The following is a 57,671-nucleotide window of genomic DNA, read 5'->3' on the forward strand; positions in this document are numbered from 1 at the left end:
TTTTTAAAACCTGATATTTTGGTTAAAGGAGCTGATTATAAAGATAAGCTTGTTGTGGGTGCGGATATCGTTTCAAGAGTTGAATTAATCGACTTTGAAGAAGGATTTAGCACAAGTAAGATTATAGAAAAGATTAAGGATAAAAAATGATAAATTTAGTGGAAAAAGAATGGCAAGAACATCAAAAAATCGCTCAAGAAAGTGAAATTTTAAAAGGACAAATCGCTAAAATAGGTGAGCTTTTGTGTGAGTGTCTTAAAAAAGGTGGCAAGATTTTGATTTGCGGAAATGGTGGAAGTGCAGCTGATGCACAGCATTTTGCAGCTGAACTTAGTGGGCGTTATAAAAAAGAACGCAAGGCTTTAGCAGGTATAGCACTTACAACCGATACTTCAGCACTTAGTGCTATAGGAAATGACTATGGTTTTGAGTTTGTTTTTTCAAGACAAGTGGAAGCTTTAGGAAATGAAAATGATGTTTTAATCGGCATTTCAACCAGTGGAAAAAGCCCTAATGTTTTAGAAGCTTTAAAAAAAGCAAAAGAGCTTAATATGCTTTGTCTAGGCCTTAGCGGAAAGGGTGGTGGAATGATGAATAAGCTTTGTGATCATAATCTTGTTGTGCCAAGTGATGATACGGCTAGAATTCAAGAAATGCACATTTTAATCATACACACACTTTGTCAGATCATCGATGAGGGTTTTTAATGAAAGTTTTTATCATAAATTTAGAGCGTTCTTTAGATAGGAAAGAGCATATGAAAAAACAAATTCAAAAGCTTTTTGAAAAAAATCCTAGTTTAAAAAATAAATTAGAATTTATTTTCTTTAAAGCTATTGATGCTAAAAATAAAGAACATTTGGAATTTAAAGATCATTTTCCTTGGTGGGGTTCTTGGGTTTTGGGTAGAGAGCTTTCTGATGGAGAAAAAGCTTGTTTTGCTAGTCATTATAAACTTTGGCAAGAATGTGTGAAGCTTGATGAACCTATAATCATCCTAGAGGATGATGTGGAATTTAGTGATGAATTTTTAAATAATGGAGTAGAATATATAGATGAGCTATTAAAGAGCAAATATGAATATATAAGACTTTGTTATTTATTTGATAAAAGATTGTATTTTTTGAGCGAGAGTGGATATTATTTAAGTTTTGAAAAACTTGCTGGAACTCAAGGCTATGTACTGCAAGTAAGTGCTGCAGTGAAATTTCTTAAATATGCTAAAAATTGGATCTATGCTGTAGATGATTATATGGATATGTTTTATAAACATAATGTGTTAAATATAGTTAAAAAGCCTTTATTTCTTAAGCAAGCAAATTTTTCAAGTGTTGTTGTAGAATATGGAAGAAAATTTTCAATAAAATTAATATTATATAAAAAAATTGCTAGAGAAATTTTTAGATTTTATTCAAGTATTTTAAGGTTACTATTTATTATATATATAAAAAATCAATTAAAGCTTAAGTAAATTTCTAGCTTCTTCTATAACCCTTTGAGGCTTTAAATCTTTCATGCATTTGTGGTGTTTTAAAGGGCAGGTTTTTTGCATACAAGGCATACAAGCTAGATCTAAATGCACCCATCTTGCATTTTGATTTTGCCAAGGTGAAGTTTGAGTAAATTTCGTAGGGCCAAAAATAACTACGGTTTTTACCTTATAAACTGCACTTAGGTGCATAGGACCACTGTCGTTTGTGATGAAAAGATCACAAAAAGCAATATTTTGACAAAGGGTTTTGATGGTGGTTTTATTGCAAAGATTTTTTACTTTTATGTTTTGTTCTTTTAAAATTTGATAAATTTCATTACAAAGTTCTTGTTCGGCTTTTCCTGCGCCAAAGATTAAAATCTCATGACTTTGGTTGAAATTTAAAGCCACTTTAGCAAAATAACTCGCATCCCATCTTTTTGCACTTCCAAAGCTTGCGCCAGGGTTGAGTCCTAGAATTTTTTTGCCATTTTTTAAGACAAGAGGGCTTTGAAATTTTAGCTTAAAGGGAAGCTTTAAGTCTTTAAAATGAGCTTTTATACTAAGTGAGTTTTCTATAAAATAAAGGTATTTTAAAACTTGATGTTCTTCTTTGTGCTTGTTTTTGTCAAAAAAATATCTTTGTTTCGTTTTAAGAATATGCAAGATAATCTTAGAAGAAAACGCAGATCTAAAAGCAAAGCTAAGATCGATTTTACCAAGTTCTTTGCGTAAAGATAGAGCTTGTTTATAACGGGATAGTTTATTTTCTATGATGATTTTAGAATTAGGAAATTCTTTAAAAAGTGCTGTGGAAACCAAAGATCCATAAAGGATAAATTGGGCATTTTTAAAATGTTCTTTTATGGCGTATAAAGCAGGTGAAGCCATCACTGCATCGCCTAGCCAAGTGGGAAGATGTATAAAAATTTTCATAAATTTCCTAAACTTTGATAGAATTGTTTTTATTATTTTAACAAAATTTAGGAAAAATATGCCACAACTTTCGATCATAATCCCGCTTTTTAATTCTTGTGATTTTATTTCAAGGGCTTTGCAAAGTTGTATAAATCAGACTTTAAAAGATATTGAAATTTTGATTATTGATGATAAAAGTAAAGATAATAGTTTAAATATAGTTTTAGAATTTGCTAAAAAAGATCCAAGGATAAAAATCTTTCAAAATGAGGAAAATTTAGGCACTTTTGCAAGTAGAAATTTGGGAGTTTTACATTCTAGTTCTGATTTTATAATGTTTTTAGATAGTGATGATTTTTTGACGCTTGATGCTTGTGAAATAGCGTTTAAAGAGATGAAAAAAGGTTTTGATTTGCTTTGTTTTGATGCCTTTGTGCATAGAGTAAAAACCAAACAATTTTATCGTTTTAAACAAGATGAAGTTTTTAATCAAAAGGAATTTTTAGAATTCTTAAGCAAACAAAGGCATTTTTGCTGGTCGGTTTGGGCGAAGTGTTTTAGAAAAGATATCATCTTAAAAAGTTTTGAAAAAAATAAAATAGATGAGCGTTTGAGTTACGGCGAAGATGTACTTTTTTGTTATGTTTATTTTATGTTTTGTGAGAAAATAGCCGTTTTTAAAATTTGCATTTATCATTATGAATTTAATCCAAATGGAAGATATGAAAACAAAAATAAAGAAATTTTAAATCAAAATTATTATGATAAAAAGAAAAGTAATGAGCTGATAAAAAAGCTTTCTTTAGACTTTAAAAATGATACCTTTCATCAAAAGTTGCTTAAGGTTTTAAAGAAAGAAGAGATGGATTTAAAAAATAGAATTTAAGATTAGATTTTATATAATTAAATTTTCGTATTTTTTAACACTAGAAGGCTAATAATGACTGAAATTTCAAGTTTTTGGTATACTCCTAAAGGCTATAAGGGTATAGGTTTGATGGAAATTCTTACGATTAAATCTTGGCTTGATCATGGATATAAATTCCATTTGTATACTTATAATTTAGAAGATAAAATCTTTTTAAAATTCCAAGAATTGTTTGATAATTTTACACTTAAAAATGCAAATGATATTGTGCCTTTTGAAGAATATTTTAGTGATGATAGGGGAGCTGGAGTGGCTGCTTTTTCAGATTTTTTTAGATTTAATCTACTCTATCTCAGGGGGGGGGTATGGGTAGATTTAGATATGGTGTGTTTAAATCCTTACGACTATAATGAAAAAGAATATATTTTTTCTAAGGAAATTGATGATGATCCTAACAAAGCTAGAATTACAACTTCATTACTTAAATTTCCAAAACAAAGTGATTTTGGAAAATTACTTATAGAAGAAGCAAAGAAGATTGTAGATAATAGAAAAACCATCCCTTGGGGAGTCATAGGACCTTGGTTTTTGGCTAAATGGGTTAAAGAATGTGATTTGGAAAAATATGCCTTAGATTATAAGGATACTTGTCAAATTCCATGGAAAAATGTTAGAGATTTTATAGATAAGAAAAAAACTTTTGATGAAAATAGACCTTGTTTGCATTTGTTTTCTGAAATGTGGAGGAGTTATAAAATGAATAAAAATACTTTTTATAACAATGGAATTTATAGCAAACTTTTAAACAAGCATAAAATATTTGATTTATGTAAGAAATTGGATTATAAGCCTCATTTTTCTTTATTTTCATTATTAAAAAAAATTTAAATGGAAAAATATTTAATTTAAGTTTTCAGCCTTTTTTAAATCCTCTAAACAATCAATATCTAAACTTGAGTTTTCATCCATTAAAAAATGCTTGGTTTTGCTTTGCAAAAAGCTAGGATTGTTTAAAAATTCTTTTATCTTTAAAATATAAATTGCACCATTGCTCATATAAGTTTTAGGTAATTTTTGCCTTGGCATAAAAGGATATTCATCATTACAAATCCCTGCTAAATCGCCACAATCATTACAAACAAAGGCTTTTAGAATTTTATTATCACATTCGCTTACGCTAATTAGGGCATTTGCATTGCTATTTTTATAAAGATTAAAAGCTTTATCAATATGAATATTTGTTCTTAGCGGCGAAGTGGGTTGTAAAAAAACTACATCTTCATAATCTTTATAAAATTTTAAAGCATGTAACAGCACTTTATCGCTTGTGGTATCATCTTGTGCAAGGCTAATTGGGCGTTTTAAAATATCAACATTTTGACTTTTTGCATAATTTAAAATTTCATCACTATCACTGCTTACAACGACTTTACTAATGCTTTTAGCATTTAGTGCAGCTTTAATGGTGTAATAAATTAAAGGTTTATTGTTTAATAAAACCAAATTTTTATTTTTAATACCCCTTGAGCCACCACGAGCAGGGATTATTGCTAAGCTCATTTTATATCCTTAAAAACTTTTTGTGTGCTGAGTCTAAAAAAATCTCCGCTTTGTAAATATTCAAAAAATAATTTTGAGCTATCTAAAATCTCTAACTTAGCGCTAAATAAATCTTGTTTTTTATGAATAGTGTTAATAGCTTTTAGTATTTCATCACTATTTGCATTAACTTTTAGTGTATTTTCATTGCCAAGTCTTCCATTTTGTCTTGAGCCAACTAAAATCCCTGCTGTTTTTAAGTATAAGGCCTCTTTTAAAATACAACTTGAATTACCTATTATAAAATCAGCATTTTTTAACAAAGTTATAAAATACTCAAATCTAAGCGATGGAAAAAGCTTAAATCTAGGGTTATTTTTAAGCTCTTCATAGCTTTGCAAGATTAATTCAAAGCCTAAATCATTGTTTGGATAAATAACAATATAATTTTTATTACTTTGTATCAGTGCTTTTACTAAATTATCTGCTTGATTTTTAATGCTAGTAATTTCAGTTGTAATAGGATGAAACATAAGTAAAGCATAATTTTCATAATTTATATCATAATATTTTTTTGCTTCATTAAGTGAAATTTTATTATCGTTTAAAAGTTCTAAATCAGGCGAACCTATGATAAAAATAGATTTTTCATCTTCTCCAAGCTGCATTAAACGTTTTTTTGCAAACTCATCATTTACTAAATGAATATGAGCTAGTTTTGATATAGCGTGGCGTAAGCTGTCATCAATAGTTCCTGAAATCTCTCCACCTTCAATGTGCGCTACTAAGATATTATTTAATGCTCCAACAATAGCTGCTGCTAAAGGCTCGATTCTATCTCCATGCACTACGATTAAATCAGGTTTTAGCTCATTTACATACCTTGAAAATCCATCAATTGTAGTGGCTAAAGCCTTATCGGTTTGATAATATTTATCATAATTTATAAATTCATAAATATTTTTAAAGCCATTTTTATAAAGTTCTTTAACTGTATAGCCAAAATTTTTGCTTAAGTGCATTCCTGTTGCAAAGATGCAAAGCTCAAATTCGCTTGAGTTTTGCACCCTGTACATTAAAGATTTAATCTTAGAATAATCAGCCCTAGTACCTGTTATAAAAAGGATTTTTTTCACGCAAAATCCTCATAGCTTAACTGAGTGTCATTTTCTATATCCCTTAATGCTTTTTTGCCTAAAATATTTTCAAATTCAGCCGCACTAATTCCACCAAGTCCAGGTCTTTTAACCCAAATATTGTCCATAGATAAAACTTCGCCTTTTTTAATATCTTTAATGCTAACTACGCTTGCAAAAGCAAAATCAATTGTAACTTGTTCTTGCTTAGCTGCTTTTTTGCTTTCATTATTTCCTCTCATTATAGCCATTTGCTCACTTTGCATAATTAGCTCTTTTAAAGCCTTTGTATCCATAGAACAAACTATATCAGGACCACTTCTATCCATGCTATCAGTAAAATGTCTTTCAAGCACACAAGCTCCAAGTGCAACTGCACCTAAACAAGCAAGATTATCTGTTGTGTGGTCGCTTAAGCCTACCATACAAGAAAATTCTTTTTTTAATTCAAGCATAGCGTTTAATCTTACAAGATTATGCGGAGTTGGGTAAAGATTAGTCGTGTGCATTAAAACAAAGGGAATTTCATTGTCTAATAAAATTTTTACAGTTGGTTTTATACTTTCAATGCTGTTCATTCCTGTGCTAACTATCATAGGCTTTTTAAAAGCTGCTATGTGTTTAATAAGCGGATAATTATTACACTCGCCTGAACCAATCTTAAAAGCACTAACTCCCATATCTTCTAAGCGGTTTGCACCTGCACGAGAAAAGGGTGTGCTAAGATAAACAAGACCTAATTTTTCTGTGTATTCTTTAAGTGCTAGCTCATCTTTATAATCTAAAGCACATTTTTGCATAATCTCATAAATGCTTATTTTTGCATTACCAGGAATTACTTTTTTAGCGGCCTTACTCATCTCATCTTCAACGATGTGGGTTTGATGCTTTATAATCTTAGCACCTGCGCTAAAGGCTGCATCTACCATAATTTTAGCTAGTTCTAAACTGCCATTATGATTAATGCCTATTTCAGGCACGACTAAGGGTGCTTTTTCTTCACTTATGATTATATTTTGTATTTTTATTTCTTTCATTTATTTTCCTTTGAAATAATGCTTTATATCACTAGGTAATCTTAATAGATCTTTTATCAACTTGTAATAAATATTTTCTTTAATTTTTATTTTTTTAAAATTAATAATTTTTGAAAATTTTCCATAAGCCTCACTAGAAGGTATGAGTATATCTTTAGTATAGTTGTTTTTTTCTTGTATGGCAAAATTTGAATTTAAATTTGGCGCTAGCTCTATAAAATTTGCTAAAAGACTGTTAGGACATAAGCAATATAGTTTTATTTTGTAGGTTTTTTCTAGAAATTCTAAAGCTTTTATATCTGTATTTTTACTATGTCCGATATAGTGTGAGCGATCATTTTTAAAATCAGGGGCTAGTTTTAAAAGATTTTCTTGTTTGGTATCAAAAGCATAAGATGACCCATTTTGATAAAAATCAATTCCTGAAAGATAAATTTCTTTGTATCCTAGGGCTATAGCTACTGCACACATATAGACTCCTGAGGTAATTCTTTGATTGAGATAAATTTCGTGAAATTTAAAATAAGCATTAAATTCTTTAAGTTGTTTAAAAAAATCATATCCCAAATGAGCATCAGGAAAATAATCATAAAATTTTTTTAAAAAATTTTCATTTTCTAGATGAGCTTGGTTAAAATTAGAACACATAATTAGTTCGGTCTCATATTCTTGATTTTGGATTAAATGTTTTAAAGTGTAGTATTGCTCAAAGAAGAAACTAGGGGTGTAAAACACTGCTTTGCATTTTTTACCAAGATAGTATTTATCTTCAAAATAAAATTGATTACATCTAAATACATCAAAATCATTTGGTAGCCTTGAATAATCAATTTCTTTTAAACTTGGTCCATTTCCAGCAATAATAACTTTTTTCATGATTATTTTTCATCAAGATTTATTTTTAACGATTATATCAAAATAGATTTTATGTTATAATTAAATTATAATAAAATCAAGGAATAAATATGTTTAAAATTTCAATCATCTTACCAACTTATAATGTAGAAAAGTATATAGCAAGAGCAATAGAAAGTTGCATAAATCAAACCTTTAAAGACATAGAAATAATTGTAGTTGATGATTGTGGAAATGATAATAGTATAAATATAGCCAAAGAATACTCTAAAAAAGACAAAAGAATAAAAATAATCCACAATGAAAAAAACTTAGGTCTTTTAAGAGCTAGGTATGAAGGGGTTAAGGTAGCTGGGGGGGGGTATATTATGTTTTTAGACCCTGATGATTATTTAGAACTTGAGGCTTGTGAGGAAGTATCTAAGCATTTAGGTGAAAACGATGATTTGATATGTTTTAATTATAATGCTTTAAATACAACTTTGAAGAAAAATATTTTTTTTGTTAATAATAATTATAGTCTTGAAGAATATTTAATTTTCTTAGCAAAACAAATTGTGAATTTTAAAATAAAGCAATGGTATATATGGGGTAAGGTTTTTTTAAGACAAAAATATTTAAAAACATTTGAAAAAATCAATGAAAACCCAAAACTTACTATGGCAGAAGATGCATTACTTCTTACTTTGTATTATCTTGAATGCAAGAGTATTGTGACTTTAGAGCAATGTCTGATTAATTATAATATGCAAAATATTAGCTCATCAACCAATGAAAGAAAAAATTTTGATAAAATGCGATTTTTTATAGAAAATTTAAATTTTGTTATTTATAAGCTTAATTTATATTCTAATGCTTTAAATCCTATATATTTTTTATTGTGTCAATACTTTATTTGTGAGCTTTCTATACATAAATTAGATTTAAAATATCGTATTGTTTATAATAATTTTTTTAAAAAAATTCTCATAAAATTAAAAAGAAAAAAGATAAAATTAAAAAGAAAAAAATATATAAAACAATTAGCAATGGAATTAAAATGAAATTTCTTATCATCAATCTTAAAAAAGCAGAACAAAGAAAAGAATACATTGGTAAATTGTGTCAAAAATATCAACTTGATTATGAAATCATCCAAGCCGTAGAAGGAAAAGCTATAAGCAAGCAAGAGTATTTAAATATAGTTGATTATGAAAAAATGCTAAATTTTCATAAAAGAGAATTAGGGCTTGGAGAGCTTGGTTGTTCTTTATCTCATAAAAAATGTTATGAAAAAATATTGCAAGAAAACTTAAAACACGCTGTGATTTTAGAAGATGATGTGTATTTTGATGAAAACTTACTTGAATTTTTACAACATTTTAATGAATTTCCTAAAGATTTGGAGCTTTTGTTGTTAGGGCATCAAAGACAGGTTTATAGTGATGATGGTTTTAGGATAGAAAGTCCTTACTCAAGAAGATTTGTAAAAAAAATCTTAAATTGTAAAATTCGTCGTTTGATCGCTAGAGGCAACGGTACTTATGGTTATTTTATAACCAAAAATGGAGCCTTAAAATTGCTTTCTCATTTAGAAAAAATTTATTTGCCTATAGATGCTCTTACTTGTAATGAAAAAGTTTTAAACACTTACGCTTTATTTCCTGTGCTTGTTTATACACATGAAAATTTTATGCTTGAAAGTTCTACTCAAGATGATAAAAAATTTCTTAAAAAGAAAAATAAAATAAGTAAGTATATTAAAAAAATTCATATTTTTATAAAATATTTTTTACCTAGTTTAAAAAAGGTTAGACCTTATGAAAATATTGATTGTTAGTGACTATTTTAACAAAGGTGGGGTAAGTTATGTTATTTATCAACTTGTTAAAGAATGGAGTAAAAATCACGAGCTTTCTTTGTTATTTTTTGAAAAGACGCCTCTAGCTTATGATGATATTTGTAGCAATGCTTATGTTGAGTTTATCAACACTAAAGCTTTAACTCCCATCCGTTTTTTAAATAAACTTATAAATAAAATCATATATAAGCGTGCAATTAAAAAAAAATTAAAACAGTATAAGCCTGATATTATGATTTCTTTTAAAACCAAGCCCAATTTATTTACTCTACTTGTAAATAAAAATATAGGTATCAAGCATATTATTTGCGAGCATGGTTTTCATCTTGGAGAAAAGTCTAAAAAAACCAATCGTTTAAGAAGAAAACTATATCCTTTGGCTACCTATTTAAGTGTTTTAACTAGGGAAGATTTTAAATATTATTCTTTTGTACAAAACAAAATCATCATGCCTAATCCCTTGGGTGTAAAAAAACAAATTCATACAAATGATAAAGAAAACATTATTTTATATGTAGGAAGATTAGAAGAAGAAAAGGCTGTGGATGTTTTTATTAAAGCTTTATCTTGTATCCAAAAAGATGTTTTAAATAAATGGAAGATTATCATAGCAGGAGAGGGTTCTTTAAAAAAGAATTTGATGGAGCTTGCTAAAAATTTAAATTTGCACATCGATTTTGTAGGTTATATAGAAGACTTAAGTTTTTACTATGAAAAAGCTAAAATTTTATGCTTATGTTCCAAACAAGAAGGCTTACCTATAGTTTTAATCGAAGCTGCTTTTTATGAATGCGCTAGAATCAGTAGTGATTATATGGGTGTAAATGAGTTAATCGATGATAAAAATAATGGACTTTTATTTAAGATGGGTGATTTTAATGATATGGCTTTAAAAATATCGCTTTTAATGCAAGATGAAAACTTAAGGCAAAAAATTGTTAAACAGGCCAAAGAAAAAGTTGAATCTCATAAGGTAGAAAGCGTGATGAAAAAATGGGATGAATTGTTTGATATGATTAAAACTACTTAATATATTTCCAAAAAGTATATTGTGCATAAAGCTTTGCTATGATAAAACCTCTTTTGCCTTCTAAAAAACCTAATTTTACAAAATAAAGTTTAAAAAAAGTCCAATAAGGATTTATTAAAGCTTTAAGAAGGTTATTTTTTTTAGGATTTAGACTTGAGTATTTGTTTTGCTTATCTATAAATTGCTCGATATTTTCATAAGCATAATGTAAAAAATGATGTTTTAATTTCCCTATTTTTTCTTGACAGATTATGCTTTCGTGAACTTCTCTTTCATTAAATTTGGCATATTTTTTATGAAATAATCTTATGTTATAATCAGGATATAGCCCCATTTTTGTTATTGCTTCTCCAAAGAAAAAATTTAATCTTGCTACTTTGTATGCTTTAAATGATGGATTTTTAATTATTTGTAATACTTCCTCTTTTAATTCTTCAGTAAAAACTTCATCACTATCTAAAACAAATATCCAATCATTAGTTGCTTTTTCAACTCCAAATTGTTTTTGCTTTCCAAAACCAAGCCAATCTTGATGAAAAATTTTGACGTTTTTAAAAGCTTTTGCTATTATTAGACTACCATCTGTGCTTCCGCTATCTATTAAAATAATTTCATTGGCAAAATTAACACTTTGTAATACTTCTTGAAGATATTTTTGACTATTAAAAGTTAGTATTACTATTGAAATATTCATGAGTATATTCCTTGATTATAACTTGCAAAGCGTCTATGAAAAAAAAAGTATTCCCAAGGTCTTTTTTTAATCATTTCTTCGCAACTTTGTGCTTGATAAAGTGTCAGTTCTTCTAAACTTGTATTTTGGGAATCTTTTGCTTTAAAAAACTCTATACAAAATTTACCCTCTTCTTTGTAGACATAAACAGGGATGATCAAAGCATTACTTTTTTGAGCGATAAAACTTGCTCCCATTTGATAGTTTACTTCTTTACCAAAAAATTTTAGCTTTATACCTTCTTTATCAGTGCAGTCTTGATCGGTTAAAATTCCTAAAGTTCGCTCCTTTTTTAGAGCACTTAGCATTTGTCTTAACCCCCCCTTTTTGTCAATAAGCTCTATGTTAAATTGGGTGCGATTTTTACTTAAAATTTCATACATAGTTTCACTTTTTAACTTTTTCCCCACTATAGAAATCGCACCATATTTAGCCGCATAAGCAAGGCTTAAAATTTCCCAGTTTCCATAGTGTGCAGTTGTGAAGATAATAGGACGCTTTAAAGCTAGAGCGTCTATAAGTAAATTTTCATTAATGAAATTTACTTTATTGAGAATTTTTTCTTTGGTGGTGTTTTGATTTTGCAAACAATCAATTCCAAATTGAGCAAAATTTTCATAAATTTTCAAAGATAGTTTATCGCGTTCTTTTTGAGTGTATTGAGGAAAACAGATTTGCAAATTTGTATCGATGATTTTGCGGTGTTTTTTGTTAAGATGAAAAGTGATTCTTGCTACAATCAAAGCTAAAAAATGCAAGATACACTCAGGCATAAAAGTAACAAAAAATTTCAAAATATAATAAAGACTAAGATATATTCTATCACTATTTTTCATTAAGTAAGCCTTTGGCAAGTTTGAAGATATCTTCTTCTTCTATACGCGTGATACAAAAATCACTTTTATCGATATGCTTGGCATTTTGGATTTTTTTACCTGCATCAATGATTTTATTGATATGAGTTTGAAAAGCATTGCGGTAGCTTGGTGTTGCACCAAAAATCGTAATAGATGCCTTATTTAAAGCAAAGGCTAAATGTGTTGGGCCGCTATCATTTCCTATGATTAAATTCATCATTTTTGTAAAAGCCATTAGCTCTTCAAGGCTGAATTTTGGTGCTAATTCTATATGTGTTTCATCAATACCACTAAGATTTAAAACCTCTTTGGCAAATTCGTATTCTTTTACATTTCCCCAAGCGAGCCAAATTTTTGCTTGTTGAAATTCATTGATTAAAAGTTTGCAAAGTATAGCAAGTTTGGTTTTAGGATAGATTTTATTTTCTACACTTGAGCCCACATGTATGAGTATGTTTTTTTCGTTTTTGTCGAGTTTGAGTTTATTATTTAAGAGTTGTTTTAAATTTTCATCTATGCTAAAAATATCTTGTTTAAAGGCTAAATTTTTGACATTAAAATCAGTATTTAACATAAAGGAGGTAAGACTTAAGTATCTTACAAATACATTTTCATTGTAATCTAACTCAAGTTTTTGGTTGTAGAAATTATGAGCAAAACTTTCTTTAAGACTATTTTTATCAAAACCAAAATTATTTCTACTTAAAATTCGACTTACAATAGCAGATTTTATGAGCCCTTGTAGATCTATTACTGCATTATAGTTGTTTTTTCTTGCTTTAAGAAGAATTTTTAGGCTTTTTAAAATTTTTTTGTCTTTTAAGGGCAGGGCATAGAGTTTGTCTATTAAAGGATGATTTTTGAGTATACCTTCAAATTTTTCATCTACAAACCAATGAATTTCTATATCTTTTTTAAAATTTTTGATAAATTGCAAAACCACGGCACTTTGTATAATATCACCAAGTGCTGACAAACGAACAATTGCTATTTTCATTAAAAGCCTAATATTTTAAAATTTTTGCTATGATTTTAGCGAAATTATTTAAAAAAAGGTTAAAAATGGCAAAAAATGAAGGTTATATTTGTGTTTTTGATTGCGAGAGTGTGCCAGATGTTGAGCTTATCCGCAAAACTTTGGGTTTTGAAGGAAGTGATTTAGAGGTAAGTTTAAAAGCACTTCAGTGGCAAAAAGAACAAAGTGGGAGTGAGTTTTTGCCTTTGCCTTATCATAAAATTATCAGTATTTGTGCGGTTTTAAGTGATAATTTTGGAAAATTTATCAAAGTAAATAAAATTGATGGACAAAATGAAAAAGAAATGATTGCTAATTTTTTTAATTTTATAGAAAATTATGAGCCAAAATTAGTCAGTTTTAATGGTAAAAATTTCGATATGCCTGTTCTCGTTTTAAGGGCTTTAAAATACAATTTAAAAGCAGCAACTTATTTGGATACTCAAAGCGATAAATGGAATAATTATAAAACAAGATTTTCAGAATTAAAACATTGTGATTTATTAGAATCCTTAGGATCTAATGGGCGCGGAATAAAGCTTGATACACTTTGTTCTATGGTGGGTTTGCCAGGAAAATATGATGTGCATGGCGGTGAGGTAATGAAACTTTTTTATGAAAATAAACTTGAAAAAATCCACGAATATTGCGAAAGCGATGTTTTAAACACTTATATGCTTTTTTTAAAATATGAACTTATTAAAGCTAATGTTGATGAAGAAGATTATGTTGATTTTCTTTCTTATATGAGAGATTTCTTGCGTGCAAAAAAATCAGATCGTTCTTATACAGAAGTTTTTGCAAAAGCTTGTGAGAGTGAAATTTCAAAAGTTCGATCTTAAGTATTTAAGAAAATATATTAAAATTTATTTTTGACATTTTTAGAAAAAGGAATGATGATGAAAATTCTTATTAGCGGTGGTGCAGGTTATATAGGTTCTCATACTTTAAGACAATTTTTAAAAACAGATCATGAAATTTGTGTTTTAGATAATCTTTCTAAGGGTTCTAAAATCGCAATAGAAGATTTGCAAAAAATAAGAGCTTTTAAATTTTTCGAACAAGATTTAAGTGATTTTCAAGGCGTAAAAGCATTGTTTGAGAGAGAAAAATTTGACGCTATTGTGCATTTTGCAGCGAGTATTGAAGTTTTTGAAAGTATGCAAAATCCTTTAAAATATTATATAAACAACACTGTTAATACGACAAATCTCATCGAAACTTGTTTGCAAACTGGAGTAAATAAATTTATATTTTCTTCAACGGCAGCCACTTATGGCGAACCACAAACTCCTGTTGTGAGCGAAACAAGTCCTTTAGCACCTATTAATCCTTATGGGCGTAGTAAGCTTATGAGCGAAGAAGTTTTGCGTGATGCAAGTATGGCAAATCCTGAATTTAAGCATTGTATTTTAAGATATTTTAATGTTGCAGGTGCTTGCATGGATTATACTTTAGGACAACGCTATCCAAAAGCGACTTTGCTTATAAAAGTTGCAGCTGAATGTGCCGCAGGAAAACGTGATAAACTTTTCATATTTGGCGATGATTATGATACAAAAGATGGTACTTGCATAAGAGATTTTATCCATGTAGATGATATTTCAAGTGCACATTTAGCGGCTTTAGATTATTTAAAAGAGAATGAAAGCAATGTTTTTAATGTAGGTTATGGACATGGTTTTAGCGTAAAAGAAGTGATTGAAGCGATGAAAAAAGTTAGCGGAGTGGATTTTAAAGTAGAACTTGCCCCACGCCGTGCAGGTGATCCTAGTGTGTTGATTTCTGATGCAAGTAAAATCAGAAATCTTACTTCTTGGCAGCCTAAATATGATGATTTAGAGCTTATTTGTAAATCTGCTTTTGATTGGGAAAAACAGTGCTAAAAAAACTTTTTTTTATTTTAAGCAAGGAAGATAAAAATTTTTTATTTTTCTTGCTTGTTTTTTCAGTATTTGTTTCTTTTATAGAAACTTTTGCAATTTCTTTAGTAATGCCTTTTATCACTTTGGCTAGCGATTTTTCTTATTTTGATCGTAATAAATATTTAATCAGTTTAAAAGAATATCTTAATATCCCTGTTTTTGAAATCATTGTTTATTTTGGAGTGGGGCTTATTGTTTTTTATGTGTTTAGAGCTTTGTTAAATGCGTATTATTTTCATCTTTTGGCAAGATTTTCTAAAGGGCGTTATCATGCGATCGCTTATAAGGTTTTTTCTAAATTTTTAAATATTAATTATGAAAAATTTACTCAAAAAAATCAATCTGAAATTTTAAAGTCCATTACAGGAGAAGTTTATAATCTAAGCACTATGATTTCATCATTTTTACTTTTGATGAGTGAAATTTTTGTAGTGCTTTTGCTTTATGCTTTAATGCTTTTGATTAATTATAAAATCACTTTATTTTTAAGTGTTTTTATGGTGTTAAATGCCTTTATTTTAGTGAAAATTTTAAGTCCTATCATTAAAAAAGCAGGACTAAGACGCGAAGAAGCGATGAAAAATTTCTTTGAAATTTTAAATACAAATTTAAATAATTTCAAGTTTATCAAGCTTAAAACCAAAGAAGATGGAGTATTAAGTCTTTTTAAAGCACAAAGTGAAGCTTTTTCTAAAGCAAATATTACCAATGAAAGCGTAGCTGCGGTGCCTAGAATTTATCTTGAAGGAATAGGCTTTTGCGTACTTGTTTTTATCGTGGTATTTTTGGTTTTGAAAAATGAAAGTGATATTTCAGGTATTTTATCCACGATTTCTATTTTTGTTTTAGCGCTTTATCGCTTAATGCCAAGTGCAAATCGTATTATTACAAGTTATCATGATTTGCTTTATTATCATTCTTCTTTGGATATTATTTATCAAAATTTAAGACAAGAAGAAGAAAATTTGGGCGAGGAAAAATTAAGCTTTAATCAAGAGCTTAAAATTTGCAATCTTAGCTTTGGTTATGAGGGAAAAAAACATTTATTTAAAAATCTTAACTTAAACATTAAAAAAGGTGAAAAAATCGCTTTTATAGGGGAGAGTGGTTGTGGAAAAAGCACCTTAGTAGATCTTATCATAGGACTTTTAAAACCAAAAGAAGGGCAAATTTTAATTGATAAGCAAGAATTAAATGCAAATAATGCAAAAAATTATCGTCAAAAAATAGGCTATATCCCACAAAATATCTATCTTTTTAATGACAGTATAGCTAAAAATATCACTTTTGGAGATGCGGTTGATGAAGAAAAACTTAATAGGGTTATCAAACAAGCAAATTTAGAGCATTTTATAAAAAATTTATCTCAAGGAGTGCAAACAAAAGTGGGCGATGGAGGGAGTAATTTAAGCGGGGGGCAAAAACAACGCATAGCCATAGCAAGAGCTTTATATCTAGAGCCTGAAATTTTAGTGCTTGATGAAGCAACTTCTGCGCTTGATACTCAAAGTGAAGCAAAAATTATGGATGAAATTTATAAAATTTCTAAAGATAAAACCATGATTATTATCGCACATCGCCTTTCTACGATAACACAATGTGATAAGGTTTATCGTTTAGAACACGGTAAGCTTAAAGAGGAGAAATGATGAAAATAAGCTTTATTATCTCAACTTTAAATTCAGGAGGCGCTGAGCGTGTTTTAGTAACCTTAGCTAATGCGCTTTGTAAAGAGCATGAAGTAAGTATTATTAAATTTCATGCAGGAGAATCTTTTTATAAGCTTGAAAATGAAGTTAAAGTTACAAGTTTAGAACAATTTAGATTTGACACGCTTTATCATAAAATAGCAAGTCGTTTTAAGAAATTTTTTGCTTTAAGAAAGGCTTTGAAAGAAAGTAAGGCTGATGTTTTTGTTTCTTTTTTGGATACGACTAATATTGCTTGTATTGCTGCGAAAATAGGGCTTAAAACTCCACTCATTATAAGTGAGCATAGCAATGAGGCGTATTTAAAACCTAAAATTTGGCGTTTTTTAAGAAGGGTAAGCTATCCTTTTTGTGATGCTTTAAGTGTGCTTGGAAGCAGTGATAAGGTGTATTATGAAAGATTTGTAAAAAGGGTTAAGCTTTTATTAAATCCTTGTCATTTTAGCGATGAAATTCCTTTTGATTCTAGTTTTGAAAAGGAAAATTTGGTTCTTTTTATAGGGCGTTTAGATCACAACAAAAACCCTGTAATGTTTTTAAAAGCTATAGCGCATTTGGATAAAAATTTGCAAGAAAATTATAAATTTGTTATAGCAGGAGATGGAGAGTTAAGGCAAGAACTTGAATACAAGGTAAAATCTTTAGGAATAAAAGTTGATTTTTTAGGACGAGTTGAAAATGTCAAGACTCTTTATGAAAAAGCAAAAGTACTTTGCCTTTGTTCTTTTGTAGAAGGTCTGCCAACGGTTTTAATTGAAAGTTTGTATTTTGAGGTTTGTAGAATTTCAAGTTCTTATTATAATGGTGCTAAGGATTTAATCAAAGATAATCATGATGGACTTTTGGTAGGTTGCGATGATGAAATAGCACTTGCTAAAAAACTTGAACTTGTTTTAAATGATGAAAATTTTAGAAAAGAACTTGTAAATAATGCCAAACAAAGGTGTAAAGACTTTGAAATTTCTCATATCAAAGAAGAATGGCTTAAGCTTATAGCCGAGGTTAAAAATGCCTAAACTTTCTGTTATAGTACCAACTTTTAATCGTCAAGTTTTGTTAGAAAAGGCTATTAAAAGCATACAAAATCAAGATTTTAAAGATTTAGAAATTATTGTAAGTGATGATAATTCTAGTGATGATACTAAAAGTGTGGTGCAAAATTTACAAAAAGATGATGATCGCATTAAGTATTTTTTAAATCAAAATTACAAACAAGGCCCAAATGGCAATAAAAACAATGGCTTAGATCAAGCAAGTGGCGAGTTTGTAACTTTTTTAGATGATGATGATGAGCTTTTATCTGGGGCTTTAACTACCTTAATGCAAAAAGCAAATGAGGGTTATGCTCATGTTTTTGGAAATTGTTTGATAGAAAAAGAAGGAAATTTAAGCAAGGAATTTAGCGGCAAGGGCTTGGAAAAAGATAGTGAAATTTCTAAAAAAGATTTTTTAATGGCTAAATTTAGCGGAGAGTTTTTTTCTGTTTTTAAAAAATCTCTACTTGAAAACAAGCGTTTTAATGAAGAATTTTATGGCAATGAAGCCACGCTTTGGGCAAATTTATACAAGGAAAAAAGTTTTTATATCCATAAGGCTTTTAGGATTTATAGGATTTTTAGGCAAGATAGCGTGACTTTAGGGGCGAGTAAAAATGCTCATAGGGTGTATTTGGGATATTTAGAGCTTGCTAAAATTTTAGAAAATGAACTTAAAATGAGTAAAGATAAAGATTATAAAAAAACTTGTGCGAGTTATTATAAAATGGCAGCTTATTATGCAAAACTTGCAAAAAATTATAAAGCTCTTTATAAGTGTTTGTTTAAAAGCCTGAGTATAAAAATCAACGCTCCTGCTTTGATATTACTCATTTTAAGTATAATTCCAAATAATATGATTGAAAAATTATCAAAAATTCGGGTGGCTTTATGCAAAAATTAGGCATTTTTATTTATTCTTTAGGAAGTGGTGGTGCTGAAAGAGTTGTGGCGACTTTATTGCCTATTTTAAGTTTGAAATTTGAAGTGCATTTGATCTTGATGAATGATAAAATTTCTTATGAAATTCCAGAGTGTCAAATTCATTTTTTGGAATGTTCAAAACCTAGTGAAAATCCTATTTTGAAATTTTTAAAACTACCTTTTTTGGCTTTAAAATATAAAAAACTTTGCAGAAATTTGGGTATTGATACAGAATTTGTTTTTTTAAATCGACCTAATTATATAGCTTTAATGGCAAGAATGTTTGGAAACAAAACTCGCCTTGTGATCAATGAATGCACTACGCCAAGTGTGATGTATGCGAAAAATAATTTTAATTCTTTGGCAAATAAATTTTTAATTTCTTTGCTTTATCCAAGAGCTGATTTAATCCTGCCTAATTCTAAAGGAAATTTAGAAGATTTAGTGCAAAATTTTAGTATAAATCCAAAAAAATGTGAAATTTTATACAATGCCATCGATTTAGAAAACATAGAGCAAAAAGCTCTTGAAGATATAGCTTTAAAAGATAAATTTATTTTAAGTGTAGGCAGGCTTGATAAAGGTAAAAATCATGCTTTATTAATTCGTGCTTATGCGAGATTGAAAACAGATTTAAAGCTTGTGATTTTAGGTGAAGGTGTGCTTAAAGATGAGCTTTTAGCTTTGATTAAAGAGTTAAATTTAGAAGAAAAGGTTTTGCTTTTAGGATTTGATAATAATCCTTATAAATACATGGCTAAATGCGAATTTTTTGCTTTTGCTTCTGTATTTGAAGGCTTTTCAAATGTTTTAATTGAAAGCTTAGCTTGTTCTTGTGCGGTGGTTTGCACTGATCATAAAAGTGGCGCAAGAGAGCTTTTTGGCGATGATGAATTTGGACTTTTAGTAGAAGTAGATAATGAAAACTCTATGTTTCAGGGTTTAAAGACTATGCTTGAAGATGATAAATTAAGAAAAGCGTATAAAAATAAGGCTAAAACTAGGGCTAAGGCCTTTGATAAAGTAAAAATTGCACGTGATGCTTTGAAATATTTATTAGGATAAAAGATGTTGAAAAAAGAGTATTTAAAAAACCCTTATTTAGTTTTGTTTGCGATGATTGTATTAGCCTATGTTTTTAGTGTATTGTGTAGATTTTACTGGATTTGGTGGGCAAGTGAGTTTAATGAGTATTTTTTCAATAATCAATTAATGATCATTTCAAACGATGGTTATGCTTTTGCTGAGGGTGCAAGAGATATGATAGCAGGTTTTCATCAGCCTAATGATTTGAGTTATTATGGATCTTCTTTATCTACGCTTACTTATTGGCTTTATAAAATCACACCTTTTTCTTTCGAAAGTATTATTTTATATATGAGTACTTTTTTATCTTCTTTGGTGGTGATTCCTATTATTTTACTAGCTAATGAATACAAACGTCCTTTAATGGGCTTTGTAGCTGCTCTTTTAGCAAGTATAGCAAACAGTTATTATAATCGCACTATGAGTGGGTATTATGATACGGATATGCTGGTAATTGTTTTACCTATGTTTATTTTATTTTTTATGGTAAGAATGATTTTAAAAAAAGACTTTTTTTCATTGATTGCCTTGCCGTTATTTATAGGAATTTATCTTTGGTGGTATCCTTCAAGCTATACTTTAAATGTAGCTTTAATTGGACTTTTTTTAATTTATACACTTATTTTTCATAGAAAAGAAAAGATTTTTTATATAGCTGTGATTTTGTCTTCTCTTACTCTTTCAAATATAGCATGGTTTTATCAAAGTACTATTATAGTAATACTTTTTGCTTTATTTGCTTTAGAGCAAAAACGCTTAAATTTTGTAATTATAGGAATTTTAGCTAGTGTAACTTTGATATTTTTGATTTTAAGTGGAGGGGTTGATCCTATACTTTATCAGCTTAAATTTTATATTTTTAGAAGTGATGAAAGTGCGAATTTAACGCAGGGTTTTATGTATTTTAATGTCAATCAAACCATACAAGAAGTTGAAAATGTAGATCTTAGCGAATTTATGCGAAGAATTGGTGGTAGTGAAATTGTTTTTTTGTTTTCTTTGTTTGGTTTTGTATGGCTTTTGAGAAAACATAAAAGTATGATTATGGCTTTACCTATATTGGTGCTTGGGTTTTTAGCCTTAAAAGGGGGGCTTAGATTTACCATTTATTCTGTACCTGTAATGGCCTTAGGATTTGGTTTTTTATTGAGCGAGTTTAAGGCTATATTGGTTAAAAAATATAGCCAATTAACTTCAAATGTTTGTATTGTTTTTGCAACTATTTTGACTTTAGCTCCAGTATTTATCCATATTTACAACTATAAAGCACCAACAGTTTTTTCTCAAAATGAAGCATCATTATTAAATCAATTAAAAAATATAGCCAATAGAGAAGATTATGTGGTAACTTGGTGGGATTATGGTTATCCTGTGCGTTATTATAGTGATGTGAAAACTTTAGTAGATGGTGGAAAGCATTTAGGTAAGGATAATTTTTTCCCTTCTTTTGCTTTAAGCAAAGATGAACAAGCTGCAGCTAATATGGCAAGACTTAGTGTAGAATATACAGAAAAAAGCTTTTATGCTCCGCAAAATGATATTTTAAAAACAGACATTTTACAAGCCATGATGAAAGATTATAATCAAAGCAATGTGGATTTGTTTCTAGCTTCATTATCAAAACCTGATTTTAAAATCGATACACCAAAAACTCGTGATATTTATCTTTATATGCCCGCTAGAATGTCTTTGATTTTTTCTACGGTGGCTAGTTTTTGTTTTATTAATTTAGATACAGGAGTTTTGGATAAACCTTTTACCTTTAGCACAGCTTATCCACTTGATGTTAAAAATGGAGAAATTTATCTTAGCAACGGAGTGGTTTTAAGCGATGATTTTAGAAGTTTTAAAATAGGTGATAATGTGGTTTCTGTAAATAGTATCGTAGAGATTAATTCTATTAAACAAGGTGAATACAAAATCACTCCAATTGATGATAAGGCTCAGTTTTATATTTTTTATTTAAAGGATAGTGCTATTCCTTACGCACAATTTATTTTAATGGATAAAACCATGTTTAATAGTGCTTATGTGCAAATGTTTTTTTTAGGAAATTATGATAAGAATTTATTTGACTTGGTGATTAATTCTAGAGATGCTAAGGTTTTTAAACTTAAAATTTAAGGGTTGAAAATGAGAATAGGATTTTTATCACATGCAGGAGCAAGTATTTATCATTTTAGAATGCCTATTATAAAAGCATTAAAAGATAGAAAAGATGAAGTTTTTGTTATAGTGCCACAAGATGAATACACGCAAAAACTTAGAGATCTTGGCTTAAAAGTAATTGTTTATGAGCTTTCAAGAGCTAGCTTAAATCCTTTTGTGGTTTTAAAGAATTTTTTTTATCTTACTAAGGTTTTAAAAAATTTAAATCTTGATCTTATTCAAAGTGCGGCACATAAAAGCAATACCTTTGGAATTTTAGCGGCAAAATGGGCAAAAATTCCTTATCGTTCTGCCTTAGTAGAAGGCTTGGGTTCTTTTTATATAGATCAAGGTTTTAAGGCAAATTTAGTGCGTTTTGTTATTAATAATCTTTATAAATTAAGTTTTAAATTTGCACACCAATTTATTTTTGTCAATGAAAGTAATGCTGAGTTTATGCGGAATTTAGGACTTAAAGAAAATAAAATTTGCGTGATAAAATCTGTAGGGATCAATTTAAAAAAATTTTTTCCTATTTATGTAGAATCGGAAAAAAAAGAGCTTTTTTGGAAAAATTTAAACATAGATAAAAAACCAATTGTGCTTATGATAGCAAGAGCTTTATGGCATAAAGGTGTAAAAGAATTTTATGAAAGTGCTGCTATGCTAAAAGACAAGGCAAATTTTGTTTTAGTTGGTGGAAGAGATGAAAATCCTTCTTGTGCAAGTTCGGAGTTTTTAAACTCTGGCGTGGTGCATTATTTGGGCGCTAGAAGTGATATAGTTGAGCTTTTGCAAAATTGTGATATTTTTGTTTTACCAAGCTATAAAGAAGGCTTTCCTGTAAGTGTTTTGGAGGCAAAAGCTTGTGGTAAGGCTATAGTGGTGAGTGATTGTGAAGGTTGTGTGGAGGCTATTTCTAATGCTTATGATGGACTTTGGGCAAAAACAAAAGATGCCAAGGATTTAAGCGAAAAAATTTCACTTTTATTAGAAGATGAAAAATTAAGATTAAATTTAGCTAAAAATGCCGCCCAAGATGTTTTGCAATACGATGAAAATAATATCGCACAGCGTTATTTAAAACTTTATGATAGGGTAATTAAGAATGTATGAAAAAGTTTTTAAAAGAATTTTTGATTTTATTTTAGCTTTAGTGCTTTTAGTACTTTTTTCTCCGGTGATTTTAATCACTGCTTTACTTTTAAAAATCACTCAAGGAAGTGTGATTTTCACTCAAAATCGCCCTGGGTTAGATGAAAAAATTTTTAAAATTTATAAATTTAAAACCATGAGTGATGAAAGAGATGAAAAGGGTGAGTTATTAAGCGATGAATTGCGTTTGAAAGCTTTTGGAAAAATTGTTAGAAGCTTAAGTTTGGATGAGCTTTTGCAACTTTTTAATGTTTTAAAAGGGGATATGAGTTTTGTGGGGCCTAGACCTCTTTTGGTTGAGTATTTATCCCTTTATAATGAAGAGCAAAAATTGCGTCATAAAGTGCGTCCAGGTATAACAGGATGGGCGCAGGTAAATGGAAGAAATGCTATTTCTTGGCAGAAAAAATTCGAACTTGATGTGTATTATGTGAAAAATATTTCTTTTTTGCTTGATTTAAAAATCATATTTTTAACAGCCTTAAAGGTTTTAAAACGAAGCGGGGTAAGCAAAGAAGGCCATGTTACAACAGAGAAATTTAATGGCAAGAACTGAAAAAATTTATATTTATGGTGCTAGTGGTCATGGGCTTGTTTGTGAAGATGTGGCTAAAAATATGGGTTATAAAGAATGTATTTTTTTAGATGATTTTAAAGGAATGAAATTTGAAAGCACCTTACCTAAATATGATTTTTTTATAGCCATAGGAAACAATGAAATTCGAAAAAAGATTTATCAAAAAATTTTAGAAAATGGCTTTAAAATCGTTAATCTTATTCATAAAAGCGCGCTTATAAGTTCTAGTGCAAGTATGGAAGAAAATGCAGGAATTTTAATCATGCCTTATGTAGTAGTTAATGCTAAAGCCAAAATAGAAAAAGGCGTGATTTTAAATACTTCAAGTGTGATTGAACATGAATGCGTGATAGGGGAATTTTCTCATGTGAGTGTAGGGGCTAAGTGTGCGGGCAATGTAAAAATCGGTAAAAATTGTTTTTTAGGGATTAATTCTTGTGTTTTGCCTAATTTAAGCTTAGCAGATGATAGTATTTTAGGTGGTGGAGCAACTTTGGTTAAAAGTCAAGATGAAAAAGGTGTTTTTGTGGGAGTGCCTGCAAAAAGAAAAATATGAAATGATTATAAAAAGATTTTTGTTTGATTCTTTGTAAATTTTTTTAGGTAAAATAGAGTTAATTTATAAAAATTTTGTTTTATACAAAGGATAAATCATGAGATTTTTTCTTTCTCCTCCGCATATGGGTGGTAATGAATTAAAATACATAGAAGAAGTTTTCAAAAGCAATTATATAGCACCTTTGGGTGAATTTGTAAATTGCTTTGAGCAAAGTGTAAAAGATTATAGCAAAAGTGAAAATGCCTTAGCTTTAAATTCAGCCACAGCGGCTTTACATTTAGCTTTAAGGGTGGCAGGGGTAAAACAAGATGATATCGTTTTAGCTTCTTCTTTTACTTTTATTGCTTCAGTAGCACCTATTTGTTATCTTAAAGCAAAGCCTGTATTTATAGATTGTGATGAAACTTATAATATTGATGTAGATTTGTTAAAACTCGCCATTAAAGAATGCGAAAAAAAACCAAAAGCATTGATTTTAACTCATCTTTATGGCAATGCGGCTAAAATGGATGAGATTGTTAAAATTTGCAAAGAAAATGAAATTGTTTTAATCGAAGATGCTGCCGAAGCTTTAGGAAGTTTTTATAAGAATAAAGCCTTAGGAACTTTTGGAGAATTTGGAGTTTATTCTTATAATGGTAATAAAATTATCACCACTTCAGGTGGAGGTATGCTTATAGGAAAAAATAAAGAAAAGATTGAAAAAGCAAGATTTTATAGCACTCAAGCAAGGGAAAATTGTTTGCATTATGAACATTTAGATTATGGTTATAATTACCGTTTAAGCAATGTTTTAGGAGCTATTGGTGTAGCGCAAATGGAGGTTTTAGAACAAAGAGTGCTTAAAAAAAGAGAAATTTATGAGTGGTATAAAGAATTTTTAGGAGAGCATTTTAGCTTTTTAGATGAATTAGAAAATTCAAGAAGCAATCGCTGGTTAAGTACGGCTTTGATTGATTTTGATAAAAATGAACTTAATGCTTGTCAAAAAGATATAAATATCAGTCAAAAAAATATCGCTTTGCATCCAAAAATTTCAAAACTCATAGAAGATTTGAAAAATGAACAAATAGAAACAAGACCATTATGGAAAGCTATGCACACTCAAGAAGTATTTAAAGGAGCTAAGGCTTATCTTAATGGCAATAGTGAGCTATTTTTCCAAAAAGGAATTTGTTTGCCAAGTGGCACGGCGATGAGTAAAGATGATGTTTATCAAATTTCAAAACTGATCTTAAAGAGCATAAAGGCTTAAAATGATTTTTTATAAAAGCAAAAGATTAGCATTTTTTTTAACTTCAGATATTGTTTTAATTTTACTTAGCGTTTATCTGGCTTTTTCTTTGAGATTTAGTGGAGATATTCCGAGTATTTTTTATCATAGTATGATGATTTCTGCTATTATTTTGCTTGTTTTAAAACTTTTATTTTTGTTTGTTTTTAGAATTTATAAAGTAGCTTGGAGATTTTTTTCTCTCAATGAAGCAAGAAAAATTTTTATTGCTTTGCTTTTAGCTGAGTTTTGTTTTTTTCTTATTTTTTATTTTTTTAGTGATTTTTTTAATCCTTTTCCAAGAAGTGCTATTGTGATAGATTTTGTTCTTTCATATATGTTTATAGGTACTTTAAGAATTAGCAAAAGAATGCTTGTGGATTTTAAACCTTCTAAAATGAAAGAAGAAGAAACTCCTTGTATTGTAGTAGGGGCAACTTCTAAGGCTTTGCATTTGTTAAAAGGCGCAAAAGAAGGTTCTTTAGGGCTTTTTCCTGTGGGTGTAGTTGATGCGAGGAAAGAGCTTATAGGGACTTATTGTGATAAATTTATTGTAGAAGAAAAAGAAAAAATAAAATCTTATGTAGAACAAGGGGTAAAAACTGCCATTATTGCTTTAAGACTTGAACAAGAAGAGCTTAAAAAACTTTTTGAAGAACTTGTAGCTTATGGTATTTGCGATGTAAAAATATTTTCTTTTACAAGAAATGAAGCAAGAGATATCAGTATAGAAGACTTGCTTGCTAGAAAACCAAAAGATTTAGACGATAGTGCTGTGGCGGCTTTTTTAAAAGACAAGGTAGTTTTGGTAAGTGGAGCAGGTGGAACTATAGGCAGTGAACTTTGTAAGCAATGTATTAAATTTGGCGCTAAGCATCTTATCATGGTTGATCATAGTGAGTATAATCTTTATAAAATCAATGATGATTTAAATTTATATAAAGAAAAAATTACTCCTATTTTGTTAAGTATTTTAGATAAGCAAAGTTTAGATGAGGTATTAAAAACTTATAAACCTGAGCTTATTTTACATGCAGCCGCTTATAAACATGTGCCTCTTTGCGAACAAAATCCACATTCAGCAGTAATTAATAATATTTTAGGAACTAAAATTTTATGCGATAGTGCTAAAGAAAATAAAGTAGCTAAATTTGTGATGATAAGTACAGATAAAGCAGTACGACCAACAAATATTATGGGTTGCACTAAGAGAGTTTGCGAGCTTTATACTTTAAGTATGAGTGATAAAAATTTTGAAGTTGCTTGTGTGCGTTTTGGTAATGTTTTAGGTTCTAGTGGTAGTGTGATACCGAAATTTAAAGCACAAATTGCCAATAATGAGCCTTTAACTTTAACACACCCTGATATAGTGCGTTATTTTATGCTTGTGGCTGAGGCAGTGCAACTTGTTTTACAAGCTGGAGCTATCGCAAAAGGGGGAGAACTTTTTGTTTTGGATATGGGTAAGCCTGTGAAGATCATAGATTTAGCTAAAAAAATGCTTTTACTTTCTAATCGCAATGATTTAGAAATTAAAATCACAGGCTTAAGAAAAGGTGAGAAGCTTTATGAAGAGCTTTTGATTGATGAAAATGATGCTAAAACACAATATGAGAGTATTTTTGTAGCAAAGAATGAGAAGGTTGATCTTGATTGGCTTAATAAAGAGATAGAAAATTTACAAATATGTGAAGATATTTCAGAGGCTTTATTAAAGATTGTGCCTGAATTTAAACACAATAAAGAAGGTGTATAATGTATATAAAAGATATACAAAGATTTGAAGATAATCGCTATCGTGCTAGAGCTTATATGAGTTATATTTTAACAAGAAATTTACCTAATAAACTTCCTGATATTCACCTTGAAACGATTAAAACAGCTTTGGATAAAATAGCTCATGAAGTTGTTGTTTTTGATGCTTTGTATATTTTAGATATTTCAGGCATGCAAATAGAAAATGCGATTTCCTTAAATAAGGCTCATGAAATAGGGCAGGGTGAGGATAGAAGTACTCGTTCTTATTTTTATAGAGCTGTAAAATTAAGACGATGCGTTTTAAGCGATCCTTATCCTTCGGTTTTAAACAACGAACTTTGCGTGACAGCTTCTATGCCAATTTACGATGATAAAAATAACTTGCTTTTTGTTGTTTGTATCGATATCAAGCTTGAAGATATTTTAAGGATTATTCAAGCAGGAAAATTTGAGTTTATTTTTACTCAATTTAGTCGTTTGGTATATTTTTGTTTCGCACTGGTTTTATTTGTGATTACTTGCTTTTTATTTCAAAAAGGTTTTTTTAGTCTTTTTGATAATCAAGCTATAGGTATAGAACATATGTTTGAAAGTACTATTGCTATAACTTTAGCTTTAGCTATTTTCGATTTGGCAAAAACTTTGATCGAACAAGAAGTATTAGGAAAAACAAAAAAAGAAGAAGGCGGAATTCAAAAAACTATGGTGAGATTTTTAGGTTCTATTATCATTGCTTTGGCTATAGAAGCTTTGATGTTGGTATTTAAACTTGCTATTGGTGATTTTTCTCAGATGATTTATGCGATTTATCTTATCGGTGGAGTGAGCTTGCTTCTTTTAGGTTTAAGTGTATATTTATTTACGGTTAAGTATAAAAATAATAATATTTGAGTAAAATTTTAAATAAAAGATGATATAATGCTATTTTTTAAAATTTTTTAGCTTGATTAATAAGGCTAAAAAGGGTAAAATAAAACTATAAAAACTTTGAAAGGACGAAATTGTGAAATTGTTAGTTGTTGATGACAGCTCTACTATGAGAAGGATTATTAAAAATACCCTAACAAGACTTGGACACGATGATGTTTTAGAAGCTGAGCATGGCGTTGAAGCTTGGGATTTATTAACTAAAAATGAAGATGTAAAAGTTTTAATTACAGATTGGAATATGCCAGAAATGAATGGCTTGGAGTTGGTAAAAAAAGTAAGAGCAGAGAAAAAATATGAAGATATGCCTATTATCATGGTTACAACTGAGGGCGGAAAAGCTGAAGTGATTACTGCTTTAAAAGCTGGCGTAAATAACTATATTGTAAAACCTTTTACTCCACAAGTTTTAAAAGAAAAGCTTGAAGATGTTTTAGGAATAGGAAGTGGAGAAGGTGCAGCTGAGTAAAGGCTGATTTTTAAAATTCTAAATGCAAAAAAAATATTACGAATTGTTCTTTATCGTAGAAGAGCAGTATAAAAATTTATTTCTTGATTTTGCTTTTGATTTAGGTATAGAAGCTATAGAAGAGAAAGATAATGGTGTTTATATTAGATCCCATGAGAGTTTAGAAGAGCTTTCATGGGCACTTGAAATATTTGCTCAAAAACTTACAACTACTTTCAATTTAAACCATAAAATTATTTCTAATTTAAGTCTTGTAGAGAAAGAAAACAAGGACTGGATACAAGAATATAAAAACGGCATAAAACCTATTTTAGTGGATAATGTTTATATCCATACCACTTGGCAAGAAGAAAAAAAGAATTATATAAATATAAAGATTAATCCAGCCTTAGCCTTTGGCTCAGGACATCATGAAAGCACATATTCTTGTGTAAAATTTTTACAAAAATTTTCTAAAAGTAAATTAAGAGCCTTAGATCTTGGTTGCGGTAGTGGAATTTTAGGTATTATCATGGCAAAGTTTGGCTGTAATGTTGAAATTTGTGATACTGATGAGTTGGCTATCGATAGTTCTTTGGAAAATGCAAGATTAAATGATGTTGATTTTCATAAGACTTGGTGTGGATCTATAGATAAAGCAAATGGTTTATATAACCTAATTGTTGCAAATATCATTGCAGATGTGATTTTAATTTTAGAAAAAGATATTAAAAACCATTTAGAAGATAATGCTATACTTATTTTGTCAGGAATTTTAGATAAATATTCAACAAGAATTAAAGAAAAATTTCAAGATTTAGAACTCATTGACGAAATGCAAATCAATGAGTGGTGTAGTTTTGTATATAAAAACAATAAAAAGGATAAGTAATGAATAATAATACCCCAAATAATAAGGGTAATCCGCAGGGTAATAATTTTTTTAACAAAAATCCCATTTTTATTTTTGCGATTTTTGCAATTGTAATGATAATTATTTTTAAGGGATTTTTTGATGGCAATGGTTCTTTTGGTGGGGCATTGAATGGTAATGAAGTAAATAAAAATGTCCCTTATTCTGAGTTAAAAAAGCTTATTGAAAATGGACAAATCAATCAAGTTAGTATAGGACAAACAACAATCAAAGCAATTTCAAGCTCTCACAATACTGTTTATACAGCAAAAAAAGTTAACGATCCTGAGCTTGTGAGTTTACTAGATAGTAAAAATATCGCTTATGGTGCGTATTCTGAAACAAATTGGTTTACGGATATACTTTTTTCATGGGTTTTGCCAGTATTTATTTTCTTTGGTATTTGGATGTTTTTGGCAAGTCGTATGCAAAAAAATATGGGAAGTTCTATATTGGGCATAGGAAGCTCTAAGAAGCTTGTAAATTCAGAAAAACCTAAAGTAAAATTTAGCGATGTGGCTGGTGTTGAAGAAGCTAAAGAAGAAGTAAAAGAAATTGTAGATTTTTTAAAGTATCCTGAAAGATATATTAAATTGGGAGCGAAAATTCCAAAAGGGCTTTTGCTTGTTGGGCCTCCAGGTACAGGAAAAACCTTGCTTGCAAAAGCAGTTGCAGGTGAAGCTGATGTGCCGTTTTTTAGTGTTTCAGGCTCGTCTTTTATAGAAATGTTTGTGGGTGTAGGTGCTTCTCGTGTGAGAGATTTGTTTGAAAATGCAAAAAAAGAAGCTCCTGCTATTGTTTTCATAGATGAAATAGATGCTATTGGTAAAAGTCGTGCGGCAAGTGGCATGATGGGTGGAAACGATGAAAGAGAACAAACTTTAAATCAGCTTTTGGCTGAAATGGATGGCTTTGGGACAGAAAGTTCCCCAGTCATTGTTTTAGCAGCAACAAATCGCCCAGAAGTTTTAGATGCAGCACTTTTAAGACCAGGAAGGTTTGATAGACAAGTTTTGGTTGATAAACCTGATTTTAAAGGTAGGTGTGATATTTTAAAAGTGCACATGAAAGATGTAAAAATCTCCCCAAAAGTTAAGGTAGAAGACATAGCACGCTTAACCGCAGGACTTGCAGGAGCTGATCTTGCAAATATTATTAATGAAGCGGCACTTTTAGCGGGTAGGGATTCTAAAAAATATGTAGAACAAAATGATTTAGTTGAAGCTGTTGAAAGAGCTATAGCAGGACTTGAGAAGAAATCACGTCGTATTAATGAAAAAGAAAAGAAAATTGTTACTTATCATGAATGCGGTCATGCTTTAATCGCTGAAACTACCAAAGGTGCAAAACGTGTAAGTAAGGTTTCTGTGATTCCGCGTGGTCTTGCGGCTTTAGGTTATACTTTAAATACTCCTGAGGAAAATAAATTTTTAATGCAAAAACATGAGCTTATCGCTGAAGTAGATGTACTTTTGGGTGGTCGTGCAGCTGAAGAAGTGTTTATAGGTGAAATTTCAACGGGTGCAAGTAATGATTTAGAAAGAGCAACCGATATCATAAAAGCTATGATTTCTATGTATGGTATGAGTGAAATTGCAGGACTTATGGTGCTTGAAAAACAAAGAAATACTTTCTTAAGTGGTGGACAAACCATAAAAGATTATTCTGAAAAGATGGCAGAATCTTTAGATGATTATGTAAAGAAAACCTTAGATGAACGCTATAAAGATGTTAAAGATACTTTAAATACTTATAAAGGAGCGATTGAGACTATGGTAGCAGCCCTTTATGAAGAAGAGACTATTGAAGGCGCTAAAGTGCGTGAGATTATTAAAGAGTTTGAGGAACAAAATAGTCTACCAACTCGTTTGCAAGAGCTCGAAGAAGTTAAAATTGAAGTTAAAGTAGAAGAATGAAAGATTTTATTGCAAAAGATGGATATTTAAGTCTTATTATTTTAAGCTTGATTTTTATTTTTGTGTGGATTTTTTATTCTTTTTCCATCCTACTATTAGCATTAATTGTAATTTGTATTTTTCTTTTTAGAGCACCCAAAAGAGAACTTGTTTGTAGTGATGAAAAAGCTATTTTTGCACCTATAGATGGCAGGGTTACTAAAATAGAAAATATTCATCATAAAGATTTAGGTGAATGTGTTGAAATTACTATTAAAAATGCTCTTTATGATGCTGGGAATTTTAATACACCTTTTGCAATGTCTATAATAGATATTCGTTTACGACACGGGCTTTTTTTGTGCAGTGAATTAAAATCTGCAAAAATGATGAATGAAAGAGCTTTTATTTTGGCAAAAGTTAAAGAGAATAAAACGATAGCCTTGCGAATTTATGCAGGTTCTTTTGATAGAAAATTAAAGCTCGATAATATTTCTCATGATTTAAAAGCAGGAGATAAAATGGGTTTTTTAATTAATGGCTCTATAAGTTTACTTTTACCAAAAGATACTAGAATTCATATAGGCTTAAATGATGAAATTAAAGCAGGTTCATTGTTAGGCTATTTTGCGTAAGGAAAAATAATGAATAACAGACCGCAATTAATTTATATTTTACCCAATCTTTTTACAGCTGCTTCAGCTTTTTTAGGGGTTATTTCTATTATAGCTTCAATACATGGAAATTATTATACAGCTTTGATTTATATTATTTTATCTTTGATTTGCGATGGGCTTGATGGCCGTGTTGCAAGACTTACAAATTCTACTTCAAAATTTGGAGTAGAATTTGATTCTTTAGCTGATCTAGTAGCTTTTGGAGTTGCTCCAGCGGTTCTTTTTTATATGGCTATAGGTTATGATTTTGGAAAACTTGGATCTTTGATTACGGCTTTTTTTGTGGTTTTTGGAGCTATTCGTTTGGCGAGATTCAATGTTACCACAGGCACTTATGAACCTTCTGTTTTTATAGGTCTTCCTATACCTACTGCAGCAGTTGTGAGTGCTATATGGACTTATGCGTTTATCAGTTATGATTTTTTAAAGCCTTATGGTGTAGTTTTTTTGGTGCTTCAAGCAATTTTAGGGCTTTTAATGGTAAGTAATATACGCTATCCTAGCTTTAAAAAGCTTGATTTTAATCGTTCTAGCGTTTTAAAAGTTTTGATTATTTTAATTATAATATTTTCATTTTTATATCTTTACCCTCTTGAAAGTTTAGTAATTTTAGCAAGCTTGTATGTGCTTTATGGAATTATTCGGGTTTTATATACCATTATTGTTTCAAAATTTAAGATAAGAAATCAAGAGTAAAATTTTTCAATGACTTCGCATTCTTCTTGAGTGAAGCCAGCTTTGATTCTTGCTTGAATGTTAAGTTTTTTTCCTGCAAGAGAGAATTGTTTAAACGTTTTACAAAGCTCGATAAAATCATACTTGTTTTGATTTGCAAATTTCCACCAAGTATCTCCTTTTTTAACGTGTTTTATTTCATCATTAAGTATAATTTCAAGATATTCCATTAAAAGATTTTTAATGGAATGATTGGAACTTTGAAGTTTTTGAACAACAAAGGGGTTGGCATCAAGCCCTTTAGCTTCTAAACCTCTATGAACTATTCCCATTCTAAAGCTTAAAGAGTCTTTTGTAGCTTCTAGAGCAGATTCTAAATTATCATGCACTGGAAAATTTCCATATTTGTAACCAAGTTCTTCAAGTACTGAATTTAAAAGTTTGAAATGTTTAATTTCCTCATCTGCTACCTCCAGCCAATCGTAATAAAATTGCAAAGGTAGATTTTTAAAGCGATAACTCGCATCTAAAGCCAGGTTAATTGCATTAAATTCTATATGAGCGACTGAATGAATTATTTTAGCAAGCGCATGAGTTGAATTGACAAATTTAGGTCTTCTTATACGCGTAGGATGAAGTAAGGTAATTTGTTGTGATGTATTTTTTTTGAAAATGCTTTGATTCTCGTGATTAAAAATAAATTTGTGGCTTTTAAAGTCTTCATAAAAATTTTGAAAAGAGTGAAATTTTATATTTGTATTTTTTTCATATAAAATATTTTGAAGCTCTTGAAAAAATTCTTTTTGCATTTAAAACTTTCTTGAAAATTATAAAAATTTATCATTTAAAATTGAAATTTTAATTATATAATATAAAAATTATTTTACAAGGGTAGATCATGAAAGAATTAAATGAAGAAGAAAAAAAAGTAATTTTAAATAAAGGAACAGAAGCTCCTTTTAGTGGGAAATATAATGATTTTTATGAAAAAGGAATTTATCAATGCAAGCAATGTGGAGCTTCGCTTTATAAATCCGAAGATAAATTTAAATCAGGTTGTGGATGGCCTAGCTTTGATGATGAAATAAGAGGGGCTATTAAAAGAATTCCTGATAAAGATGGGATTAGAACCGAGATTGTGTGTGCAAACTGCAATGGACATTTAGGTCATGTTTTTGAAGGAGAAGGGTTTTCTGCTAAAAATGTAAGACATTGTGTAAATTCTATTTCTTTGGAATTTGTAAAAACTAAGGATTGATAGTGTTTTCTAGTATGGGTTCTGAGCTTTATTTGATATTTTTTGCTGCAATTACTTTACTTGCCATCTTAAATCCTTTTGGTAATTTAACTCAATTTTTGGCTATGAGTGATGGATTGCCTTTAATGCTTCGAAAAAAACTTTTTAGAACTATTCTCTATACAGCTTTTACTATAGTTTTGGTATTTTTACTATCAGGACCTTTATTTATGAACTATATTTTTAGAGTTTCATTAGATGATTTAAGGGTTTCTGGTGGCTTAGTCCTTATTATAATGGCTATTAAAAATTTACTTTTTTCAACAAAAATTGCAACTAAGGATTTTAGTTCTTATCAGGATATGGATGATAAGGAAATTTTAAGACAGAGTTTAATACCTATGGCATTTCCTATGCTTGTTGGGCCTGGAACTTTAGCTAGTATTATCGTTATAGCCGAAGATGGTGGGCTTGATGTTGCTCTTGGCGGAGTAATGATAGCTTTTATTTTTATGTTTATACTTTTTCATTTTGCAGCTACTATAGAAAAAATAGTTGGAAAATTGATTTTACATGTTTTTTCTCGTATAGCACAAGTATTTATTGCTGCTATGGGGTTTAAGATGATTATTGTAGGTTTAAAAGATATATTTAACTTATAAATTAATATAATTTTAAGTAAATAATACTATATAAATATGATATAATTTTAAAATAATTTATTATTAAAAAGGTGAGTTTTATGTTTGGTGCTAAGAAAAACAATACTGAAATAATTGAACAACTTGAAAAAAAGTGTAATGGTTTAGGAGATATTTTAAGATCTATTGGGAATACCATGGCGGTAATTGAATTTACCACCGATGGCGTTATTTTAGAGGCAAATCAAAATTTTTTAACAACTATGAAATACTCCCTTTCAGAGATCAAGGGCAAGCATCATAGTATGTTTTGTTTGCCTGAAGTTGTTAATTCTTCAGCATATAGTGATTTTTGGAAAGATTTAAGAGATGGAAAAGCTAGAAGTGGTCTTTTTGGACGTATAGCTAAGGGAGGGATAGATGTTTATTTAGAAGCAAATTATCTTCCAATTAGTGATAATAATGGTCATGTTTATAAAATTATTAAATTTGCCAATGATATAACTCAAAGACATTATGAAATGCTTGATCTTAGAAATACTATTGCTGCTGCTAATCGTTCTATGGCTATTATTGAATTTAAACCTGATGGGACTATTATTACGGCTAATGAAAATTTTTTAAGAACTATGGATTTTAATATTGATGAGATTAAAGGAAAGCATCATAGTATGTTCTGTGATTCTAATTATAGACACTCTAAGGACTATGTTCAATTTTGGGAAGATTTAAGAGAGGGCAAATTTCAATCAGGTAAATATATAAGATACGGAAGAAATAATAAAAAAGTATACCTTGAAGCAAGTTATAATCCGGTTAAAAATGATGATGGGAAAATTTACAAGGTTATTAAATTTGCTACAGATATAAGCGAACAAGTTAAAAAAGATCAAGAAAAACTTCGCCTCATAAGCGAACTTGCAGAAAAAAATGATAATCTTACTCAAGATGGAGATCGTGTAATTGAAAACACTGTTTCAAATGTTCAGAATATTGCTGATATGATGTCTCAAAGTTCAAATCTTGTTTCCTCATTAAATCAACAATCAGATGAAATTAAATCTATTATTCAGACTATTAGTGATATTGCTGATCAGACTAATCTGCTTGCTTTAAATGCTGCTATTGAGGCAGCACGTGCTGGTGAACATGGTAGAGGTTTTGCTGTTGTTGCTGATGAAGTAAGAAATTTAGCTGAAAGAACAGGGCATTCAGTTAATGAAATTACCACTACGATTAATTCTATTCGTAATGTTACATCACAAGTGGTTGAGAGTATTAAAAGCGGTTTAGAGGATGTTAATCAGAGTGTTGAACTTGCAAAAGAAGCAAGAGAATGTATGGAGAAAATTCGTGAAAGCTCTGCTGAAGTTGCTAAAGCAATGTCATAAGCGTGATTTTCACGCTTATTTTTTAAGTAATTAAATCTTTAAAATTTTTAAAACCACTTTCTTGATTGCATTTTTCTTTTAAAATATTTAAAAATTCTTTCCTAGAAATATTATGAGCACCCATAAATTCTAAATGTTGGTTATAAACTTGACAATCTATGATAAAATCATAAGGTTTTAATAAATCACAAAGTTTAATCATGGCAACTTTAGATGCATTTTTTTTAATGCTTACCATGCTTTCACCAAAGAAAACCTTGCCTAAAATTAAACCATAAATTCCACCTATAAGTTCATTATTTTCATAAAGTTCAAGGCTATGCGCATAGCCTTGGGTAAATAACTTATAATAAGTGGTAATAAATTCATCATCTATCCAGCTTTGAGAGCGTGTATCGCGACATAATGTAATTAATTTTAAAAAATCATAATCAAGTTTAATTTGATAGAGATTAATAAATTTTTTCATATTTTTTTGGATGTGAATTTGATTTGGAATTAAAATGCATCTAGGATCTGGACACCACCAAGTTACAGGTTTACTTGTCCATGGGAATAGACCAAAAGTATAAGCTTTTACAATAAAATCAGCTTCTAAATTTTGACTTAAAAATACAGGGGCATTTTTAGGTGCATTGAGTAATTTAGAATATAAATTCGAGCTTTCCATTTTTACCAAGTTTGATTTTAGCTATACCGCCTTTTTTAAGCTTTCCGAATAAAATTTCATCACTGATTTTTTCTCCTATCTCCTCAGAAATTATGCGTTTTAAAAGCCTTACTCCAAATTCTTTATTATAGGCTTTTTTAGCTAAATAAATTTTAGCTTTATCATCCACTGATAATTTTATATTATTTAAATTTTTAGAAATTTCATCAAGTTCTTTTTCGATAATTTTAACAAGTATAGCATCGTTTAAATCATTAAAATGTAAAATTTTATCAATGCGATTAATAAATTCTGGAGCAAAAAAATCTTTGATAGCACGATTACTTTTTTCTTCATTTTTACTTAAAAAACCAAGCTCATTGCTTTCTTTAAGTCCTAGATTGGATGTCATAATAATGATTGTATTTTTAAAATCTACTTTAAGACCGCTATTGTCGGTGAGTTCAGCATTGTCAAAAATCTGTAAAAAGGTATTACTTAAATCAGGATGAGCCTTTTCTATTTCGTCAAAAAGAACAAGACTGAAAGGATTTTTGCGGATAGCATTGCTTAAAAGTCCACCCTCTTCAAAACCTATATATCCAGCTGGAGATCCTATTAGTTTACTTATAGCATGTTTTTCTGCATATTCACTCATATCAAAGCGTTCTAAATTTAAACCTAAAAATTCAGCTAAAGCTTTGCAAAGTTCTGTTTTTCCAACTCCACTTGATCCAGTAAACAAAAACACTCCGCGTGGTGTATTGGAATTTTTAAATCCTGCGAAACTTTGCTTAAGTGATGAAACAAGGCTATCTATAACTTCATCTTGGCCAAAAATTTTTGCTTTTAAATTTGTTTTTAAATTCATTAAAGCTTTATTTTGATCGAATTCAAACATTTTGTGATGGTGGGTCATTTTTGCTAAAACATTTTCTAAATCTTTTAAATTGGCATTTTTTTTAGCTTTTGGATTTAAAGCAAAAGAAGCACCAAGTTCATCGACCAGATCTATAGCACAATCAGGTAAAAATTTATCATTAAAAAATTTTTTACCCCAAATTACAGCATATTGAAGAATTTCATCGTTTAATTTTATATGATGAAATTCTTCATATTTGTTTTTTAATCCTTTCAGAATTTGCAAGCTTTCTTCTTGGCTTGGTTCATCTACATTTATTTTAGCAAAACGGCGACTTAGGGGTTTATTTTTATCAAAAGTATTTTTATATTCCATAAAAGTTGTTGCACCTATGCATTTTAAAGTTCCATTACTTAGAGCCGGTTTTAAAAGATTGGAAAAATCAGTATGAGATTCTCCTGTACTTCCAGCTCCTACTATAGTGTGAATTTCATCAATAAATAAAATAGCATTGGGTATTTTCTCAAGTTCATTTAAAATTTCTTTAATTCTTTTCTCAAAATCTCCACGGTATTTTGTTCCCGCAAGTATACTAGCCATATCAAGACTAAAAATTTTTGCATTTTGTAAGTTTTTAGGCACCTTTTTTTCCGCAATAGCCAATGCTAATCCTTCTACAATGGCCGTTTTGCCAACTCCTGCCTCTCCTACTAAAATAGGATTATTTTTCTTGCGACGTGAAAGAATTTGCATCATTCTTTCAAGTTCAAATTTTCTTCCTATTAAAGGATCAATCTTGCCATTTTGAGCTAAAAGTGTTAAATCACTTGTGTGGTTGCTTAAATTTTGTATATTTTCATGATTTTGAAGTTCTTGAATTTTGTTAAGATTTATGTTGTGTTTTTTTAAGAGATAGCTAGAATAACTTCTTGAATCCTGTATGAGCTTTTCTAAAAAATCTATAATTTTAATTTCATTATTTTTATTTTTAAGTGAAAGTAAGATTTCATCTAAAACAACAGATATTGTAGGTTCTATTTCTTGTTTAATAATTTGATTGTTTTGAGAAATGTAATTTTTTAATTCAGTTTCTAGAAGTTCAAGATCTCCATCTGAAAATTCTTCAAATATATCCTTAAAATCAGTGCTTAGTTTTAGTAATGCAAACAGTACATGCTCACAGGTAACAAATTCATGGTGGTTTATTAAGCTTAGATTTTTGGCATTATCAAGATATTTTTGTAAATTTTCTTGGTATTTCATTCTTCTTCCACCTTTGCTTGTAGTGGAAAATTAGCAAGTTTAGCCGCATCTATAACTTTTTTTTGTTTTGAAAGAGCTATTTCTTGAGTGTAAATGCCACAAATTCCAGAACCATTGTGATGAATTTCTAACATTGTTTGACTTGCTTTTTCAAGGTTTTGATGAAAAATATTCATCAAAATTTCTATGACAAAATCCATGGTTGTTACATCATCATTTAAGAGTATAACTTTATACATTTTTGGTTCACTAAGTTTTATTTGCTCTAGAGTTTGGGTTTTTGGCATTATTTTCCTTTGTAGATTTTATTTAAATCTTCTTGCATGAGTTCTGTTGGAATTTTGCCAAGATAAAAATTTGTTGGAGTATTATTATTCCAGTAATCGCTTATTTTTTGATAAATTCCATTTTTTAAAACAACTTTAAAAGGAAGTTGCTCCATATTTTGATAGTCTATATCTTTTAAAATTTGAGCAATAATACGATCGTTAGAGCTGCCATTGCTTAGAAAATAGTAAGCACCATAATCATCTGCGAATTTTTTAACTGTTTCATCGCTAACATCTTCAAAATGTGTAAGTCCTATAATGATAAATTTGCTAGAATTATTTTTCCAAAGTTTGCTAAGATCTAAAGCTTCTTCTTTGCATGGGGTGCAAAAAGTGCCAAAAAAATCAAACATTAGAACTTTTCCTTCCTCTCCTTCTACCACAAAACCTTTATCTGTTCTTATTAAAGTTTTGCTTCCACCATTTACACTATTTAATACTATTTTATCTCCTTTGTGATACTCTTCAAACATAAAATCATTTTGAATTTCTTCTTCTTTGGAGCAAGCATTAAGAAAAAATGCTAAACTTATTAAAAATAGGGTTAAAATTTTTTTCATTTAATTTCCTTTATTTATAATTTTTCATAGCAGCTCTAGCTTCTAAATCGGCTTGCTTTTTCTTTAAAGTTTCACGCTTGTCATGCAAATTTTTCCCTTTAGCTAAAGCAAGAGTGGCTTTTACTTTATTTTTTGTGTTAAAATAAAGATCTAATGCAACGATAGTATATCCTTCTATACTTACTTTACCTAATAATTTATCAATTTGCTTTCTATGCATTAAAAGCTTTCTAGCATCTCTTTCTTCGTGTTTATAGAAAGAATGTGTAGTATGAAGCAATGAAATATGAGAATTAAGTAAAAAAATCTCATTTTTTATAATGCGAACAAAAGAGTCTTTAAGATTTGCTCTTCCTGCTCTTAAAGCTACAACTTCACTTCCCTTAAGGACAATTCCGGCTTCAAAGCGTTCTATGATGCTATAATCAAATAAAGCTTTTTTATTTCTCGCAATAATTTTCATCGATCAACCTTAAAAACACTACTACCGCTACCGCTTAGAAAAAAATCTTCTTGTAAGTAAGACTTCATTTTAGGATATAAAGTTGCACAAGGAGTAAATAAATCATTTAATTCTTTGTTTTTAAAGTTTTGTAACAACTCTTTTGTGCTGAGTTTTTTGTAGATTTGCGCTTGATTATTGTTTTTTTGAAAGTCAAATATTCCTCTATCAAATTCATCATAAACAGCTTTAGTTTGGCAAGATATTTGTGGAAAAGTCCATTTTAAATTAGGTATGTCATCTTCAAATTCTTTTATAATTTCACCACAGCCACTTACATTAGCAGAGTGAAAGCCACTTAAAAAAAAGGCAATATCACTTCCTAGTTGTATGCTTAAATTTATAAGTTCTTGTAGGTTTAATTTTAAATTTAGGGTTTCATTCATTAGTAGTAAAAAACTCGCACAATCGCTACTTCCACCACCAAGCCCAGCACATACTGGGATATTTTTTGTGAGTTTTAGGCTTTTTTTGCTAAATAATTCTTTTAATTCGTTATTATATCTTTTAGAAAGTAGCAAATAAGCCTTTTGAATAATATTATTTTCGCATTTAAAATTACTAATGATTTCAAATTCTTTTTTAGAGTCTGATTCTTTATCAACAAGCTCAAGCTCATCAAAAAGATCTTTTAAAAGTATAAATCGTGATTCTAAAAGATGATATTTTCTTGAGTCAAAACCGGTAAGTTTTAAAAAAATATTTGCTTTAGCGTAAGCTTTCATTTGATTAGTTTTTTGCTTAAGTCATCAAGTTTAATATCATTCTGAACAACAGAATGCAAATTTTCATCCTTTACTTGTTGAACAAGTTCTTTTCTAAGTATCATAAGAGATTTTGGAGCTTCTATGCCTATTTTGGCATATCCTTTCCCTGTTTGAACGACTTTGATTTCTATACCTTCTCCGATAATTATACTTTCATTTTCTTTTCTTGATAATATTAACATTTTTCAACCTTATTCAGAAGATATTTTACTGTATTTTCTTTAATATTAATTACGCTAAAATATTTTTCTGTTTCAATATAATAATCTCCTTCATCATGAAATTCTAATTCTTCGACAAAAATTTTAGCACCATTTTCGAGTTTACTTAAATTCTTGATAAAATTTGGCTTTAGGTTAATGTATTTTAACACATTTAAGCTTTTCTCATTATTATAAACAAATTTACCTTCTTTAATGCGCTCTAAAGAGCTTAAAGTCGCATTAATACCTAGTTTTCTAGCAAAAAGTTCGCAATAAGATCTTATATAAGCACCTTCACTGACTGTGATTTCAATATTTAAAAAAGGATGATTATAGCTTAAGATCTTGCAATCAAATACTTCCATTTGACAAGGTTTTAAATTTACTTCTATACCTTTTTTTGCAAGTTCATAGGCGCGAGTTCCATTGATTCTTTTGGCGCTAAATTGCGGTGGTGTATAGGAGATAATTCCTTGCATTTGATCAACGATTTGTTGTAAATTTGCAAGATCAAATTCTTTTATATTTTTAATTTCTTTTATATTTTGATCATCAAGACTTAAGGAGTAAACTCCAAGCCATAAAGTAGCTTTATAGGTTTTTGGAGTTTTTTTTAAAAAACGGAAAAGTTTTGTGTATTGTCCAAATGCAACGATTAAAATCCCTTTGGCGAAAGGATCAAGAGTGCCAGAATATCCTGCTTTTTTATTTTTATATTTTTTCTTTAAAGTGCTTAAAAAGGCATTAGAGCTCAAACCCCTTGGTTTAAAGGCTGCAAAGATCTTGTTCATACTGCTTTTTCCACAAAGCTTGCCATGATTACACGCATTATACCACCAAAATTAATATTAAGCTTTTCCTCTTTTCCGCTTTTATTAACTTCAACAACCCTACCAATGCCAAAAATTTTATGTTTAACTAGATCTCCTTTACAAAAGCTAGTTTTTTGTATATTTTGATTTTTTGATTTTTCATTGATTAATTTACTTTCTTCTAAGAAGCGACTAGGATTGATATTTGCTCTTGAACCATGATAAAAACGAGAATTTGCAACACTTATTGTGAGAAATTTTTTGGTGCGAGTGATGGCAACATAAGCAAGACGGCGTTCTTCTTCGAGATTTTCTTCGCTATTTAAAGGAAAAAATCCTTCATCAAAGCCTATTATAAAAACATAATCAAATTCCAAACCTTTGCTAGCATGAATACTCATCAAGCAAACACATTCTTCATCTAAATTATCTTGATCACTTAATAAAGAAATTTCACTAAGTAGATCTTCTAAAGAAGCTTCGGGATCTTCTTTGAGTTTTTCTCTTAGATTAGCATAAAACTCATCAAGATTTCTGATTCTTTCATCTCCATCATCTTGCTCTGAAAAATAATCTTTGATTTTAAATAATTCTTCTATATTATCAAAAACCTTTTTTGCATTATCGTAGCTTTTTAGAGTGTGAATATTTTGTATAAAAATATTTGCTTCATTTTGTGCTTTTTTTGTTGTTAAAATTCCTACACCGCTATCGCTTTCACATAAGGCATCAAAAAGTGAAATTTGACGTTTTTTTGCATATTCTTCTAAATTTTTTAGGGCTTTTTCTCCTATGGATCTTTTAGGGCGATTAATAATACGCCTAAATGACAAATCATCGTTTGGATTTAAGATAAGTCTAAGATACGAGATTAAATCTTTTATTTCTAATCTTTCATAAAAACGCATACCGCTAAGCAGTTTATAAGAAATTTTTTCCTTCATAAATGCTTCTTCTATTGCTCTTGATAGTGCATTAACTCGAAATAAAACGGCGATCTCTTTAGCTTCTACTCCAGAATTTAGCAATTTTTTCACTTCTTGAGCGATATATAAACCTTCATCTTTTTCGTTTTCGTTTTTTAATATTTTAATATTTTCCCCAGTATCTTTAGTACAGATTAAAGTTTTTCCAAGTCGTTGCTCATTGTGAGATATGAGATTATTTGCTGCTTGTAAAATAGTCCCTACTGAACGATAGTTTTGTTCAAGTTTTACAAGTTTAACATTTTTAAAATCGTTTTGAAAATTTAAAATATTTTCAATTTTTGCTCCACGCCAACTATAAATACTTTGATCATCATCACCAACAACTGTGATATTTTCATGCATACAACATAGATTTTTTAGAATTTTATATTGCAAGGTATTAGTATCTTGATACTCATCAACTGTAATGTAATTATAAAGTAAGCTTTGTTCTTTGGCAAAATTTATATCATTTTCCAAAATGAGATTGCTTAGCAATAAAAGATCATCAAAATCTACAAAATTTTGCTTTAATAAGTATTCTTCATAAGCACGGTAATAGTTGGCAAATTTGTATTCATTTTGATATTTTTCAAAATTATGTTCTTTTAGTAAATTTAAATCTTCAAAGACATTGCTTACTCTTTTGCCTTCATTTTTACAATAAGATATGTATTTGATAATATCATAGACATTATCTTTGTTTTTATCATGGATTAAATCTTTAATTATTTTTTTTGTATCATCTGTATCGATAACAATAAAACTATTTTTACGCTCCAATCTTTCAAAGTGTAGTTTTAAAAATAAAAGTCCAAATTTGTGAAAGGTGCAAAGCAAAGGATTGTGATTACCTTGTAGAAAATTTAATGCTCTATGACGCATAACACTAGCTGCTTTATTCGTAAAAGTAAGAGTAAGAGTGTTATGCGAGGGGATGCCTACTTCACCGATAAGATAAGCAAGACGAGTGGTGATAGTTTTGGTTTTTCCACTACCTGCACCTGCTAGGATAAGCATAGCTCCATCAATGTGGCTTACCGCTTGTTTTTGGCTATCATTTAAATCTTCAAATAGATTCATTTTTTGAAAATATCTTTATTTTTTGGATTATTTAAAAATATATTTTTAGATTTTTGTAAATTTTTACTATTTTCACGTTTATAAAGGCTAAAATTAACAAATAAAATGCTATTTTCTATTTGAATTTGCGTGATAGCTCCTAAATCAACCTTTACAAAACTATCAAAATCATCATTACCAAAACCTGCGTGAAATTGAATGAAATCTTTATTTAGCTGTATGGATTCAAAGGTGTATCCTCCAAGGGCAAAAAGAGCATAAGGATTTTGTTTAACATCAAGCTCTTTGGGAAGTTCAGGGTTGAAATCTATGAAATTTGTATTTGCAACTATAGAAAATTCTATATTTTCTTCTATAAGGTGTGAAATAACTTCATAACAATGCTTTTGCATGGTATGGATAAAATTTTTATTTTTTAAGATTGTTTCTAGCATGATTGTAACTCCATAAATTCATTGATGAGTTTTTGAATTTCTTTTATGCCTATTTCCCAAAAATTTTCATCTTCTATATCAAATCCAAACATTCCTACTAGTTCTTTTGGACTCACACTTCCACCTAAAGAAAGCATTTTGATATAAAGTTCTTTAAAATTTTCACATTTTTTGCTTTTGTAAAGTCCATAAAGAGCTAAAACTAAAAGTTGGGCATAAGCATAAGCATAGCAGTAAAAAGGAGAATGGATAAAATGAGGAATATAACTCCACCAAGAAGCATAATTTTTTGTAAGTTTTACGCTATCTTGAAACATTTTTTGAGATTCTTCCATCCAAATTTTATTGATTTCTTCGGTGCTTAATTCATTTTCTTGAGCATGTAAGCGTCTTTCAAAACAAGTAAAATTAATTTGTCTATAAAAAGTTGCAAAAATATCTTCGATTTTATTTGCATATAAAGATAGGAGTTCTTCTTTTTTTAACTTATCTTTAATAAAATCAAATACGAGCATTTCGGCAAAAACTGAAGCTGTTTCTGCGGTGGTTAAAGGTGTGTTTTGATTTAAGTAGCTTACATTGTAAGAAAGTTTTTGATGGATAGTGTGTCCTAATTCATGTGCAAGTGTAAAAAGATCACGCCTTTTATCGGTGTAGTTTAATAAAACAAAAGGATGCGCATCAGAAGTTGCAGAATGTGAAAAAGCACCCCCTTGTTTATTTTCTTGTGGATAAACATCAATCCAGCCTTGATTAAAAGCATTTTTTGCTATATCATAAAATTGCGGAGAAAAAGCTTGAAATGCCTCTAAAACAATATTTTTACTTGTTTTAAAATCAAAACTTGCTTCTTTTCCTATGGGTGCATATCTATCATAGTCTTTAAGCTCATCATAGCCCAAAATTTGTTTTTTTCTTTTGTAAAATTGCGATACTAGGTTAAAATGTTTTTGCGCACTTGCTATCAAGGAATCAACGCTTTTTTGCGAAATTTGATTGCTGATATGTCTTGAAATTTCAGCATTTTCATAACCTCTTAATAAGCTTATATTTTTTCTTTCTGTTTTTATCATATTGATAATAAAACTTAAAAGTCTGCTATTTTTTTGCAAAACTTTACTGAATTTTTTAGCAGCTTTTTTGCGTATTTTTCTATCTTCGTCATACATTTTGCTTAGAATTTCTTCTTCGCTAAGTTTTTTACCTTCAAAAGGGATTTTTAAAGCACTCATACTTTCATCAAAAAGCCTACTAAAAGCATTTGCACCTGTATTTGAAAGATAGAGCATAATGCGTTCTTCGTTTTTGCTAAGATTATAGCGTTTGTTTTGCAATAAATTAGAAAGATAAAAATCATAATCTTTACAAAAAGTTGTAAATTCTTGACTTTTTTCAGGAACTAACTCACAAAATTCAAGCTCGAAAAAGAGTAAATTTTCTTCTATTTTTTTGCATTCTTCTTCGTATTGTGCGTAAAAAGAACCATTTTGAGTGTTTTTAGCAAAAAGCAAATAAGCATAAGTCATGATTTTGCCAAGAGCTTGATTTAAATTTTCATAATCTTTTAAAGCTTGTAAAAACTCATTAGCATTTAATGTATAGAGTTTATTTTCATAGTCTTTTTTAAAATTTAAACTTTGTTGGATTTGATCTTGTGTAAAATTTTGCAACGCTTCTTTATTGTGAAATAAAGCACTTAAATCCCATTCTAACATTTTTTATCCTTCATTTTCTAATATGAGTTTTTTAAGAACAGCCATTCTAATGGCCACTCCATTTTTAACTTGTTTTAAAACTAAAGTTCTTTCATCACTCATCATTTCATCGCTTATGTCAATATTGCGATTTACAGGGCCTGGATGTAGTAAAATAAGCTTTTTATCTTTTACTAAGCTTTTTTGAATGCAAAAATCATTTGCGTAGTCTTTAAGTGAAGCATAAACGGTTTTATTATGTCTTTCTGTTTGTGTTCTAAGACTCATAATAATATCTGAATTTGCTATGATATTCTCATCAAGCTTATAATGTTTTTTAAGATGGGTATTGGGCATAAAATGTGGTGGAGCTACTAGGGTAATATCAAGATTAAATCTGCTTAAAAGTTCTATATTGGACGCTGCAACACGGGAATTTTTAATATCACCTACGATGCAAATTTTCTTACCTTTGACATCGCCTTGAAAATGATTATAAATAGTGAATAAATCTAGCAAAGCTTGGGTAGGATGGGCGTGTTTTCCATCTCCTCCATTAACAACTGGACAATGCATATGCTTTGCCAATATCAAAGGAACTCCTGAGTTTGCGTGTCTTATAACAATAGCATTAGGACTCATGGCATCTAAATTAGCAGCAGTATCATAAAGAGTTTCTCCTTTGCTAGAGCTTGATCTTGAAACATCAAGGCGTAAAACCCTAGCACCTAATCTTCTTGCAGCGCTTTCAAAAGATGAAAGGGTGCGTGTAGAGTTTTCAAAAAAAATTGTCGTGATACTTTTTCCTTTAAGAAAAGTTCTAGGTTTTTCATCTAAGAAATCACTTGCTTCTTTAAAAAGCTCCATAATTTCGACTTTATTAAAATCCTCTGTAGTGATGAGATGACGCATGCTTTTACCTTATTTGATATTATAATTTAATTCATTTTTAGAACAAATTGCTGTAAAAAGAACATCTGTAGAACTATTTAAAGCAGTTTCAACACTATCTTGAATAACCCCTATAATAAAACCTATGGCAACTACCTTCATAGCAATATCATAGTCTATATTAAATAAAGAACAAGCCAAAGGTATAAGCAGTAAGGATCCACCCGCAACTCCGCTAGCCCCGCAAGCTGCAAAGGTGGCAATAATGCTTAATAAAAGGGCTTGCAAAAGACTGATTTCTATACCAACGGTATTGGCTGTAGTAAGACTTAAAATAGCTATAGTAACTGCCGCTCCTGCCATGTTGATAGTAGCTCCTAAAGGTATAGAAATGCCATAAAATTCTTTATCTATGCCAAGTTTGGCGCAAAGTGCCATATTAACAGGGATATTTGCCGCTGAACTTCTTGTGAAAAAAGCAAAAAATGCACTGTGTCTTAAGCAGATAAAAATCAAAGGAAAAGGATTTTTTCTTGTATAAAAAAAAACTATTAAGGCATTGATAACAAAAGTAACAAAAAGCATAGTAGCTACAAGTAAAAATAAAAGTTTTATATAGCTTAGTAAGCCTTGTGCTCCTGTTTGTGCTACAGAATTAGCCACAAGTCCAAAAATTCCAAAAGGAGCAAGTTTTACTACAAATTTAACAATTTTCAAAACCCCTTCATTGATATCTATAAAAACTTGTTTTACTTCGTTAGAGCAGTGTTTTAATGCTATGCCTCCAGCTATTGCCCAGGTTAAAATTCCTAAATAATTCCCACTTGAAAGAGCATTTATAGGATTATCGACAATTTTAAATAAAAGATCTTTAAAAATCTCACTCATGTGGGTTGGAGATGAGTTTGTAGCGGTTTGAATTCCATCTAAAACAAGCTTTACAGGAAAGAAAAAATTAGCAAGAACCGCACAAGCTGAAGCAAGAAAGGTGCCTACTATATATAAAATGATAATATTTTTGATCTTAGCACCACTTTGAGAAAAATCTTTAGTGCAAATTGAAGTTAAAATCAAAACAAAAACAAGCATAGGAGCGATAGCTTTTAAGGCACTTGTAAAAAGTATTCCGAGTAAATTTGCAATTTCAGATATTTCTTTAGAACTAATGCCTATAAGTATTCCTAGTACTATACCTATGCAAATTTGAACTATGAGGTTGCCTTTAGCGTAGCTTTGAATGATTTTAGAAAACATAAAAACCTTTTAAATATTTTTTATATCAGAAGTTGATTTTAGCTAATTTTTGCTTAATTTTAGAGAATTTTTAATTTATCAAGCTTTGATAAGTTTATTTGGATACAATTGTGGTTCATTTTAAATGAAAGGACTTTTTATGTATCTATTCACTTCAGAAGTCGTAAGTGCAGGTCATCCAGACAAGTGCGCTGATATAATCGCTGATACGATAGTGGATATACTCTTGAAAAATGACAAAAATTCAAGGGTGGCGAGTGAGGTTTTTGTCGCAGGAAATAAGGTTGTGATAGGAGGCGAAGTTAAGTCAAATCACAAACTTAGTAAAGCTGATTACGATAATTTAGTTAAAGATGTTTTAAAAAACATTGGTTATGATGGGGCAGGGCATTTTAACAAAGAGCAGTGTTTGCATCCTGATGAAGTTGATGTTATGGTGTTTTTAAATGAACAAAGCCCTGATATCAATCAAGGTGTCGATCAAGAAGATGGCGAAACAGGGGCAGGTGATCAAGGCATTATGTTTGGTTTTGCAAGTTGTGAGGCTGAAGAATACATGCCAGCAGCCATTAGCTATGCAAGAATGCTATGTGATAAAGTCTATGCTTATGCAAAAGCAAATCCACACGAACTTGGCGTGGATATTAAAACTCAAGTAACTATTGATTATGGCACTAAGGCGAATTTTGAAAATTGCAAACCGCAAAGTATTCATACTATAGTAGTTTCTGCGCCTTGTGTTGAAAGTATGAAAATAGAAGATTTAAGATCTTTGGTGATGAAACTTATCTTAGATAGTAATTTACCAAAAGAACTTTTTGACCCTAATAAGACTAGAATTTTAATCAATCCAACTGGTAAATATATTAATCATTCTTCTTTACATGATAGTGGTTTAACAGGAAGAAAACTTATAGTAGATAGTTTTGGAGGTTATTCTCCAATAGGTGGTGGCGCACAATCGAGTAAAGATTATACTAAAGTTGATAGAAGTGGACTTTATGCAGGTAGATGGCTAGCTAAAAATATAGTTGCAGCAGGGCTTGCTAAAAAATGTATTGTTCAACTTAGTTATGCTATAGGTGTTGCAAAACCTACTTCGGTAAGTGTGGATTGTATGGGCACAAATACCAGTGTAAATGATGATGTTTTAAGTGATTTTGTTATGCAAAACTTCTCTTTAACGCCAAATTGGATCCGTGATAAATTTCATCTGGATAAACCAAGTAAAGAAACTTTTCTTTATGCGGATGTAGCGGCTCGTGGGCAAGTAGGACAAAAGGACTATCCTTGGGAACAACTTGATGCTCTAGAACAGTTTAAAAAGCTGCTTTAAAAAATTAACAATATTATACAAGCTTAAATAAGGCTTGTATAATTATAAAGAATTAATGAAGTTGTATTAATTTTTGACTTAGAGGGATATTTTTCAATATCCCCCATAAATATAAAAGTTAGGAAGGAAGCTAAATTAATTTAGCTTTGGGGTAAAAACCCCTCTAAGTCAAAATATTATTTGACAGAATTATAATATAAAATAACTTAAATTACTTTAAAATTAAAATTTTAATATTATTTTTTATCATTAAATATTTCTTTGGATAAATTTTTTCCAATCTTTACTTAAAAGCTTTTTAGGGAGTATAACTATATTCTCTTTACCATTTGTAGCATGATAAACACTAACCCCATATTTACTTGCATAAAATTTCATTAAGAGTTGTTGGAGTTTGTATTCGCTGCTATTATTAAACCAAGCATTGTTGCTTAGAGCTATAATAATTTGTGAATTTTGATAGTTTTGTTCTTTGGTAGCTTCATAACAAATTGCATTTGTAATAATTTGATTGTCTAATTTATATTTGCTTTGTATAGGACCTTGGGAAAATTCTTCAATATTTTTAAGAAAATATTTTTTTATTAAGTCTTTAAAAAATGGAATTTCTTCACCAAAGGGAACTAAAAAATGCTTATTTAAAATATAGACATTGCCTTTTTTAAAGATATACGTGCTATTGTAAGTATGCTCTTTTTCAGTATAAAATGCTCCCGTAATAATGGTAATTTTATAAGATAATTCTTTAAGCATAAGTTCATATTTGGTATTTTTTAAATCAAAAGCAAAAGCGGTTTCAGGCAAGATTACAAGTTCTTTTTTTTCATTTATAGCTTGAAATATATCTTGAATTAGGATATCAGAATTTGATTTTAAATTTTCTTGTAAAAATTTTTGATCTTGAGAGATATTAGTATTGATGAGTTTGTAGTTTAAATTAAGAGTTTGAGCTTGTTTTTCATTATATTGAAATCCACTAAAGAATAAAATAAGAACAATTGCTATTTTATAATATCTTGATATATAACCCTCATAGATGAAATATGCTATTAAAAATATGCAAATAATACCACGATAACTTGGGTCAAAAAAACCATAAACTGTAAAAATTCCCCAATTAAGCCAATCAAATCCTAAAGGATGGATAAAACTTATGCAAAAAATTCCACAAAGTCTTAAAAAATCAAATTTTAATAAATAACATAATCTAAAAAGCAGCCCATAAATAAAACCAATGATAATTGGTACAATTGGTACTAAATAGTTTAGATTAAAATAAATTGAAGATAAACCAATCCACCAAAACCAAAGAATCCCTACAAAAAAACCTATCCAAAAATATTGTTTAGAATTTTTACTTTTTAGGAGTAAAACTAACCCCCAAATAGCTAAAAATGGACTAATGGTTTGTGTAAAAATATTTTCAAAAAATGATAGATAAATAGAATTTGAAAGTAAAATTGCAATAAAAAAGACTTTTATTATTTTAAAAATGATAGAATTAGTGTTTAATTTTTTTGGAATAAAGGAAAAATATGGCAGAAAATTCAATTTTAACTTCATTGTTACCTCTTGTAGTGTTATTTGCAATTTTTTATTTCTTGGTGATCAGACCGCAACAAAAACAAGCAAAAGCACATAAACAAATGCTTGAGTCTTTGCAAAAGGGAGATAAAATCATCACTAATGGCGGACTTATTTGTGAAGTCGTAAAACCAGAGGAGGATTTTATCAAAGTTAAGCTTAATGAAGACAATGTTACTGCAAAAATTTCAAGAGAATTTATAGCAAAGAAAATTGATGCGTAATTCTAAAATCAATTATCGCTTGATTATTTTTATAGCGGTATTTATTTTTGGAGTGGCTTTTTCACTCCCTTCTTTTTTGCAGTCAGAACGTGGTGTGAAGATTAATTTAGGGCTTGATTTGCAAGGTGGGCTTTATATGCTCTTAGGTGTAGATAATGAAGAAGCTGTAAAATCTAAAATAAAATCAATTGCATCTTCATTGAGTTATTCTTTTAATAAAGAAAATATTTTAAATGACGGCTTAAATACCCATGATGATATTTTAGAATTTACTTTGCTTGATAATGCGGATATTGCAAAAGTTGAAAATTTGCTTAAAGAAATAAAAGGAATTAATATACAAAGTGAAAATATGCACTATAAAATTTCTTTTACCTCAGAAGAAGTAAAAAATATAGAAAATTTTGCACTTTTGCAAGCAGTTGAAACCATAAGAAATAGGCTTGATCAATTTGGTTTAGCAGAGCCAACAGTTGCTAAGCAAGGTAATGATAAGATTTTGGTTGAACTTGCAGGGATTAAAACCAAAGAAGATGAACTAAGAGCAAAAGAACGCATCACAAAAGCAGCACATTTACAACTTATGGAAGTTGATGATTCTAAAATGGGTCAAGCTTCCACAATGAGCGACGCTGAGGCTGCGAGTTATGGACTGATTTTAGTGCCTGATTCTAGAAATCCAAATTTAAAATATACCTTAAAAAGTATACCTATTTTAGATGGATCTATGCTTACTGATGCTAGAGTAGGGATTAGTGATAAGAGTAATTATCCTGTGATTAATTTTACTTTAAATGCCGAGGGTTCTAAAAAATTTGCTGATTATACAGGAGCAAATGTTGGAAAGCGTCTTGCTATTGTACTTGATAATAAAGTATATTCTGCTCCATCTATCAATGAACGCATAGGCGGAGGTAGTGGGCAAATCAGTGGAGCTTTTACTCAAGAAGAAGCACGCGATGTGGCGGTAGCTTTAAGAAGTGGAGCTTTGCTTGCGCCTGTAAAATTACTTGAACAAAGAAGCATAGGACCATCTTTAGGTGCTGATAGTATTAAAATGAGTATGATAGCCTTAATCGGTGCATCGGTTTTTATTGTAGTATTTATGATGATGTATTACGGTGTGGCAGGAATTTTTGCAAATATTGCAATGCTAGTTAATGTTTTGGTAGTAGTGGCTGTTATGGCTATGTTTGGAGCAACTTTAACTTTACCAGGGATGGCAGGACTTGTTTTAACTGTGGGTATGGCAGTAGATGCAAATGTGATTATCAATGAGCGCATACGAGAACTCTTGCGAGATGGAGTAAATATAAGAGCTAGTATAGAGCAAGGTTATAAAAATGCTATGAGTGCGATTATAGATTCAAATATCACTTCTTTAGTTACTTCGGTAGCACTTTATGCTTATGGAACAGGAGCGGTTAAAGGTTTTGCTGTGACTTTGGGAATTGGTATCGTTGTTTCTATGATTACAGCTATTTTAGGAACTCACGGAATGTTTGATTATTTTATGCAACGCATAGAAAAAAGTAATAATACAAGATTTTGGTTTGGTTATAGGAGAAGATAATGCAGTTTTTTAGCGAAAAGAAAATTTACGATTTTATGAGAATGCGTTTTACTGCTATTTCTCTTTCTTTTATTTTGTTTTTTGGTTCTATTTATTTGCTTTGGGATAGGGGTTTGCAATATGGCATTGATTTTAGCGGAGGAACTTTAGTTCAGCTTAAATATGAAAATGCAGCTCCTATAACACAAATTCGAGAAATTTTAGAAAATCAAGGAACTTTTCAAAATTTATCTGTAACCGAATTTGGAAGCAATAAGGAAGTAACCATACGCTTTTTAGGAAGTAATGATAATGTAAGCAATGATATAGGCGAGCATATAAGTACTCTTTTAAAAGATACGGGAAAATTTGAAGTGCGTCGTGCCGATGTGGTGGGTCCAAAAGTAGGTGATGAACTTAGAAATAAAGGACTTATGGCCATAGCTGTATCTTTGATAGCAATTTTAATTTATATAGCGTTGCGTTTTGAGTGGCGTTTTGCTCTTGCGGCTATAATCAGTGAAATTCATGATGTTGTGATTACTTTAGGGGCAATTTCTTTATTTAAAATTGATGTCAATCTAGATACTTTGGCTGCTGTTTTAACTGTGCTTGGGTACTCTTTGAATGATACAATTATTATTTTTGATAGAATCAGAGAAGGCATTAAAACAAGTAAAAAAACCGAACTTGCACCTATTATCAATGAAAGTGTTTCAGCAACTTTATCAAGAACGGTTTTAACTTCAGGGTTAACTTTAGCAACCGTTGTGATACTTTATTTCTTTGGCGGGGAAATGATACAAGGATTTTCTTTGGCTTTAATTGTAGGTATTATAGCGGGAACTTTAAGCTCTATTTTTGTTGCAAGTCCGACATTATTATGGTTTAAATTTAGTGTGCTTGAGTTTAGAAATAAAGAAATTGAAAAAGCAAAAAGAAAACAAGATAAAGAACGCAATCGTGCAATGTATGAAAAAGGAACAGTGTAAGGAGAATTTATGGCTTATGAAGCAAGTTTAATAGAAAAAAAATGGCAAAAAATTTGGGATGAAAAGGAATATTTTGAGCCAAAAGATGATTTAAATTTGCCTAAAAAATATATTTTATCGATGTTTCCTTATCCTAGCGGACGCATTCACATGGGGCATGTAAGAAATTATACTATAGGTGATGCTTTAGCAAGATATTATCGCAAGATAGGTTTTAATGTTTTACATCCTATAGGTTTTGATAGTTTTGGTATGCCTGCTGAAAATGCAGCTATTAAACATAAAATTCATCCTAAGTCATGGACTTATGAAAATATAGCTTATATGAAAAAAGAACTTTTTTCTTTAGGTTTTTCTTTTTCTAAAAAAAGAATGCTTGCTACTTCAGATCCACTTTATACAAAATTTGAGCAAGAATTTTTTATTAAGATGTTTGAAAAAGGTTTGATTTACACTAAAGAAGCAAATGTAAATTGGTGTGAACAAGATCAAACGGTTTTGGCTAATGAGCAAGTTGAAGACGGAAAATGTTGGCGTTGTGGTCATGAAGTGGTGCAGAAAAAAATGCCAGGTTATTATGTAAAAATCACTGCTTATGCTGAGGAACTTTTAAAAGATTTAGAAGAATTAAAAGATAAATGGCCTAATCAAGTTTTAACTATGCAAGAAAATTGGATTGGTAAAAGCGAAGGTTTGGAATTTTCTTTAAATTTAGACGAAGAAAGCAAGCAAAAAACTAAAGAAAGTTCTTTAGAAGTTTTTACTACAAGAGCAGATACAATTTATGGAGTTTCGTATATCGCTTTAGCTCCAGAACATAAAATTGTTCAAAATTTGCTTTCGCAAAATTTATTAAATCAAGATGTATTAAATAAAATCAAAGCTATTCAAAATCAAAGCCCAAGAGAAAGACAAAGTTCTGAAAAAGAAGGTTATTTTTTAGGAATTTATGCCATTCATCCTTTAAGCGGAGAAAAAATTCCTTTATGGGTGGCTAATTTTGTCTTGGCTGATTATGGTAGTGGAGCGGTTATGGCTGTTCCAGCTCATGATGAAAGAGATTTTGAATTTGCAACAAAATATAATCTTGCCATCAAACAAGTTATTCAAACTCAAGAAAATTTACCTTATACGCAAAAATCAGGAAAATTAATCCATAGTCAAGAATTTGATAATCTTGATTGTAATGAGGCAAGATTAAAAATCATTTCTCAGTTTGAAGCTAAAAATATAGGAAAAAGGGTTGTAAATTTTAAAATTCGTGATTGGGGTGTTTCGCGTCAAAGATATTGGGGTGCGCCTATTCCTATGATTAAATGTCAAAGCTGTGGTATAGTACCTCAAAAACTAGAAAATTTACCTATTACTCTGCCTGAAGATGTGCAAATTACAGGAGAGGGCAATCCACTTGATAAACATCCAACTTGGAAAAATTGTATCTGTCCAAAATGTGGCAAAGAGGCTCAAAAAGAAAGCGATACTTTAGATACTTTTTTTGAAAGTTCTTGGTATTTTGCACGTTTTGCAAGTGATGAGAAAACTTGGCAGGAAAAAGCTTTAGATGAAAAAAGTGTAAAGTATTGGATGAGTGTGGATCAATATATAGGTGGTATTGAACATGCAATCTTGCATTTACTTTATGCGAGATTTTTCCAAAAAGCTTTAAGAGACTTGGGTTATTTAACGCAAAATGAACCTTTTGATAGACTTTTAACTCAGGGTATGGTGTTAAAAGATGGTGCTAAAATGTCAAAATCAAAAGGCAATGTTGTAGATCCTGATGAGATTATAGAAAAATACGGTGCTGATACCGCAAGACTTTTTATACTTTTTGCTGCGCCTCCGGCTAAAGAGCTTGAATGGAATGATGATGCTGTTGAAGGGGCTTATAGATTTATTTGCAAACTCTATGATAGGGCGCAAAATGTTAAAAAAGGTGAGCTTGTAGAATTAAAACAAGAAAATTTAAATAAAGAAGAAAAATATGCAAGATTAAAGGTATATGAAGCTTTGAAAAAATCCTTTGAAGTTTATCATCAAAGTTTTGCTTTCAATACTTTAATTGCAGCTTGTATGGAGGCTTTAAATGCTTTAGCGCTTTGTAAAAATGAAGCTTTGGAGCAAGAGGCTTTTTATATTATTTTAAATATTTTAGAGCCTATTATTCCTCATGTTTGTTTTGAGCTTAGCGAGGAGCTTTTTAAATGTAAAAATTTCAAAAAATTAGAACTTAAAGAAGAGGTTTTTGTAAAAGATACTTTAAATTTAGCTGTAAGTATTAATGGTAAAAAAAGGGCTGAATTTGAAATTTCAAGTAGTGCGAGCAAAGAAGAAATTTTAGCTTTTGCAAAAGAAAATACTGCTAAATGGCTTGAAGGTAAGAGTATAGTTAAAGAAATTTATGTGGAAGGAAAGCTAGTTAATCTAGTGATTAAATGAAAAAGATTTTAATTTTTTGTATAGGTTTATTTTTAGGTGCTTGTGGATATGTTCCTACATCAAAAATCGCTAATAATATTTTTGATGAGAAGGTTTATGTTAATGTTGAATTAAGTCAACAAGACCCAAAAAATAGTATCTATGTTGCCGATACTTTAAAAGAAATGGTAATTTCAAAATTAGGGCGTAAACTTGCTTTAAAACACGAGGCAGATGATGTAATTAATGTTAAAATGAATAATTTAGAATTTATTCCTTTAGCTTATGATAAAAATGGCTATGTTATTAGTTATAAAGCTAAATTAAATTTAGATTTTAATGTTGTCTTTAAAGATGGTTCAAGTCAGGCTTTTAGTACAAGTGGAAGTTATAATTTTGAAATTTCTCCAAATAGTATTATTAGTGATTCTGCAAGGTATGAGGCTATTCGAGCAGCTTCAAGCGAGGCATTTGATGAGTTTATTTCCGTAATTGCTATTAAAGGGCAAAAACGTGATTCCAAATACTAATGAAATAGCAAAGCAAACTTTAATTGCATTAAAAGAAAGAAAACTAAAACCAACTCCTGAAAATTATACGGAAATTTTTGAAGAATTATCTTTAAAATATGGTATCACAAGCTCAAATAAAGCTAAACTTGACAAATACAAAACCTTGCTTTTACCGATTTATCAACAAGAATTAAATTCTAAAACTATAAGAAGTTTAGAAGAACTAATTAGTTTTTTAATTTCTGTTTTAAATAGACAAAGCGGAAAACAATTTAGTGAATTTTTTGATTTTTTATATACTATATCTAAAACTTTGCAAATAAGTAAGGATAAAAAGATAAGAGATTTGGCTAAGGTGACTTCGATTAGAATTTCTAAAACTATGGATAGTGAAAGTATTTACTTGCTTACCAAAAAATGGAAAGAGCTTGAAAGAAATTATGATGAAAATAATTTAGAAGAACAAGCTCGTAAATATGGCATTAGTAAATATGATGATTATGATAGCGTGATTAAAAAACTCTTAGTTAA

At 29.7% G+C, this 57,671-nt stretch carries 57 protein-coding genes and 2 pseudogenes (1 of these 59 running past the window's edge); 36 read left to right on the forward strand and 23 right to left on the reverse strand.

Annotated elements, in window-relative coordinates; genetic code table 11:
- From AJN58_RS10370 to AJN58_RS06425, 3 genes and pseudogenes are all read left to right on the forward strand, one after another.
- Positions 1-150, forward strand: a pseudogene (locus AJN58_RS10370) (bifunctional heptose 7-phosphate kinase/heptose 1-phosphate adenyltransferase); the annotation flags it as partial.
- Positions 147-707, forward strand: coding sequence for a D-sedoheptulose 7-phosphate isomerase (gene gmhA / locus AJN58_RS06420; RefSeq protein ID WP_070292117.1), 561 nt, complete (start codon positions 147-149; stop codon positions 705-707). The pseudogene AJN58_RS10370 and the gene gmhA, both read left to right, overlap by 4 nt.
- On the forward strand, positions 707-1,471 hold the full coding sequence (locus AJN58_RS06425) for a glycosyltransferase family 25 protein (protein WP_070292119.1): 765 nt from the start codon (positions 707-709) through the stop codon (positions 1,469-1,471). Before gmhA ends, AJN58_RS06425 begins: the two co-directional genes overlap by 1 nt.
- On the opposite strand, the gene AJN58_RS06430 is transcribed toward AJN58_RS06425, so the two are convergent.
- Positions 1,457-2,407, reverse strand: coding sequence for a glycosyltransferase family 9 protein (locus tag AJN58_RS06430; protein ID WP_070292120.1), 951 nt, complete (start codon positions 2,405-2,407; stop codon positions 1,457-1,459). The genes AJN58_RS06425 and AJN58_RS06430 overlap by 15 nt on opposite strands.
- 58 nt (positions 2,408-2,465) lie before the next feature.
- On the opposite strand from AJN58_RS06430, the gene AJN58_RS06435 reads away from it, so the two are divergent.
- Positions 2,466-3,275: a glycosyltransferase family 2 protein gene (locus AJN58_RS06435; protein WP_070242900.1), complete on the forward strand. Its 810-nt coding sequence runs from the start codon at positions 2,466-2,468 to the stop codon at positions 3,273-3,275.
- 54 nt (positions 3,276-3,329) lie between these two features.
- Positions 3,330-4,145 carry a glycosyltransferase gene (locus AJN58_RS06440; protein ID WP_410002399.1) on the forward strand — a complete coding sequence of 272 codons (816 nt, stop codon included), beginning with the start codon at positions 3,330-3,332 and terminating at the stop codon, positions 4,143-4,145.
- Between the two features lie 12 nt (positions 4,146-4,157).
- On the opposite strand, the gene AJN58_RS06445 is transcribed toward AJN58_RS06440, so the two are convergent.
- From AJN58_RS06445 to AJN58_RS06460, 4 genes are read right to left on the reverse strand one after another with little or no spacing between them, the layout of a single operon-like run.
- The gene (locus AJN58_RS06445) at positions 4,158-4,817 is read right to left on the reverse strand and encodes a cytidylyltransferase domain-containing protein (RefSeq protein WP_052857535.1); all 660 of its coding nucleotides are present in this window, start codon (positions 4,815-4,817) and stop codon (positions 4,158-4,160) included.
- Positions 4,814-5,932, reverse strand: coding sequence for a UDP-N-acetylglucosamine 2-epimerase (gene neuC / locus AJN58_RS06450; RefSeq protein ID WP_070242901.1), 1,119 nt, complete (start codon positions 5,930-5,932; stop codon positions 4,814-4,816). The genes AJN58_RS06445 and neuC overlap by 4 nt, the downstream gene beginning before the upstream one ends.
- Positions 5,929-6,969 carry an N-acetylneuraminate synthase gene (gene neuB / locus AJN58_RS06455; RefSeq protein WP_002894656.1) on the reverse strand — a complete coding sequence of 347 codons (1,041 nt, stop codon included), beginning with the start codon at positions 6,967-6,969 and terminating at the stop codon, positions 5,929-5,931. Before neuB ends, neuC begins: the two co-directional genes overlap by 4 nt.
- A complete protein-coding gene (locus AJN58_RS06460) occupies positions 6,970-7,845 on the reverse strand; it encodes an alpha-2,3-sialyltransferase (RefSeq protein ID WP_070242902.1) in 876 nt (291 codons plus the stop codon).
- 89 nt (positions 7,846-7,934) lie between these two features.
- Between AJN58_RS06460 and AJN58_RS06465 the strand changes: the two genes are divergently transcribed.
- From AJN58_RS06465 to AJN58_RS06475, 3 genes are read left to right on the forward strand one after another with little or no spacing between them, the layout of a single operon-like run.
- Positions 7,935-8,867: a glycosyltransferase family 2 protein gene (locus tag AJN58_RS06465; RefSeq protein WP_070242903.1), complete on the forward strand. Its 933-nt coding sequence runs from the start codon at positions 7,935-7,937 to the stop codon at positions 8,865-8,867.
- Positions 8,864-9,643 (forward strand): glycosyltransferase family 25 protein, encoded by a 780-nt coding sequence (locus AJN58_RS06470; protein ID WP_070292122.1) that lies wholly within the window; start codon positions 8,864-8,866, stop codon positions 9,641-9,643. The genes AJN58_RS06465 and AJN58_RS06470 overlap by 4 nt, the downstream gene beginning before the upstream one ends.
- Positions 9,624-10,694 carry a glycosyltransferase gene (locus AJN58_RS06475; RefSeq protein WP_070242905.1) on the forward strand — a complete coding sequence of 357 codons (1,071 nt, stop codon included), beginning with the start codon at positions 9,624-9,626 and terminating at the stop codon, positions 10,692-10,694. Before AJN58_RS06470 ends, AJN58_RS06475 begins: the two co-directional genes overlap by 20 nt.
- Here AJN58_RS06475 and AJN58_RS06480 read toward each other — a convergent pair.
- From AJN58_RS06480 to waaC, 3 genes are read right to left on the reverse strand one after another with little or no spacing between them, the layout of a single operon-like run.
- Complete coding sequence (locus AJN58_RS06480; protein ID WP_070292124.1) at positions 10,687-11,388, reverse strand: glycosyltransferase family 2 protein; 702 nt, start codon at positions 11,386-11,388, stop codon at positions 10,687-10,689. The genes AJN58_RS06475 and AJN58_RS06480 overlap by 8 nt on opposite strands.
- A complete protein-coding gene (locus AJN58_RS06485; RefSeq protein WP_070292126.1) occupies positions 11,385-12,263 on the reverse strand; it encodes a lipid A biosynthesis lauroyl acyltransferase in 879 nt (292 codons plus the stop codon). Before AJN58_RS06485 ends, AJN58_RS06480 begins: the two co-directional genes overlap by 4 nt.
- Positions 12,253-13,281, reverse strand: a complete 1,029-nt coding sequence (waaC, locus tag AJN58_RS06490) for a lipopolysaccharide heptosyltransferase I (protein WP_061099815.1) — start codon at positions 13,279-13,281, stop codon at positions 12,253-12,255. Before waaC ends, AJN58_RS06485 begins: the two co-directional genes overlap by 11 nt.
- 65 nt (positions 13,282-13,346) lie before the next feature.
- On the opposite strand from waaC, the gene AJN58_RS06495 reads away from it, so the two are divergent.
- The 18 genes from AJN58_RS06495 to pssA all read left to right on the forward strand — a co-directional run bounded on the left by AJN58_RS06495 (position 13,347) and on the right by pssA (position 33,003).
- The gene (locus tag AJN58_RS06495) at positions 13,347-14,141 is read left to right on the forward strand and encodes a 3'-5' exonuclease (protein WP_070292127.1); all 795 of its coding nucleotides are present in this window, start codon (positions 13,347-13,349) and stop codon (positions 14,139-14,141) included.
- 57 nt (positions 14,142-14,198) lie between these two features.
- Positions 14,199-15,185, forward strand: a complete 987-nt coding sequence (gene galE, locus AJN58_RS06500) for a UDP-glucose 4-epimerase GalE (RefSeq protein WP_070292129.1) — start codon at positions 14,199-14,201, stop codon at positions 15,183-15,185.
- Entirely contained in the window at positions 15,179-16,873 is a 1,695-nt protein-coding gene (gene pglK / locus AJN58_RS06505; protein WP_070292130.1) for an ABC-type lipopolysaccharide transporter PglK, read from the forward strand. The genes galE and pglK overlap by 7 nt, the downstream gene beginning before the upstream one ends.
- Positions 16,870-17,949, forward strand: a complete 1,080-nt coding sequence (gene pglH / locus AJN58_RS06510; protein WP_083265184.1) for a GalNAc-alpha-(1->4)-GalNAc-alpha-(1->3)-diNAcBac-PP-undecaprenol alpha-1,4-N-acetyl-D-galactosaminyltransferase — start codon at positions 16,870-16,872, stop codon at positions 17,947-17,949. Before pglK ends, pglH begins: the two co-directional genes overlap by 4 nt.
- The gene (gene pglI, locus AJN58_RS06515; RefSeq protein WP_070292134.1) at positions 17,942-18,871 is read left to right on the forward strand and encodes a GalNAc(5)-diNAcBac-PP-undecaprenol beta-1,3-glucosyltransferase; all 930 of its coding nucleotides are present in this window, start codon (positions 17,942-17,944) and stop codon (positions 18,869-18,871) included. Before pglH ends, pglI begins: the two co-directional genes overlap by 8 nt.
- Complete coding sequence (pglJ, locus tag AJN58_RS06520) at positions 18,859-19,956, forward strand: N-acetylgalactosamine-N,N'-diacetylbacillosaminyl-diphospho-undecaprenol 4-alpha-N-acetylgalactosaminyltransferase (RefSeq protein ID WP_002853444.1); 1,098 nt, start codon at positions 18,859-18,861, stop codon at positions 19,954-19,956. The genes pglI and pglJ overlap by 13 nt, the downstream gene beginning before the upstream one ends.
- A gap of 3 nt (positions 19,957-19,959) precedes the next feature.
- Positions 19,960-22,101, forward strand: a complete 2,142-nt coding sequence (gene pglB, locus AJN58_RS06525; RefSeq protein ID WP_070292136.1) for an undecaprenyl-diphosphooligosaccharide--protein glycotransferase — start codon at positions 19,960-19,962, stop codon at positions 22,099-22,101.
- A 9-nt stretch (positions 22,102-22,110) separates the two neighbouring features.
- Complete coding sequence (gene pglA, locus AJN58_RS06530) at positions 22,111-23,241, forward strand: N,N'-diacetylbacillosaminyl-diphospho-undecaprenol alpha-1,3-N-acetylgalactosaminyltransferase (protein WP_070292138.1); 1,131 nt, start codon at positions 22,111-22,113, stop codon at positions 23,239-23,241.
- Positions 23,234-23,836: an undecaprenyl phosphate N,N'-diacetylbacillosamine 1-phosphate transferase gene (pglC, locus tag AJN58_RS06535; protein ID WP_002870508.1), complete on the forward strand. Its 603-nt coding sequence runs from the start codon at positions 23,234-23,236 to the stop codon at positions 23,834-23,836. Before pglA ends, pglC begins: the two co-directional genes overlap by 8 nt.
- Positions 23,823-24,413, forward strand: a complete 591-nt coding sequence (pglD, locus tag AJN58_RS06540) for a UDP-N-acetylbacillosamine N-acetyltransferase (RefSeq protein WP_070292153.1) — start codon at positions 23,823-23,825, stop codon at positions 24,411-24,413. The genes pglC and pglD overlap by 14 nt, the downstream gene beginning before the upstream one ends.
- A 97-nt stretch (positions 24,414-24,510) precedes the next feature.
- Positions 24,511-25,671, forward strand: a complete 1,161-nt coding sequence (gene pglE, locus AJN58_RS06545; RefSeq protein ID WP_070292143.1) for a UDP-N-acetylbacillosamine transaminase — start codon at positions 24,511-24,513, stop codon at positions 25,669-25,671.
- A 1-nt stretch (position 25,672) separates the two neighbouring features.
- Complete coding sequence (gene pglF / locus AJN58_RS06550) at positions 25,673-27,445, forward strand: UDP-N-acetylglucosamine 4,6-dehydratase (configuration-retaining) (protein WP_070292145.1); 1,773 nt, start codon at positions 25,673-25,675, stop codon at positions 27,443-27,445.
- Entirely contained in the window at positions 27,445-28,338 is an 894-nt protein-coding gene (locus AJN58_RS06555; protein WP_053872406.1) for a PDC sensor domain-containing protein, read from the forward strand. Before pglF ends, AJN58_RS06555 begins: the two co-directional genes overlap by 1 nt.
- Before the next feature lie 112 nt (positions 28,339-28,450).
- Complete coding sequence (locus AJN58_RS06560) at positions 28,451-28,843, forward strand: chemotaxis response regulator CheY (RefSeq protein ID WP_032603349.1); 393 nt, start codon at positions 28,451-28,453, stop codon at positions 28,841-28,843.
- A gap of 22 nt (positions 28,844-28,865) precedes the next feature.
- A complete protein-coding gene (locus AJN58_RS06565; protein WP_002861833.1) occupies positions 28,866-29,714 on the forward strand; it encodes a 50S ribosomal protein L11 methyltransferase in 849 nt (282 codons plus the stop codon).
- Positions 29,714-31,651, forward strand: a complete 1,938-nt coding sequence (gene ftsH, locus AJN58_RS06570; protein ID WP_002861832.1) for an ATP-dependent zinc metalloprotease FtsH — start codon at positions 29,714-29,716, stop codon at positions 31,649-31,651. The genes AJN58_RS06565 and ftsH overlap by 1 nt, the downstream gene beginning before the upstream one ends.
- Positions 31,648-32,265 carry a phosphatidylserine decarboxylase gene (locus tag AJN58_RS06575; protein ID WP_002861831.1) on the forward strand — a complete coding sequence of 206 codons (618 nt, stop codon included), beginning with the start codon at positions 31,648-31,650 and terminating at the stop codon, positions 32,263-32,265. The genes ftsH and AJN58_RS06575 overlap by 4 nt, the downstream gene beginning before the upstream one ends.
- Before the next feature lie 9 nt (positions 32,266-32,274).
- Positions 32,275-33,003 carry a CDP-diacylglycerol--serine O-phosphatidyltransferase gene (gene pssA, locus AJN58_RS06580; RefSeq protein WP_002859122.1) on the forward strand — a complete coding sequence of 243 codons (729 nt, stop codon included), beginning with the start codon at positions 32,275-32,277 and terminating at the stop codon, positions 33,001-33,003.
- Here pssA and AJN58_RS06585 read toward each other — a convergent pair.
- Complete coding sequence (locus tag AJN58_RS06585) at positions 32,994-33,791, reverse strand: ferritin-like domain-containing protein (protein WP_070292147.1); 798 nt, start codon at positions 33,789-33,791, stop codon at positions 32,994-32,996. The two genes, pssA and AJN58_RS06585, sit on opposite strands and share 10 nt — an antisense overlap.
- Before the next feature lie 89 nt (positions 33,792-33,880).
- Between AJN58_RS06585 and AJN58_RS06590 the strand changes: the two genes are divergently transcribed.
- From AJN58_RS06590 to cetZ, 3 genes are all read left to right on the forward strand, one after another.
- Positions 33,881-34,240 (forward strand): methionine-R-sulfoxide reductase, encoded by a 360-nt coding sequence (locus AJN58_RS06590; protein WP_002861829.1) that lies wholly within the window; start codon positions 33,881-33,883, stop codon positions 34,238-34,240.
- 14 nt (positions 34,241-34,254) lie between these two features.
- Positions 34,255-34,881, forward strand: a complete 627-nt coding sequence (locus AJN58_RS06595; RefSeq protein ID WP_079860114.1) for a MarC family protein — start codon at positions 34,255-34,257, stop codon at positions 34,879-34,881.
- A gap of 80 nt (positions 34,882-34,961) precedes the next feature.
- Complete coding sequence (gene cetZ / locus AJN58_RS06600) at positions 34,962-36,251, forward strand: energy taxis response protein CetZ (protein ID WP_070233038.1); 1,290 nt, start codon at positions 34,962-34,964, stop codon at positions 36,249-36,251.
- A gap of 22 nt (positions 36,252-36,273) precedes the next feature.
- Here cetZ and aat read toward each other — a convergent pair whose 3' ends face one another.
- The 13 genes from aat to sstT are packed head-to-tail and all read right to left on the reverse strand — an operon-like array spanning position 36,274 to position 48,522.
- The gene (aat, locus tag AJN58_RS06605; protein ID WP_002826100.1) at positions 36,274-36,921 is read right to left on the reverse strand and encodes a leucyl/phenylalanyl-tRNA--protein transferase; all 648 of its coding nucleotides are present in this window, start codon (positions 36,919-36,921) and stop codon (positions 36,274-36,276) included.
- Positions 36,896-39,025, reverse strand: coding sequence for an AAA family ATPase (locus tag AJN58_RS06610; protein WP_070233040.1), 2,130 nt, complete (start codon positions 39,023-39,025; stop codon positions 36,896-36,898). The genes aat and AJN58_RS06610 overlap by 26 nt, the downstream gene beginning before the upstream one ends.
- Complete coding sequence (locus AJN58_RS06615) at positions 39,022-39,312, reverse strand: ATP-dependent Clp protease adaptor ClpS (RefSeq protein WP_044779145.1); 291 nt, start codon at positions 39,310-39,312, stop codon at positions 39,022-39,024. The genes AJN58_RS06610 and AJN58_RS06615 overlap by 4 nt, the downstream gene beginning before the upstream one ends.
- Entirely contained in the window at positions 39,312-39,914 is a 603-nt protein-coding gene (locus tag AJN58_RS06620) for a TlpA disulfide reductase family protein (protein ID WP_002888338.1), read from the reverse strand. The genes AJN58_RS06615 and AJN58_RS06620 overlap by 1 nt, the downstream gene beginning before the upstream one ends.
- A gap of 10 nt (positions 39,915-39,924) precedes the next feature.
- Entirely contained in the window at positions 39,925-40,377 is a 453-nt protein-coding gene (gene smpB, locus AJN58_RS06625; protein ID WP_044779146.1) for an SsrA-binding protein SmpB, read from the reverse strand.
- Positions 40,374-41,141 carry a 4-(cytidine 5'-diphospho)-2-C-methyl-D-erythritol kinase gene (locus tag AJN58_RS06630; RefSeq protein ID WP_002870521.1) on the reverse strand — a complete coding sequence of 256 codons (768 nt, stop codon included), beginning with the start codon at positions 41,139-41,141 and terminating at the stop codon, positions 40,374-40,376. Before AJN58_RS06630 ends, smpB begins: the two co-directional genes overlap by 4 nt.
- Positions 41,138-41,365, reverse strand: a complete 228-nt coding sequence (csrA, locus tag AJN58_RS06635) for a carbon storage regulator CsrA (RefSeq protein WP_002852854.1) — start codon at positions 41,363-41,365, stop codon at positions 41,138-41,140. The genes AJN58_RS06630 and csrA overlap by 4 nt, the downstream gene beginning before the upstream one ends.
- Positions 41,359-42,177 (reverse strand): tRNA pseudouridine(55) synthase TruB, encoded by an 819-nt coding sequence (truB, locus tag AJN58_RS06640; RefSeq protein ID WP_002870522.1) that lies wholly within the window; start codon positions 42,175-42,177, stop codon positions 41,359-41,361. Before truB ends, csrA begins: the two co-directional genes overlap by 7 nt.
- Positions 42,174-44,249: an ATP-dependent helicase gene (locus AJN58_RS06645; protein ID WP_070292149.1), complete on the reverse strand. Its 2,076-nt coding sequence runs from the start codon at positions 44,247-44,249 to the stop codon at positions 42,174-42,176. Before AJN58_RS06645 ends, truB begins: the two co-directional genes overlap by 4 nt.
- Positions 44,246-44,683, reverse strand: a complete 438-nt coding sequence (locus AJN58_RS06650) for a hypothetical protein (RefSeq protein WP_044779148.1) — start codon at positions 44,681-44,683, stop codon at positions 44,246-44,248. Before AJN58_RS06650 ends, AJN58_RS06645 begins: the two co-directional genes overlap by 4 nt.
- A complete protein-coding gene (locus tag AJN58_RS06655) occupies positions 44,677-46,398 on the reverse strand; it encodes a M3 family oligoendopeptidase (RefSeq protein ID WP_044779149.1) in 1,722 nt (573 codons plus the stop codon). Before AJN58_RS06655 ends, AJN58_RS06650 begins: the two co-directional genes overlap by 7 nt.
- Before the next feature lie 3 nt (positions 46,399-46,401).
- Positions 46,402-47,289: an aspartate carbamoyltransferase catalytic subunit gene (locus AJN58_RS06660; protein ID WP_070233044.1), complete on the reverse strand. Its 888-nt coding sequence runs from the start codon at positions 47,287-47,289 to the stop codon at positions 46,402-46,404.
- A gap of 9 nt (positions 47,290-47,298) precedes the next feature.
- Positions 47,299-48,522: a serine/threonine transporter SstT gene (sstT, locus tag AJN58_RS06665; protein ID WP_044780199.1), complete on the reverse strand. Its 1,224-nt coding sequence runs from the start codon at positions 48,520-48,522 to the stop codon at positions 47,299-47,301.
- 139 nt (positions 48,523-48,661) lie between these two features.
- Here sstT and metK point away from each other — a divergent pair, with 139 nt between their 5' ends.
- Positions 48,662-49,858, forward strand: coding sequence for a methionine adenosyltransferase (gene metK, locus AJN58_RS06670; protein WP_002861817.1), 1,197 nt, complete (start codon positions 48,662-48,664; stop codon positions 49,856-49,858).
- Between the two features lie 236 nt (positions 49,859-50,094).
- On the opposite strand, the pseudogene AJN58_RS06675 reads toward metK, so the two are convergent.
- Positions 50,095-51,421: pseudogene (locus AJN58_RS06675) on the reverse strand (apolipoprotein N-acyltransferase).
- Here AJN58_RS06675 and yajC point away from each other — a divergent pair.
- The 6 genes in view from yajC to AJN58_RS06705 are tightly spaced (at most 9 nt apart) and all read left to right on the forward strand, a layout consistent with a single transcriptional unit that may run on beyond the window.
- Positions 51,394-51,666 carry a preprotein translocase subunit YajC gene (gene yajC, locus AJN58_RS06680; protein WP_002786346.1) on the forward strand — a complete coding sequence of 91 codons (273 nt, stop codon included), beginning with the start codon at positions 51,394-51,396 and terminating at the stop codon, positions 51,664-51,666. The pseudogene AJN58_RS06675 and the gene yajC overlap by 28 nt on opposite strands.
- On the forward strand, positions 51,659-53,239 hold the full coding sequence (gene secD / locus AJN58_RS06685) for a protein translocase subunit SecD (protein WP_070233049.1): 1,581 nt from the start codon (positions 51,659-51,661) through the stop codon (positions 53,237-53,239). The genes yajC and secD overlap by 8 nt, the downstream gene beginning before the upstream one ends.
- Positions 53,239-54,210 (forward strand): protein translocase subunit SecF, encoded by a 972-nt coding sequence (secF, locus tag AJN58_RS06690; protein WP_002870529.1) that lies wholly within the window; start codon positions 53,239-53,241, stop codon positions 54,208-54,210. The genes secD and secF overlap by 1 nt, the downstream gene beginning before the upstream one ends.
- A 9-nt stretch (positions 54,211-54,219) precedes the next feature.
- Positions 54,220-56,649, forward strand: coding sequence for a leucine--tRNA ligase (gene leuS / locus AJN58_RS06695; protein WP_070233051.1), 2,430 nt, complete (start codon positions 54,220-54,222; stop codon positions 56,647-56,649).
- Positions 56,646-57,158 carry an LPS assembly lipoprotein LptE gene (gene lptE, locus AJN58_RS06700; RefSeq protein WP_002860199.1) on the forward strand — a complete coding sequence of 171 codons (513 nt, stop codon included), beginning with the start codon at positions 56,646-56,648 and terminating at the stop codon, positions 57,156-57,158. Before leuS ends, lptE begins: the two co-directional genes overlap by 4 nt.
- A protein-coding gene (locus tag AJN58_RS06705; RefSeq protein ID WP_070233053.1) for a hypothetical protein crosses the window boundary here: on the forward strand, positions 57,142-57,671 show its start. Its footprint extends 868 nt past the window's final position; only the first 530 of its 1,398 coding nucleotides appear in the window; its start codon is at positions 57,142-57,144; the stop codon falls past the right edge of the window. The genes lptE and AJN58_RS06705 overlap by 17 nt, the downstream gene beginning before the upstream one ends.

Origin of the sequence: Campylobacter sp. BCW_4321 (genome assembly GCF_001763075.1) — a bacterium.
GTDB classification, from domain to species: domain Bacteria; phylum Campylobacterota; class Campylobacteria; order Campylobacterales; family Campylobacteraceae; genus Campylobacter_D; species Campylobacter_D jejuni.

Excerpts from the sequence above, each read along its gene's own strand:
- truB (WP_002870522.1), bottom strand. The coding sequence starts at position 42,177 with ATGAACAAGATCTTTGCAGCCTTTAAACCAAGGGGTTTGAGCTCTAAT.
- metK (WP_002861817.1), top strand. The coding sequence starts at position 48,662 with ATGTATCTATTCACTTCAGAAGTCGTAAGTGCAGGTCATCCAGACAAG.
- csrA (WP_002852854.1), bottom strand. The coding sequence starts at position 41,365 with ATGTTAATATTATCAAGAAAAGAAAATGAAAGTATAATTATCGGAGAA.
- aat (WP_002826100.1), bottom strand. The coding sequence starts at position 36,921 with ATGGAAAGCTCGAATTTATATTCTAAATTACTCAATGCACCTAAAAAT.
- pglJ (WP_002853444.1), top strand. The coding sequence starts at position 18,859 with ATGCAAAAATTAGGCATTTTTATTTATTCTTTAGGAAGTGGTGGTGCT.
- pglA (WP_070292138.1), top strand. The coding sequence starts at position 22,111 with ATGAGAATAGGATTTTTATCACATGCAGGAGCAAGTATTTATCATTTT.
- neuB (WP_002894656.1), bottom strand. The coding sequence starts at position 6,969 with ATGAAAGAAATAAAAATACAAAATATAATCATAAGTGAAGAAAAAGCA.
- AJN58_RS06610 (WP_070233040.1), bottom strand. The coding sequence starts at position 39,025 with ATGAAATACCAAGAAAATTTACAAAAATATCTTGATAATGCCAAAAAT.
- secD (WP_070233049.1), top strand. The coding sequence starts at position 51,659 with ATGCGTAATTCTAAAATCAATTATCGCTTGATTATTTTTATAGCGGTA.
- ftsH (WP_002861832.1), top strand. The coding sequence starts at position 29,714 with ATGAATAATAATACCCCAAATAATAAGGGTAATCCGCAGGGTAATAAT.
- AJN58_RS06615 (WP_044779145.1), bottom strand. The coding sequence starts at position 39,312 with ATGCCAAAAACCCAAACTCTAGAGCAAATAAAACTTAGTGAACCAAAA.
- galE (WP_070292129.1), top strand. The coding sequence starts at position 14,199 with ATGAAAATTCTTATTAGCGGTGGTGCAGGTTATATAGGTTCTCATACT.
- AJN58_RS06565 (WP_002861833.1), top strand. The coding sequence starts at position 28,866 with ATGCAAAAAAAATATTACGAATTGTTCTTTATCGTAGAAGAGCAGTAT.
- AJN58_RS06445 (WP_052857535.1), bottom strand. The coding sequence starts at position 4,817 with ATGAGCTTAGCAATAATCCCTGCTCGTGGTGGCTCAAGGGGTATTAAA.
- AJN58_RS06425 (WP_070292119.1), top strand. The coding sequence starts at position 707 with ATGAAAGTTTTTATCATAAATTTAGAGCGTTCTTTAGATAGGAAAGAG.
- AJN58_RS06660 (WP_070233044.1), bottom strand. The coding sequence starts at position 47,289 with ATGCGTCATCTCATCACTACAGAGGATTTTAATAAAGTCGAAATTATG.
- AJN58_RS06470 (WP_070292122.1), top strand. The coding sequence starts at position 8,864 with ATGAAATTTCTTATCATCAATCTTAAAAAAGCAGAACAAAGAAAAGAA.
- gmhA (WP_070292117.1), top strand. The coding sequence starts at position 147 with ATGATAAATTTAGTGGAAAAAGAATGGCAAGAACATCAAAAAATCGCT.
- AJN58_RS06495 (WP_070292127.1), top strand. The coding sequence starts at position 13,347 with ATGGCAAAAAATGAAGGTTATATTTGTGTTTTTGATTGCGAGAGTGTG.
- AJN58_RS06435 (WP_070242900.1), top strand. The coding sequence starts at position 2,466 with ATGCCACAACTTTCGATCATAATCCCGCTTTTTAATTCTTGTGATTTT.
- pglH (WP_083265184.1), top strand. The coding sequence starts at position 16,870 with ATGATGAAAATAAGCTTTATTATCTCAACTTTAAATTCAGGAGGCGCT.
- AJN58_RS06655 (WP_044779149.1), bottom strand. The coding sequence starts at position 46,398 with ATGTTAGAATGGGATTTAAGTGCTTTATTTCACAATAAAGAAGCGTTG.
- AJN58_RS06475 (WP_070242905.1), top strand. The coding sequence starts at position 9,624 with ATGAAAATATTGATTGTTAGTGACTATTTTAACAAAGGTGGGGTAAGT.
- pssA (WP_002859122.1), top strand. The coding sequence starts at position 32,275 with ATGAATAACAGACCGCAATTAATTTATATTTTACCCAATCTTTTTACA.
- AJN58_RS06485 (WP_070292126.1), bottom strand. The coding sequence starts at position 12,263 with ATGAAAAATAGTGATAGAATATATCTTAGTCTTTATTATATTTTGAAA.
- pglI (WP_070292134.1), top strand. The coding sequence starts at position 17,942 with ATGCCTAAACTTTCTGTTATAGTACCAACTTTTAATCGTCAAGTTTTG.
- yajC (WP_002786346.1), top strand. The coding sequence starts at position 51,394 with ATGGCAGAAAATTCAATTTTAACTTCATTGTTACCTCTTGTAGTGTTA.
- AJN58_RS06645 (WP_070292149.1), bottom strand. The coding sequence starts at position 44,249 with ATGAATCTATTTGAAGATTTAAATGATAGCCAAAAACAAGCGGTAAGC.
- lptE (WP_002860199.1), top strand. The coding sequence starts at position 56,646 with ATGAAAAAGATTTTAATTTTTTGTATAGGTTTATTTTTAGGTGCTTGT.
- pglC (WP_002870508.1), top strand. The coding sequence starts at position 23,234 with ATGTATGAAAAAGTTTTTAAAAGAATTTTTGATTTTATTTTAGCTTTA.
- smpB (WP_044779146.1), bottom strand. The coding sequence starts at position 40,377 with ATGAAAATTATTGCGAGAAATAAAAAAGCTTTATTTGATTATAGCATC.
- AJN58_RS06650 (WP_044779148.1), bottom strand. The coding sequence starts at position 44,683 with ATGCTAGAAACAATCTTAAAAAATAAAAATTTTATCCATACCATGCAA.
- AJN58_RS06430 (WP_070292120.1), bottom strand. The coding sequence starts at position 2,407 with ATGAAAATTTTTATACATCTTCCCACTTGGCTAGGCGATGCAGTGATG.
- AJN58_RS06440 (WP_410002399.1), top strand. The coding sequence starts at position 3,330 with ATGACTGAAATTTCAAGTTTTTGGTATACTCCTAAAGGCTATAAGGGT.
- pglE (WP_070292143.1), top strand. The coding sequence starts at position 24,511 with ATGAGATTTTTTCTTTCTCCTCCGCATATGGGTGGTAATGAATTAAAA.
- pglD (WP_070292153.1), top strand. The coding sequence starts at position 23,823 with ATGGCAAGAACTGAAAAAATTTATATTTATGGTGCTAGTGGTCATGGG.
- AJN58_RS06595 (WP_079860114.1), top strand. The coding sequence starts at position 34,255 with ATGGGTTCTGAGCTTTATTTGATATTTTTTGCTGCAATTACTTTACTT.
- leuS (WP_070233051.1), top strand. The coding sequence starts at position 54,220 with ATGGCTTATGAAGCAAGTTTAATAGAAAAAAAATGGCAAAAAATTTGG.
- pglB (WP_070292136.1), top strand. The coding sequence starts at position 19,960 with ATGTTGAAAAAAGAGTATTTAAAAAACCCTTATTTAGTTTTGTTTGCG.
- cetZ (WP_070233038.1), top strand. The coding sequence starts at position 34,962 with ATGTTTGGTGCTAAGAAAAACAATACTGAAATAATTGAACAACTTGAA.
- AJN58_RS06585 (WP_070292147.1), bottom strand. The coding sequence starts at position 33,791 with ATGCAAAAAGAATTTTTTCAAGAGCTTCAAAATATTTTATATGAAAAA.
- AJN58_RS06575 (WP_002861831.1), top strand. The coding sequence starts at position 31,648 with ATGAAAGATTTTATTGCAAAAGATGGATATTTAAGTCTTATTATTTTA.
- AJN58_RS06590 (WP_002861829.1), top strand. The coding sequence starts at position 33,881 with ATGAAAGAATTAAATGAAGAAGAAAAAAAAGTAATTTTAAATAAAGGA.
- pglF (WP_070292145.1), top strand. The coding sequence starts at position 25,673 with ATGATTTTTTATAAAAGCAAAAGATTAGCATTTTTTTTAACTTCAGAT.
- AJN58_RS06460 (WP_070242902.1), bottom strand. The coding sequence starts at position 7,845 with ATGAAAAAAGTTATTATTGCTGGAAATGGACCAAGTTTAAAAGAAATT.
- AJN58_RS06630 (WP_002870521.1), bottom strand. The coding sequence starts at position 41,141 with ATGAAAGCTTACGCTAAAGCAAATATTTTTTTAAAACTTACCGGTTTT.
- AJN58_RS06480 (WP_070292124.1), bottom strand. The coding sequence starts at position 11,388 with ATGAATATTTCAATAGTAATACTAACTTTTAATAGTCAAAAATATCTT.
- AJN58_RS06555 (WP_053872406.1), top strand. The coding sequence starts at position 27,445 with ATGTATATAAAAGATATACAAAGATTTGAAGATAATCGCTATCGTGCT.
- waaC (WP_061099815.1), bottom strand. The coding sequence starts at position 13,281 with ATGAAAATAGCAATTGTTCGTTTGTCAGCACTTGGTGATATTATACAA.
- AJN58_RS06465 (WP_070242903.1), top strand. The coding sequence starts at position 7,935 with ATGTTTAAAATTTCAATCATCTTACCAACTTATAATGTAGAAAAGTAT.
- secF (WP_002870529.1), top strand. The coding sequence starts at position 53,239 with ATGCAGTTTTTTAGCGAAAAGAAAATTTACGATTTTATGAGAATGCGT.
- AJN58_RS06620 (WP_002888338.1), bottom strand. The coding sequence starts at position 39,914 with ATGAAAAAAATTTTAACCCTATTTTTAATAAGTTTAGCATTTTTTCTT.
- sstT (WP_044780199.1), bottom strand. The coding sequence starts at position 48,522 with ATGTTTTCTAAAATCATTCAAAGCTACGCTAAAGGCAACCTCATAGTT.